The organism is Mucilaginibacter sp. dw_454, from assembly GCF_018449775.1.
Lineage (GTDB): Bacteria > Bacteroidota > Bacteroidia > Sphingobacteriales > Sphingobacteriaceae > Mucilaginibacter.
Map to the genome: position 1 here is coordinate 230,687 of NZ_JAAVVB010000005.1, position 57,671 is coordinate 288,357.

Sequence of the window (57,671 nt, forward strand, 5' to 3'; positions counted from 1 at the left end):
GTAAGCCCCCAGCAATTAGCGCCGTAGCCTTTGTATTTAAACGGATTTTCAATACAGTACGCTCGATCAATAAGGGTATGGTTAACGACTTGTTGCCAGTAATCGGCAAATTGATCTTTCAGTCCGTGCGGATTAAGCGCCATAAAAGAATACTGCGTCCAAAACAGCGGCCCGCCATAATCAGGCCCCAATGGCAATGCGTATTTACTGTAATAAGTTTTACCATTGATGAAGGTTTTGCTATCCGGCCAGCCTTCGGTATAGACAGATTTGCTAATGCTGTGTGTTGGGGATGATGCCGCCATCACATAAGTGATCAAACACTCATTCCATCCGTGGATAGGCATATTCATATCCCAGTTATAATCAGGGCTCCAATGCCAGTACAGCACGTTTTTTCCCTGGGTAAACCAGTTCCATTCTACACCATCCCAAAGTAGTTTGATTTTGGTGCGCAGTTCTTTTTCTGTCAGATTACCGGCATCGAAATATTGTTGTGCCACCAATAATCCCTGGAACAGGTAGGATGTTTCTACAATGTCGGCGCCATTATCTTTTTTACTGAACGGGATAACCTTGCCTGTTTGGCCGTTGAGCCAATGCGGGTAAGCGCCATGAAAACGATTTGCCTTCGCCAAAAAATCAACGATCTTTAAAATTTGCTGCGCGGCTTCTTTGCGGGATACGAACTTGCGGTTGGCCGCTACAACCGTCGCCATGATACCGAAACCCGTGCCGCCGGTAGTTACTACGTTGTCACTAAAATTTGGATTGGTAGTGCTGCGCTCGCGCGCCATGCCGCTGGCGGGGTGTGCCAGGTCCCAGAAATAGCGGAAGGTTTGCTTTTGTACCAGGTCCAGTAATTGATCATCAGTCAGATTTTTATGAATGGTCATATCCGCCGGAATGGGCGTTTGCGCGTTGGCCATTGTGCAAAGCAAAAGCATAAGGACGCAAGCCAATAAGCAGGTAGATTTGATCTTCATCGACAGAAAATTATAACTGGTATATGCAAGTTTACAAATTAGCTTTGATAAAATCAGCTGACGTTTCGTACCTACGGCACGAATGCCGGCGTTTACCTTTTTTCTACCGACCTTTTACCCCTATCGGGGTAATTTAATGCAAAGCTTTGATTAAGAACCATGGGCTCAAAACGCCGGTAAAGATTTGGCTATAGATGATAAGGCAAAGCCGCGCATTTTTCCTTTATTAAAAATGAGCCATCGGCTCATAACGTCGGTAGCCAATAACAGCCAAATCCTGCATGCCGTAGGTATGCTAGTTTAACGAATGACGCCGCCACGTATCGTTTATCGCAGATTTTCGATGATTTTACATTCGCCTGAAACTTGGCCTAAAACAAAAGGCATCCCATATTGCTTAAGTATGCAATGAAAAAGGAAAACTGGATCTTGGCCATTACCGGTGGCGTTGCAGTAGCGGCGCTTACCTATAATTTTTTGTCGGACGATATACCTAAAGGCGCTGAAGCCGTGCAGGACTTTGACAAGGACCGCTATATGGGCCTTTGGAACGAAATTGCGCGCATACCCAACTGGATTGAAAAAGGCGTGGACCAATTGACAGAAGAGTATTCATTAAATGAGGATGGCATCATCAACGTAATTACCCGCGCCCATCAAGCCGAAAAAGATAAGTGGACCGAAGTGTCAGGCAAAATTAAATTTGTAAAAGGCGAGAATATCGGTATGCTGAAAGTATCTTACCTTGGTCCGTTTTATTTATCGTACAACGTTTTAGATGTTGATATTGAATATAAATATGCATTAGTTTCGGGCAGTAGTTTAGATTACCTCTGGATCTTATCCAAAGAAAAATCGGTGCCTGATGATATTAAGCAGAGATTTTTAGACAAGGCGAAAGCCATAGGTTTCGATATCCAAAAACTGGAATGGAACCATTATAATTGAAATATATGTACCCCAAATCTACTTATAACACTTTATTTAAATGGTTGATGATGCTGGCGCTTATAGCAGCTCCTGCATTGGCCTTTAGCCAGGCAGGCCCACCTGCCGATTCGCTCAAAGCCGACTCCATCCACGCTAAAAAGTATGGCGCAAAATCTAATGATAATTTAAAAGGCCAGTTTGATTTTGGCGATTTGACCCGAGACATTCTTCATCCGCATAAAAAAGTAGATAGCCTGCACAAAAGCTCCGGCATAACCGTTGTGCCTAATATTGCGGCCAACCCTACCATCGGCGCGCAATTGGGTATTAAAGCTGTGGCGGGTGTGAGATTGGGCAACGACCCAAAAACATTGCTGTCTGTTGCGGCTACCTCGGCATCTATTACCAGTAAGGGTATTATTTATTTTTACGTTAACCATAATATATTTACGCCCGGTAATAAGTGGAACTTCCAGGGTAATATCGTAGCAGCTAAAACGGTTACACCGGATTATGGCCTGGGTATTGGTAGTGCCGATCCTGATGGTTCAAAGACCGATAAAATACTGGCCGACGGTACCCACAAGGCTTACGCCATTCACTCCATGTACTATAACATCCGCGAAAAAGTATATAAAAATATTGGTAAGAATTTCTTTGTGGGCGCAGGTATGTCATTCGAAGTCAGGCGAAACATTAACGCTAAAGATTCAACCGGCACCGCGACACCTTCCGGAGTTTATAACACCGAGCATGGCTTCCCGAAAGATCATTATTCGGCCGATGGTTTCTTATTTAACGTAGCCTATACCACTCGCGATAACCCTAATCGCGCCTATAAAGGCGTTTATTTTGATGCAGGCGTCCGCATCAATCAAACCTGGGTGGGCAGTACTAAAAACTCGGTACAATTTACTACTGATTTGCGTAAATATATTAGTTTATCAGACGCCAGCCCGGAAACTGTGCTTGCTTTATGGAACTGGGGATCATACCTGGCAAGTGGCGACATCCCTTACCTGGAGCTGCCCGGCACGGCGCGCGACGGTTCTTTCAGAAGCGGCCGGGGTTATACCTCGCAATATTTTAAAGGCACGCAGTTTAATGATACCGAGGCCGAGTTTCGCTTTCCGATCTTAGCCAACAAGTTTTTAAGCGGTGTAGCTTTTGGTAGTATGCAAACTGCTAATGACGAGCATGGTACCAAGCTGTTTCAGGTTTTTCAACCTGGTTATGGCGCTGGTTTGAGGGTGTTGTTTAACAAAGCTACGCGCACCAACCTGGCGCTTGATTATGCCTTTGGTAAATACGGTAATAAAGGATTTTTTCTTAACCTGAACGAATCGTTTTAATATGGCCAACCTGTACGAACGCTTAACCGCTTTTAATGCCGGGCTGTTGCCTGACAGGTTACCACTTAAATATGAGGCGATGGCCGAGAATGCGTTTCGGTTTTTCCGGGGCACCTGCCATTTGTTTTATGAGGATCTGGCTGCCGCCGAGCCTCTGCCTTTATCTCCGCTGGCCTGGGTTTGTGGCGATTTGCATATCGAGAATTTTGGCAGTTATAAAGGCGACAATAAACTGGTTTATTTTGACTTGAACGATTTTGACGAGGGCTTACTAGCGCCTGCCAGTTATGAAACTGTGCGCATGGTAACCAGCATTTTTATTGCGTTTGATAATCTGGGTTTTGAACCTGCTAAAGCGTTAAAAATGGCGAGACTTTTTTTGAAAACCTACTCGGCTACGCTTGCTAAAGGAAAAGCAATTAGCATTGAGCCGCGTACTGCTAAAGGCATTGTGTGCGATTTTCTAACATCGGCCACAAAAAGTACTTCTAAGGATTTGCTTAAAAAGCGCACCGTCAGCAAGAAAAAAACTATCATGTTATCGTTAAGCGATGAACGTCATTTTAAGTTAGATGGAAAGTTGCGTTCTGAACTGAAGGCACATGTCAACGAATGGATCAAAACCAGCAGCGATGGGCCATACAATTATAAAGTACTGAACGCTATATTTCGTTTAGCGGGCACGGGTAGCATTGGCGTAAAGCGCTATTTGTTTTTGCTAAAAAGCACCAATACCAAAAACAAATACCTATTGCTGGATATGAAGCAGGCGCGTCCATCGTCGGTAGCGCCTTATGTGCCGGTGCAACAGTTACATTGGCCCAATGAGGCATCAAGAGTTATCGGCGTGCAGCAACGTATGCAGAATGTGTCGGCAGCTTTGCTGAGCACTACTGTTTTTCGGGATGAATCATACATTATCCAGGAGTTACAGCCGGTGAAAGACACCATCAAATTTAAACTGCTGAAAGATTACCGCGACATGTACCAGGTGATTGATGATATGGCGGCATTAACTGCATCGGCTCAATTGCGTAGCGGCGGTATGCAGGGTTCCGGAATTATTGATGACCTGATGGCTTTCGGGCTTGATCAAAACTGGCAGGAAGCTGTTGTTACTTACGCACAGAAATATGCCGCAACAACAAAAAAATATTACAAGCAATATCTAAAGGATTACGAAGCCGGAAAATATGCCGTAACTGAATAATTGGCGAAACTGTGTTATTTTTTCAACTCGCGCTTAACGTCAACTGCCGTATTGCCGACGACGTTAACCGCAGCTTTAAGCTTTTGCTGGCTTACATTAAATTCTTTGGCCCAGAATTCTATTGCATAATCATCGTCAATATCCACCGTACGTGAATCTGGTACTATTTGCTTTAATTTCTTTTCCATCGCAGTGTTATAACCGCATATGGCTCAATTTGTTTGCTTTCCTCAAGATTTATCAGCTAATTTCAAGTTAATACCTTCAAAAGTCAGGATGCCTGCTTGTATGGTTTTGCCAATGGTTTCAGAAAGTTGCTGACGCATTTCATCAGTAAGGCGCGAAAATCCAAGCATTTTAGCTATCAATGGGATTGCTTCCTGCTCCGTGATAGATATCGCTCCGCCTACCACCTGATGTATGGCCCCAAAAATCTCTTCGGGCGCAACCAGATTAATCTTTCGGTAAGCCGCAGGTAGTTTGCTCCGATCGCGCACAACAGCCGTTTCCATTTCGGGCGACCAAAGAAAATCGCCTTTTGCAACGACTTTCTTTTCATCCTGCGCTTGGTCCAATGCTTGTGTCAGCGTGTAGCGTATGCGCGAGCCGGCTTTGCTAACACCAGCGGCATCGGTGATGCGTTTAAATACTTCATCAACATGCACCGGGCTTTCAATTTTCACCACTTCTTCCATCCAACCCGCTAACTCGGCAAAAGTGTATAACTGAAACTCGGGACGGATGTGCTCGATGTGGATTTCGGCTAATTGGTACTCCGGCGTAGTCAGTGTGTTTGCGGTGACCGTTTCCCGGCTAACTTCTTGCTGCCACGACTCGTTTTCTTTATCGACAGTTTCTGTGATCTGTTTGGCTTGTTCAATAGCAGCAAGTAAACGGTTTAGCTCGCGCGACGGGTTGCGATACCAGTCGGCGCTCCAAACCTGGTAAAGGCTCCAGCCGAAGAGTTCCAATACTTGCGTTCGCAGGCGGTCGCGATCTGTGGCTGAAGCAGCGCTATCATAAGCCTTGCCATCGCAGATCAAACCTAAAATATAGCGTCCGGGGTTTTCAGGATCAACCACGGCCAGGTCTAAATAGAAGCCGGGCGAGCCAACCTTGTTACGCACAATGTAACCGGCTTTAGTTAGCTGCGCCGCTACCTCATCCTCGAATGGACGTACCTCATTGGGAATGATAGCTTCCGGCGTATCGAATTTGGCATACTGTGCAAAATATAAAAAGCTTTTGAGTGCACGGATGCCAAAGCGGGCAGACTCGCTGATCTTGATATCTTCTGAAGTAATATTGGTAAACACTTCGCACCGCATTTTAGCGCGGGTAATCAATACATTCAGGCGGCGCTCGCCACCCTCATTATTCAGCGGACCGAAATTCATCGGTACTTTACCATCCTCGGTACGGCCATAGCCAATACTGATGAGGATCACATCACGCTCATCGCCCTGTACGTTTTCCAGGTTTTTGATAAAGAAAGGTTCATCCGGTCGACCGGTAAAATAGCTTTCTGTGGATGGGCTGGCTTTACGTTCGATCTCCAAAGCAGCCTGGATGGCCTGAGCCTGTGCGGTGCTAAAGGCAACTACACCTAAACTTTGGGTTGGATATTTACCGGCATGGCTAATTACGGCCTTAGCAACCGCTGTCGCCTCAATCGGATTGGAACGTGTCTTACCGCGATCATAAACAGCATCAGGCAAATGGTGAAAACGTAAACCCAGGTTTTGTTTAGAGCCGGGGCTGGGAAAGATCACCAGTTTATCCTCATAAAATTCGTGATTTGATAAGGTGATCAACGATTCATGCTGACTGCGGTAATGCCATTTCAGCATGCGTGTTGGTGCACCTTGTCCATCGCACATACCCAAAATACTTTGCATGTCGGCAGTGACGTTTTCTTCCTCTTCGATATCGGTATTTAGCTTGTCGAAGAAGCTGGTTGGCGGTAACTGGCGCGTATCACCCACCACCACCAGTTGCTTGCCCCTGGCAATAGCTCCGATGGCATCTACGGGCCGCACCTGGCTGGCCTCATCAAAGATTACCAGGTCGAAGTCAATTGCGCCTGGCGGCAGATAATTAGCAATAGACATCGGGCTCATCATCCAAACCGGTTTAATGGCCTGCATAGCCTTGCCCGCTTCTTCCACTAGTTTACGGATAGGCATGTGCCGGGCTTTTTTGTTGAACTCGGTTTTCAGGATATTCACCTGCCCGCCGGCATTGCCTTTAGGCAGGCTCTCCCAATGTTTCAGGGCAACTCTTGCCCGGTTATAATATAAGTTGACCTGGTCGAGTTTCTTGAACTTGGCAATGATCTCCTCGTGGCTGGCCCGCTCAAATTTAGAGATCTCCGGGCTGCGTCTGAAAGCTTCGCCAATGAGGTATTCGTACCACGTTTTTTGCAGGCTGATCTTTAACAGATCTTTAGCCTCATCCCAATTAATCGTGGCTTGTGTCAGGAACGCGAAACCCTCTTTTTCTGATTGAGCAGTCAATTGATTCCAGTCGATCGCCAATTGCAGTTCTGCAAAATGTTCGATCCAGCTTTTCCAGGTATTTTCCTGATCTGTATAGTTGGTTGGAAATGTTTCTATCTGTAAAGCTTGTAGCGCCTGTTCGCGTTGTTCATGCAGCATTTTGAGTTCGTTTTGTAACGTGGTCAAATAATTAGCGGCTACCGATGGCGCTTCGAGCTTGCTCAGATAAGTCAGCAATGCCGGGTCTTTAATTTCAGCTAAATAAGTTGCCGCAGCATGCAGCGATTGCCAATCCGATCGTTGCTTCATCCAACGATTGCCAAACAAACTTTGCGCAAACGTATCGTATTGTTGTAACGATCGCTCCAACCGGCGTGCCTCTGATATGGCATCAACCAATTTCAGTTTTTCATTAGCCGCATCAGGTAAAGTAACCTTAAGCAGTGCTGCCAATTGCTGGATACTTTTACGGTAGCCGCCATGGAAACTTTTGTGCCAGCTATTGCCGTAAGTCACAATATTTTGTCTGATCTCTAAAATATCCTGCGACCATGCCTCGGCCACGAAAGTATCTTTATAAGTTCGATAAAGGTTTTCCAATTCCTCGCCGGTGGAAAGTAATTCTTTGATATCCTCGGCTTTAGTTTGCCAGATGGAGTCGGTTATTTTTAATTCTTTCAGGTCCGGTGCCTGCGCGGCTTTGCTAAGTAAGCTTTCCAGTGCAGGCAGTTCGCCGTCATTAGCAGGGATAGCAAACCCGGTTTTTTCTTTGATATCATTAAGCAGCGCGAGCAATTCTGTAATGGAGCGTTGGGCAGTTTCCAGTCGTTGTAAAATAGCGCCTTTATCGTGTGGTAATACCAGCATCAGTTTGGTGCCGTAAAATGTCAGCGTTGCGGGTTTGCCGATATCAAACAGGCGAGCCTGTATACGATCTGCCCATTCTTCGGCCAATCTTATCTTTTCTGCGTTCCAGTTGGCGATGTCTTCGATAGGTAGTTTGATCAGATTACGATCTTTAGCTTTTTGATCTATCCGTAACAAAAAACCAATGATCTGCTGTGCACTTAACCCGCTACCGGCCAATTGATGATTTACAGCGCGGCAATAATCGTTCAACTCAACCCGGTAAATCTCCAGCATCTGAATCTCCAGCTCCAGCTTAGCGGTTTGGGGTTTGCCCAGTTCCATCACGCGTTTTAGTTCGGCCAGTACATCGCGCTTATTGGTTTTGTGGCTATGCAGTTCCAGGCAGGCCATACCCAGGTCTATATTATCCAGCCGGCGTTTTACCACGTCAAGAGCAGCCATTTTCTCGGCTACAAACAATACTTTTTTGCCCTGACCAATGGCGTTGGCAATGATGTTGGTAATGGTTTGCGATTTGCCCGTACCCGGTGGCCCCTGTATAACCAGGTTGCCGCCATCCTGCACGGCCAGCATAGCCAGCAGTTGCGAACTGTCGGCATCTACCACCCTAAAAAGGTCGTTAGCTTTGGTGTCGGCATCCAGGTCGTGTTCGTCTTCCAGTACATCTTCATGGAAGCCACTTTCCAGTAAGGCAGAAACGTTTGGATGATTTTCGGGCTTGGCAGTTTTTGGCCACTGATCGGTATCCAGATCATTATAGATCAAAAATTTCCCGAAGGAAAAGAAACCCAACTCAACAGCATCTGTATCAACCAACCAATTAGCTTCTTTATTGATATGCGAACGGATCTCTTTGATGTAAGCATTAAAATCAAACTCCTCGACCTCCGGCATATCCGGAATGGTGAGGTTAAAATCGCTTTTCATTTTGGCTTGCAGCGATAGGTTGGCGCCTATCTCACTGCCTGTGTAGCGCAGCCTGAACCGCTCCTGCGCGCTGGAGCGTTCCAAACTAACCGGCACCAAAACCAGCGGCGCCGACCTTAAGGTCTCTGTATCGCCGGTATCATACCAGCGCAGCATGCCCAAAGCCAGGTAAAGTACATTTACGCCCTGTTCTTCAATACTGGTACGCGCAAAATAATAGGTGTTGAGTAAGCGGCTTTGTAGCTTTTGTTCATCTTCGTCGGTCTGTAGCCGGGTATCCTGGTATTTGGCGTCGCCTTCCGGAAGGGTCTGCCCTTCTTTAAGGGCCAAAAAGGTCATCGCCTTTTGCTGGCGAACAAGGATGTCATAAACAGCCTCGGCTTTTTCATCAACTATATGTAGGCCTTTGCCTTTTGTAAGTTTGTAGTTCAGTAATGGATTTCGAAGCCCCAGGTCCAGCAGTTCCTTTCGGGACGATGCCAAGCGGGACTGTATAGTTTCCTGCATAAGTCAAAGCTAATAAAACTAGCCCGCATTTATAAACAAGGCAACACGCTGGTTGTGTGATGGTGTTGGACGATTTTCCAAAACCCAGGGCTATCTATTGTAACATATTTGTAGATGTCTTATCCCCCAAAGAAACAAATTGATAAGTCTGTTGTTGATATCTTTCAGTTTGTGGTTAAACACAAAACGTTATGTGCCGATACTACATAGATCAGCTTTTATACACGCGCTAAATTACAGTTTAGCGTTACGTTATTTTTTATATGTCGTCGAAACCCCTAAAAAGTCAATCCATGTCATTGACAACGCTTGAAAAGACTGCTACAGGTATAGCAGGTCTTGATGAAATTACAGCCGGCGGTTTACCTAAAGGTAGACCAACCCTTATTTGTGGCGGACCGGGTTGTGGAAAAACCTTGTTTTCTTTAGAGTTTATTGTCCGCGGAGCACAGGAATTTGGCGAGCCGGGTGTGTTTATTGCTTTCGAAGAAAAGGCCGAAGAATTGGCTATGAATGTGGCTTCCCTGGGATTTGACCTGGGGCAGTTACAGAAAGACAAAAAACTAAAGATAGATTATATCCACGTAGATAAAAGTGAAATAGAAGAAACCGGGGAGTATAACCTGGAAGGATTGTTCATTCGCCTGGGTTATGCCATAGACGCTATTAAGGCCAAACGTGTAGTATTAGATACGCTTGAAAATCTTTTTGCCGGCTTATCAAACGAGGGAATTTTGCGGGCAGAGTTAAGACGCCTGTTTCAATTTTTGAAAGATAAAGGTGTAACAGCCATTATTACAGGCGAGCGTGGCGAAAACAGCCTGACCCGCCAGGGACTGGAAGAGTATGTATCGGACTGTGTGATCTTGTTGGATCATCGCATTATCGACCAAATCTCTACCCGTCGTTTACGTATCGTTAAATATCGTGGCTCGGTGCACGGCACCAACGAATATCCGTTTTTGATTGATGAGGATGGTATTTCTGTTATGCCGGTTACCTCACTGCAATTAAATAAACCCGTCTCAACAGATCCGATATCCAGCGGCATCTCGTCTTTAGATAAAATGTTAGGTAAGGGCGGCTTTTTCCGAGGCAGTAGTATACTGGTATCGGGTACCGCCGGTACCGGGAAAACCTCTGTTGCGGCAACATTTGTCGATGCCGCGGCTAAACGTAAAGAACGCTGCCTTTATTTCGCTTTCGAAGAGTCGCCCCAACAAATTATCCGCAATATGCGGTCAATTGGTGTTGATATGCAGCATCATGTTGATAAAGGATATTTACAATTTCATTCATCGCGCCCAACGCTTTACGGGCTGGAAATGCACCTGGTAGCTATATATAAAGCTATCCGGAAATTTAAGCCGCAAGTGGTGGTACTTGACCCTATAACCAACCTGATAACGGTAGGTTCTGTAAGCGAAGTAAAATCAATGCTGGTACGTTTGATAGACTTTTTGCAGCATGAGCAAATTACCGTCATGTTTACAGCATTAACCATGAACAATATTGTCAATGAGCAAACCGACGAAGGCGTATCATCTTTGGTGGATGCCTGGCTGCTTATCCGCGATATTGAAATGAATGGCGAACGTAACCGTGGTTTATATATCATGAAATCGCGCGGTATGAAACATTCTAACCAGGTGCGCGAGTTTGTGTTTACCGGGCAGGGATTAGATCTGTTTGATGTTTACCTTGGCCCTGAGGGTGTATTGACAGGATCTGCCCGCGAGGCGCAGATGTTACTGGAAGAAACCGGACAGGTACTGCATACTAACGCCGTAAGCCGTAAAGACAGGGAAATAATACGCAAACGCAAAGTATTGGAAGCTAAAATTGAAAGCCTGCGGAGCGAGTTTGAGTCGACAGAAGAGGAATTAAATAAGGTTTATATCGAGGAGAAGATCAAACAGGACGTGCAACAGCAAACTCGTCAAAGAATGACTGATTTGCGAGGTGGAAATACGGCGCCCAAAGAGCAAGAACCTAAATCACCTAAAAAGAAAAAATAGTGGAACAAGAATTTTATGAACTCCGGCTATATGTAGCCGGACAAACACCCCGGTCTGCCACTGCGTTGCGTAATCTCAAAGAATATTGCGAGGAGCATTTGGTTGGACAATATTCATTAGAGGTTGTCGATTTGTTAAAAAACCCTCAATTGGCAGAGGGCGACCAAATATTGGCTATACCTACGCTGGTAAAAAAAGTGCCCGAGCCGGTACGCAAAATTATAGGCGATTTGTCTGATAAAGAAAAAGTGTTAGTGGGGCTGGACATCCGTCCACGTAAAAAATAAAGTATATATGGGCACGAGCGGCAACGATTTCTTTAACCAGCAATCAAATGAAGACAACCATTACAGATTGCGGTTATTCGTAGCAGGTACTTCGCCTGCTTCGGTTCGTGCGATTAATAATTTAGGCGAACTGCTAGAAGAACAATTGCCTAATCAGTACGATCTCGAAATCATTGATATTCATCAGCAGCCAGAACTGGCTCAGCAGGAAAACATCACGGCTGTACCCATGTTGATCAAGAAAACACCGGGTCCGCAGCGTTTGTTAGTGGGTGATATGTCTGATACAGGCAAAGTATTACGCGGGCTGGGGCTGGACAATTAATTAGCATGTTGAATGACAAACCGACATATGGCCAATTAGAAGCCGAGCTGAACGAGCTACGGGCTGCTTATCGCGAGATGGGCTATCAACTGGAAGATGCTAACGACCTGATTGAAGCTATTCGTACTGGTGCTGTCGACGCCTTGGTGGTGAAGGCAGAGGATGGGCACCAACTCTACACCCTGCGTACATCAGACCACGCTTACCGCATATTTATTGAGCAAATGACTACCGGCGCGGTTACTATTAACCGCCAGGGTGCTGTTTTATATAGTAACTCACGGTTTGCCGACATGGTTGGCCTGCCGCTTGAAAAAGTAACGGGTAAATTATTCTGCAATTTTGTGTCAACAGAATCGCACGATCAGTGTGTTCAATTAATTAATAGTGCCTGGACAGAAAGCCGTAAACAGGAGCTTTACCTGTCTGGCAATACATCATTACCCGTTTTATTATCCTTGCAGACATTGCAACTGGAAGATGGCCTGGCTATGAGTGTTATTGTTACTGATTTAAGCGCGCAAAAGGCCCAGCAAAAAATGCTGGAAGAAAAAAATCAGGCCTTAGAACAGGCGCAACGCAAGGCCGACGAGTTAAACAGCAATCTGGAACAAACCGTTAGCGAGCGCACCAAAGACCTGTACGCCAATCAGCAGCGGTTAACGCGGATTTTGGAGACCATGGCCGAGGGCGTATGCATTATTGATACTGCGGGTGCGCTTACCTATGCCAACCCCATGGCTCAAAAAATATTGGGTCTCTCTTTAAACCGAATCAAGGCACATACTTATAATGACCCGCAATGGGACAATTTGCGGTTGGACGGCACCCCGCTGCCGGCAAATGAACACCCCATGGCTGTGATGATGACAACCGGCCAGGCATTATACGACCAGGAAATTGGTATACAGCCGCCAAACAGGGAACGGTTTTATATTTCTATAAACGCAGCCCCCGTGCGCGACGAAAATGGAAACATAGTAGCCGGCATAGGCACATTTATGGATGTCACCCATCGCCGAAAGGCCACGCAGCAAAAAGACGAATTTATTAGCGTTGCCAGCCATGAATTAAAAACCCCCATTACCAGTTTAAAGGCGTCATTGCAATTGCTGGACAGGATGAAAAATCAACCCAGTCCTGCCATGCTGGTTAAGCTGGTGGATCAATCAAACCGGAGTTTAAATAAGGTTAGCACGCTTATAGAATATTTATTGAACGCTACCAAAGTAACCGAAGGTCAGCTTCAGTTAAATAAGAAAATTTTCCCGTTAAAAGAACTCATTGACGATTGTTGTAATGACATCCGCACAGAAGGTGGCTATGAATTAATCAGTGAAGGCGAGACCGGGCTACAAGTTAACGCCGACCCCGATAAATGCGACCAGGTACTGGTTAACCTGGTTAACAATGCGGTTAAATACGCCTTTAACTCCAAAGTGATAAGTATCAAAGTAGAGCGGGCAGAAAGGTTTGCTAAAGTTATGGTTATTGATCAGGGCCCCGGCGTTCCGCCCGATAAGTTGCCGCATTTGTTTGAACGTTATTATAGGGCCGACGATAGCAGTCAGCAATATTCAGGCTTAGGGCTTGGCTTATACATCTGCGCCGAGATTGTTAAAAAGCATGGTGGCCAAATAGGTGTGGATAGTAAGCTTGGGGAAGGAAGTTCTTTTTGGTTTACGTTGCCTTTGGCAGGATAATAATAGACATGCATATAAAAAGCCGCTTCCATTATGTGAAAGCGGCTTTTCTTTTGATACATCTTTTATCAATTATTTTCTATCGGGTCCGGAGCGGCCGGGTGTAATGGATCATAAACTGCCACTGCGACGCGAGAATCGGCGCAGCCATAATACAATAACCATTTCTTTTTAAAGTAAACCATGCCCTCAATAAACACGGTACCATTTACATATTGCCCGCTTTTTTCAAAGGGTTTCATTGGGCGTAAAAATGGCAGGTCAAGCCTGGTTATGTTTTTTGAGGGGTCATCGCGGTTAAACAACGCCTGGCCTGCGCAATATGAATTGGGGTTGAACCGGTTATCCCGGCCTTCGCCGCCTTTGTTTTTACCATTATAGAATAAGATAATACCCTTGCTGGTCATTAAAGCCGGCGGGCCGCATTCTGTTAGGTCGCTATCAAAATAACCCTTTCTTGGCGACATCAGCTGCTTTAAGTCGCCGGTTTCGGTAACAACAGGCGCCCAGTTAATCAAATCGCTTGATGTTGCGGCGTAAACGTGTTGCTCGCCCCAGTACATCCAGTATTTACCATGGGTTTTAATAATGATCTGTTTACCATTAACCACCTGGGTTAATATAGAAGCCGATTTGCTGGCGATGTTAAAAAACTTGCCATTGTAAGCTTTTTTAAATATCGGGCCATACTTGGTCCAATGGATTAAATCGCGTGACTGGGCTACACCCAGGCGCGGTACATCGCGGTTCCATTCGGTGTAAAAAACCACGTAAGTTCCGTTAGCAGTAACTGCTACGCGAGGATCTTCGCAGCCACCCGGCCATTCAAATTTTTTGGCTATGTCGTTAGCCGGAAACAATACAGGTTTTGGTCGGCGGGTATAGTGTATACCGTCGGCACTTTCTGCGTAGCCTAATCTTGAGGTACGGAAACCAATGCCTACTCCATATAAGTCTTCGGCGCGGTATAGCACCACTATTTTACCGTTTTTAATGGCAGCGCCAGGGTTAAAAGTATCATTGGCTTCCCACGCTACTTCCTTTTTACTCACCGGGTCCAGAAATCTTGAATCTTTGTTTGGCGATATGATAGGATCAATAGCTTCAGACCTGACAAAGCCGCCCAGCGCCCAATCAGGCAACTTATTCTCTGTTTTTTGACCGAAACAGTTTACGGATAGTAACAGCAACGCTGCCACCTTTACTGTCATCAAATTTTTTCTCATTGTGTATGAATTGGTTTTAAAACAAAATAAATATAGCGGCTTTTTATGGCGCGCTATATTTATTAATTTATCTGTTATGAATTAGCTAATAATTACGGTTGCTCCATAACATACAGCGAGTTAACTTCGGCATCGCTCAACACTTTATTGTATAAACGGATATCATCCAACGATCCCTGGAAATAGCTGGCCCCATAAAAGTAGTTAGGGTTTGAAGTGTCGGTAAAGTTATAAGCCGATTTTGGCAACTCATTACCGATACAAACATTCACAATAGTTTTTGGCGCGATCAGGTTACCGGTAGTGGCTACTGTTTTAACCAATTTGCCATTGATATAAAAGGTAATGGTGCCACTGGTAAATGTAGCCACAACCTGGCTCCAGGTATTTAACGTTACAGCGCCCGGGTTATCATCTACGTCATGGATGCCTGCATCAGTAGATACGGTAAGGAACGGGAAATTACTGCCCTGCAGCTGGAATTTGTAGCCAAAATAATGATCGACAGAAAATATATAATTTCCGTCGCTTGCCTTAGTGGGCTTAACCCATACACTGATAGAAAAACTACTCGGATACAAAGATTGTGTATAAGGCACTTCAATATAGGCGCCGTTGTTAAAGGCATAAGCGCTATTTGCTGCGCCGTACCTGTCTGTTGTAAGTACGGGTAATGTTCCGCCATCTGTAGCGGTGGCCGCAGTGGTACCAACGTAATTTGTTTTTAACGTACCATCATGGCCATTGCCCGAGGCATCGGTCGCGTCGCCGCTAAACTTCCAGTAAGCAACCAGGTTGGCAGGAGAAACTTCCTGGATGAGGTTGCTTCTAAAAGCCGCTTCTGCGCGCACAAGATTTGATGTCGCATTATTAACTTCTTGTTGGGTAAATGCGCCCGATACAACACCGCTTGCCAGATCTATCGAAGCCTTTAATACTGCTTTTGACCCGGCAGTGTAGTCGCCGGCTTGTTTGCCCTCTACCGCGCTGCTGTATAGCGTATTAGCAGAATCAATTTGAAGTGTAAGCTTTGATTTATCAGAGTTAGTATTGCGTGTCTCCTCGGTTTTTTTACAGGCTTGGAATATTGTTATTACAGCCGCTAGTAATACAGCAACTGTTACCAATTTTTTTAGTCGTTTCATTTTCTTTAAGTTAAAAAGTTATAGGCCTAAATTTGGATTGGTATCTCTTTCGCTTTGCGGAATAGGGAAAAACTTGTTGGTATTATAGTTGAATAATGGTTCATCAGCTAAAGCCGAATTGGCATAGGCCGAACCATAACGTATAATATCAAAAAAGCGGTGAAACTCGAGCGCAAGCTCTGAGCGTCTTTCCCTGCGGATAATATCGCGCAATTGTGACTGATCTGTTGTGATGATATCAGGTAACAAACCACTTGGCACTGTACCGAAGCCAGACAAAGTATTGTCATACAAATAGCTTTCGCGGGCGCGTTTTCTTACCCGGTTAAGTGGGGCTAATGCCCCGCCGCTATTGCCCGACTCATTTAAAGCCTCGGCTTCAATTAACAACACATCGGCATAACGTATTGCCGGATAATTCAGGTTGCCATCGCCTATGGTAGCTCTTGGTATTTCTGATTGCGGCTGTACATCTTTTTTACTAAGGTAGCCGGTGCTGGTCCAGGCGGGGTCAAAGGCGCTGTCAAAATAAGGATGACCGGCACGTGCTACGGTATAATCTAAACGTGGATCATCAACGCCTCCGGGCGATTTTTCGAAATTACTAACCAGGCTTTGTGTTGGATAAAAGAAGCCGTAGCCACCCAGTGGTGTCGGTTGGAACCAAACATTCAGGTTATTGCCCTGAAAAGGTACCAGGCCGGTTTGATGTTCAACAGTAAATATAGCTTCGGCGTTATTTTTTGTCGCTGCACGAAAATTGTCAGCAAAAACCGGTAACAGGCTATAAATATTCAACGCATCTACAGCTTGAGCGGTTGATGCCGCCAGGGCCCATTTTTGCTCGAACAAATACGTCTTGGCTAGCAGCGCTAATGCGGCTCCTTTGGTTACTCTACCCAAATCGGCTCCAGTCCAGCTTGGTGGCAGGTCGGCCGCAGCATCTGTGCAGTCCTTTTCAATTTGCGCATAAATGAGGGCTTGTGCCGATATCGGTTTTTGAGCCTCAGTTGGTGTTTGCGGAACTTCAAGGTGCAATGGTATGTTGCCGTAACAGGTTGTTAAAACAAAGTAATAGTAGGCTCTTAAAAATTTTGCCTGTGCCAGGGCTTGTGTCTTTACGGTTGGCGAAATACCCGTTGTAGTACCTGCTAAGCCATTGGTGACTACATTACAGGCAAATACACCCTGGTAGTATCTTTTCCACACTGCTTCAACAGCCGAGTTTGACGGATTAATATTAAAATCATTGATCAACTGAAAATCGCCCTGATCGCCGGCGCTGCCGCCTTTAATCGCATCGTCAGAAGCTACATCGCCCAAAACCCATATCGCGTTTGACGACGCATCGGTGAAGGTTAAAGGGCTATAAGCCGAGTTCACTGCTAAAATAGTGTTGGCATCATTGGTAAAGTAGTTGCTTGATGAGTATACGCCTACCACGGGTTGATCCAGGATTTTTTTACAGCCGGTAGCGGTAAAAAGCAGGGCGACTGCTAAAAATATATAGTTGTGTTTTGCTTTCATCTTTCTGTTAATTAAAAGGTTAGAAATTTGCATTAATACCAGCGGTTAATATGAGCGCCGATGGATAGGTACCCCAGTCAATCCCTACGGCCCTTACACCGTCGCCGGCGTTATTGTCGTTTTGATATTGCTCTGGGTCCAGGCCTTTATATTTGGTGAAAGTGAGTAAGTTTTGCCCGCTTACGTAGATCCTTACGGAAGATAAGCCAAGGGTTTTCAACGCGTTTTTGCCCAATTTGTAACCCAACTGTACGTTTTTAACCTTCATGTAAGAACCGCTTTCCAGGAAACGGGTTGACGCCTGTTTGTTATTGGTACCGTCGGTCCATGATAGTAGTGGGTTGGTATTGCTTGTACCCGGGCCAGTCCAGCTTTGGGTTGCTGTAGCCTCGGTAACATTAAAGGGACGATAAAAACCTTCCGACTCGGTCATTACCTGATCGTAAATTTTGTTGCCATACACTCCCTGGAAGAATACGCTTAAATCAAAATTTTGATAACCCACCGTAGCTGTTAACCCATAAGTAAACTTAGGGATTGGGCTGCCGGCAAAAACACGATCATTTTGATCTATCACGCCGTCGCCATTAACGTCTTTATACATTACGTCTCCCGGGCGTATACCTGGGCCCTGGTAGGCATGCGTAAATACTTGTTGCGTGTTTTGAAAGATACCTTCCTGTTGCAGCAGGTAAAATGAACCAACCGGATGGCCAACATCAGTGCGCGTGGCAAAAATATTATTATCAATACGTCCGCCTGTTATAGACGGTGCTCCGTCTAAAGAAACTACCGTATTTTTCAAGGTTGCAAAGTTGCCGTTTAATGAGAAATTCCAATCGTTAGTGAATTTGTGGCTGTAGTTTACATCCAGCTCAAATCCCTGGTCGCGCACCCTACCGGCGTTAATAACCGGAGCCGCGGCTCCACCGGCGCTGCTTGGCAATTGCAAAGGCAGCAACACATTATTGGTGTTTTTGATATAGTAATCTGCGGTTACCTGCAGCGCATTATTAAACAGGCCCAGGTCTAAACCAACATCTTCCTGCGTATTAACTTCCCAACGTATGTTTGGATTACCAATTTTATTAATGGTATATCCCTGGTTGGTTACACCATTAAAAGGGTAATAGCTGCCACCTATAAATGTAGAAAGATATTCATATTGAGGTAAGTTTTGTGAATTACCCACCTGGCCAACGTCTACCCGTAATTTTAAAGCAGATATTGGCTTAATGTCTTTCATGAAATCTTCCTGATCAATACGCCAGCCCAATGAACCCGAATAAAAGGAATGTGATTGTGCGTCAGGATCAAGCTCTGATGAAGCATCCCAACGATAGTTAAAACTAGCCAGGTATTTATTGTTATACTGGTAGTTTATACGGCTAAAAAATGATGAATACGCAACCGGATACTCACTGCCTCCATTTAACGCCGTGGTTAACGTTCCGTTATCAAGATATTGAAAGTTTGGAGTCTGATTTACAAATGTAGTTCGCGAAGCGCTAAGGCCCTGCTGATCCTGTTTGATGATCTCGGTACCTGCCAGGAATGTAAAGGCATGCTTGTCTAATTTCAGATCGTAAGTGGCCGTGTTTGTCCAGTTATATTCTAAATTTTGATTGTGCGATTGCGCTAATGAATTTGGCGTATTAAAGTTCCTGTCTGCCCCGTATGATTCAAAAAATTGTTTGTAATCGGTTTGGATCAGGTTCAAGCCCAGGTCTGATTTAATTCGCAGATTTTTTATCGGCGTAAGCTCGGCAAATACGTCGCCCAGCACGCTGTAGTTATAATTATTATCATTGGTTGAGGCTGCTTCCTGAACGGGGTTTACGCCATCGCCCAAAAAGTTACCTAAAGGTGCAACTTGCTTCGGCAAATCTACAAACTGGCCATTGGGGCCATAAACCGGTGTGCCCGGTGTCCGGAATAAAGCGTAACGCACAACACTGGCTGCCGCCCCGCTATATCCGTCGCCCGATGAACCAACAGATCTTGTTTTTGAATAGGACAGGTTTACATTAGTGCCAAATTTCAGATATTTTGTAGGGCTGCTGTTTACTGCTGTGCGTAAGTTATAACGGTTAAACGACGAATTTTCGATTAAGCCGCCCTGGCTGAAAACGTTGCCGGACACGATGTAATTTGACGTTTCTGTACCACCGCTAACCGATAAGTTGATATTGGTTACAGGTGCCGGTTTAAGTACCGCTTTTAGCCAATTTACATCAGATAAGGTTGAGGCTAAACTGTCAGAGATAATTGGCCGGCCATCATTAACAGCCGCCATGTTATAAGCTTTAACATACTGGGCGTTATCGGCCATTTTAATTAAGTGCGTGGCAGACTGTACGCCGGTATAGGCATTTACGCTTAATTTCTGTTTGCCGTTGTTGCCGTGTTTGGTGGTAATAATAACAACACCACCGGCGGCACGGGCGCCATATATAGCGGCCGAAGAAGCGTCTTTCAAAATGTTGATGCTTTCAACATCATCAGGGGCAATTTGGTTAATACCGTCTGTAGTTGGCGTGCCATCAATAATATAAAGCGGGTTTACGCCATTAATGGTGCCCAGGCCACGTATATGTACATCTATGCCGCTGCCGGGAGCTCCTGTGTTTTGAGTAACACTTACACCCGATGCTTTACCTTGCATAATCTGGTCAATGCCACCCACCGGTATACCGTTAATGTCCTTCGTGTTAATTACAGAAACGGCGCCGGTAAGGTCTTTTTTACGTTGTGTGCCATAGCCGGTTACTATAACTTCATTTAAATTGCCGGCGTCTTCAAGTAACGTAACGGTTATTTCAGATCGTCCCGAAGTTTCAACCTCCTGCGGTTTATAACCCACGTAAGAAACCACCAAAATAGTATTGTCGGGAACAGTGATATTGAAATTACCGTTTACATCGGTAGAGCCAATTGAGTTGCCATTTTTAATAGCTATAGTAGCACCGGGGAGCGGTTCGCCTTTAGAGTCTACCACTTTACCTTTTATGGTGATATCGGCTACCTGCGGGGCAGAGGCTTTGGTTATAACCACCAGGTTGTTGGGTAAAATGCGGTATGCTAAGCCGGTATTTTTTAAAGCATTGTCTAAAATTTGCGGTACGGTAACATTGTTTACATCAATGTTAACTTCGCCACGTGGTATGGTGCCGTTGTTATATAAAAACGTGTAATTGCTTTGCTTTTCAATAAGCTCAAAAAACTTCTCAAATTTAACGCCTTTAACGTTTAAGTTTAGCTTGTCCTGTGAGCGTACCGCCGCCGTAACGTGTACAAGAGCAGCCAGTATAATTAGTGTTGTTAGTTTCACACACAATAGTATTTTCCTGCCAATAGCGGGATCAATGAAAGAACTTAGAGTTTTTTTCATATTTTTGATTGTTGAGGTTAATAAAATCTTAAAAAGCCTGGTATCCAGTCAGATATTTGGTGCATTAGGGTAACCCCGACAGAGGAAGTGTTGCAGCACTTCCTTATTTGTTTAGTGGGGTTAATAAGCTTTCATGAAAGTATATTATGTCATGCGGTTTTTCCTTTCTTCTCCTTTAAGTTTATGGTAATTGGTTTTATTACCAGATATGTACTTGGTTATTTTTAATGCTATAGTGAAACGGCTCGGTTAATTGCAGCGCATGCATTACCTCGTCAATGTTTTGACCTTTAAAAGTGCCGGTAAATTCTTTTGACGCGTAGTTGTCGTCATCAAAAACAATGTCAATATTATACCAGCGATCCAACTGTTTTGCCAAATCTTTAAAGTTCTCTTTTTTAAATATCAGTTTGTTATTTACCCAGGCGGTTTCTGCTATGGCGTCATCAGGTAGCGTTACGTTGCTTGATGCCATGGCCAATGAATCAACCGGAACTACTTTTACTTTGAGCCTCGATTTTTGGGTAACTTCAGATTGGTTAGCCAACGTCACCTTCTCATTAGGATATAGAATAATATTTTGGCCGGGTTTGTTTTTATTAATGACTTCTACTTTACCGCGTATCAGTGTCGTTTCCATGAACTTGTCGCCGGGATAAGCCCGTACGTTAAATGCAGTACCCAATACTACCACGTTCATTTTGCCGGCATGTACAATAAACGGATGCACCGTATCATGCTTAACATCAAAATAAGCTTCACCGTTTAAGGTTACTTCTCTTTTGCCGTCGACATCTAAATTCTCGGCGTATTTGATGGTTGAGCCGGAATTTAACCAAACCGAAGATCCATCCGGTAATATAGCATGGATGCGGTTACCGTAACGTGTAGCTAATTGCTGCTGAGGAGCCGCCGCCGGTGTTTTGATGTGTCGTAAACCTAAAAACCCAACTATCAACAGGCCGGTAAGCGAGGCCGCCGCCATCATCCACCATTTTGATTTATTGCTGTGTAACGGAGCCGGCTCGTGGTTAAATAAATGCCTTTCAACAAATCGGGCCTCGTTGGTTAAAGAATGATCCAGCTTTTGAAGTCCTCTTTCCAGCGCCTGGCGCTCTTCGAAAGATGATGCCACCGGGCTATCTAATCGTAATCTTTTCAGGTCATCGTATTCGGCCCGTAACTCGGGCTGTGCCACGAAAATAAGCTCAAGCTCGTCAGCTTCTGCGAGTGTAATATCGCCAGATACTGATCGTGCTATTAAAATCCAGGCTCTTTCTTCTGAGGTCATAATAATAGTAAGACACAGAAAAAATCAAATACCCCCAAAGGAAATAATTTTTTTAAAACGATTTTAATAACACTTGGTTTATAAGATAAAATACCGATACCTTTACAAAACCAATGTAACCCTATTGTACCTATGCAGGTTATACTTCATGAAGAATTTAGTCATGCTGCTTTGCAGGATGAACAGGTCTTTAAAGAACTGTATAGGGAATATTTTGTAAAATTATACCGCTTTGCCGTTTCGCTGGTGCACTGTCGTGAGTCGGCAGAAGAGATTGTGCACGACGTGCTGATTAATCTCTGGAAAAAGCGAAGCGCCTTCCACGAAATAGATAATCTGAACACCTACCTGTTTGTATCAGTAAAAAATCTTTCGCTTAACTATCTCCGTAATCAAGGCAAACGCGTGTATGTGGAAGAAGGGGTTTTGTACGATAAAACAGCCTATTGCGCCATCGATCCTGAAAGTGTGATGATCAGCAAAGAGAAAGTAGAAGCGCTGGATAGCTATATCAATAACCTGCCCATTAAATGCAAGCTCATTTTTAAACTGGTAAAAGACGACGGCATGAAGTATAAAGAAGTGGCGGCCCTGCTTAATATCTCTATAAAAACTGTCGAAAATCAACTGATCATTGCCCTTAAAAAAATATCGACTGCTATAAAAACTGGCAGCAACCTGGACAGATAATTCCCTTTATCGCACTGATATCTGCATACGGCTAAAACAACCGGGCATTGTGACAGTTAATCAGTTATGAAACATCCCGAAGATATTATTGAATCGCAAAAAACAGGCCGGGCGACTGATTTTATTGCAACAGAACACTATCATACTATTGAGCTGGCGCATGCAAGTTTTCGACAAGCGGCCAGCCGGTTGCTCGCCGTTAACCAATGGCATGAATACGCCGGTGCGGGGTCGGCTGTTTTTTCTTTGACAAATAACGAAGGCGAAGATGCCGTGGGTTTTGCCCGGGAAGGGACATTGTTTCATATTAAGTTGCCCGTGCCCGGATCAGACGCCGGCGATGGCCTGGAGTGGGTAATGATAGAACGCCTGGAAGCTTTTGAAGACGAGCATGCCATTGAAGAATATGTGGCGATGATGGTGCGGCCTATACCCGACCCACGAAAAGCGGACGCGCAAATAGCGCATTTTTACAAGGATATTTCTACCAGTACTTTTATTGTAAAACGGACTGGCAAGACGGTAAGTGCAGCGGTACACGGGCGTAATGAAACACCTAATAATAGTAACGTGGATCTTCATGATAGAATAAGAAATACCATTGTTGCGCTATCTGCCAGGATAGGCCTTGCAGGCCCGCAATGGCAAAAGTTAGTAGACGGTTTGATAAAATCTAAAGAATAAATAGTATTTTGATTATAGTTTATATGCCTGTATAATAGATATATGTGAAACTAAAAGCAGATTTATTTCTATAAAATCTATAGAATTTATAGATTTTTTTGGAAATGATAAAATCATGCCTTAAGTTTGCACTCAATATGTCAGTAAAAAGTTTCAAAAATCAGTATTTAATGCCAATGCCGCACTCCCTTGCGGTCATGTGTTGCTGTTGTTAACTCTCGTCCGCCGTTCAGCAATTCTATCGTCCATTAAACATTTTTGAATATCTCTATGTCTGCCTCTTTTAAATCTCGTACGTCCCATAAATATTTCGCTTTATCTATCCTGGGCGTTATTGCATTCTTAACCTTTAGTTCATGGGAAAATATCCCGGCTTTTATATCGCTGCGCGAACTGGCCGGAGCAAGCGCCTTTAAAACTACCATAAGCGATCATACCATCACTTCAAATAGCGGGGTATTACACTATAAAGCCACAACGGGCTACTCATCAATCAATAATTCTGAAAATCATACTGCGCAGCTTTTTTATACCGCCTACACTAGCGGTAGCAGCAACAAACCCATAACATTTGTTTTTAACGGCGGGCCGGGCTCGTCGTCTATCTGGCTGCATATGGGTTCTTTCGGGCCAGTGCGTGTGGCGCCGGGCAAGGCGGTTTGCCAAACAAATAATGATACCTGGTTAGGATTTACAGACCTGGTATTTATAGACCCGGTAGGTACAGGCTACAGCCGCCCGGAAGATGGTACCGATGCGCGTCGCTTTTATGGTTATCATGAAGATATCAGGATCATTGCTGCATTCATTAGCAATTATCTAAAAGAAAATCACCGCAATAACAGTTCGCTGTTTTTAACCGGCGAAAGCTATGGTGCAGCCAGGGCCGTGGGGTTGGCCGCGTACTTACAAGATACTTTAAAGACGCAGGTTGCCGGTTTAACGCTGATATCACCGGCACTTAATTATAAGCTGATCACTTTCAGAAAGGGGAATGATAATCCTTATCCATACTATTTGGCAACCTACGCTTTGTCGGCACAATTCCACAAACGTTTAAGCCCCAAATTGCAGGACCTGTCTGCTACGCAATTGCAAAATCGGGTTAATCAATTTGCTTTTGGTGCATATAAAAATGCGCTATCTGCTAAAGTAATTTCGGCTGCTGTTATTGACACATTAAGTGAGTATACCGGCTTGGATGTTACGACGCTGCGCCATCTTAATGGCAGGGTTACAGACAGCGAGTTTGCACATTTGCTGCTTAAATCAAAATCTAACCGGTTGGGAATTTATGACGATCGGGATACAGCAACCGTAGCCAGCGCCGACCCAAGCGAACAAAAGCTGCGCGAAACGTTTCCCGCTGCGTTTGCCGGCTATAATAAAACAGTACTACATTATACCAATAAATTAAATTACCTGGCTACCATCGCCACCCCAAACTGGAACTACGGCCCCGAAATGGCTAATGGTTATTTAGACGTAGTCCCGGTATTGCAACATTTGCTGGCCGGCAATCAAAATATTAAAGTACAGGTAGTAAGCGGCGATTATGACCTTGCTACTCCCCGTGCTACGGTTGATCAAACTATAACAGCTTTAGGATCTGTAGCCAACAGGGTAGCCGTCCGGCATTATGCAGCCGGACACATGCTTTATACTGATGATAAGGCAAACCATCTATGGCATAATTACAGCGAAACTTTCTATAATAACACCATCATTTATTCATCAAACATCATAAGCTATGCACCTAAAAATATATAAACGGTTAGCTGGCCGAGCGGTGAGGCACAGGTCTGCAAAACCTGCTACAGCAGTTCGACTCCGTTGCTAACCTCAATAATAATAAGGCGGAGTGGCCGAGTGGTTAGGCAGATGTCTGCAAAACATCTTACAATGGTTCGAACCCGTTCTCACGCCTCTGTTAAAATTCTCTCTCTCATATAATTTGGTTTATAATTGGTTCGTAAATGCCCCTGCCCATCAGGGGCTTTACGTTTTTTATAATTCTGCTAGCCAGCAACTGCCGGTAATTTTAATTAAATATTCCTACAAATAAGAAAGCCATCTAGGAATACAGCCGATAGGATTAATTAGAACATTAGATATTAAATTCAAAACTAATTGCGCAGCAAATAGGTTAAAGGTCTACAAGACTAATTGATTAGAATATGAGCTACGTTTCTACCTGGACCAAAGCGGCTGCCGCAACTTTTGGAGATCCTGATTTTCCTGAAGCATTTAACAAACAAGTTGGAGCCTTTCAATTTGCGGGCAGGCTTATAGCAGATTCCTTTTGGATTGAAGTAACATGGGCCAAAAAAGGCGCCCTGTCTTTCAGGGCCGCTTATGCGCCGGGAGGTAGTCTAAAGCTTAAAAACATAAATGCTGACAGCACAGAATTAAAGTTAACCTCGGCAATAGGTGATTTTAAAGTAGATATCGATATAACAGACGACGCGTTCCCTATACTTCATTATACCACCAGCTTTAAACCATCAGCAGATATCTTGGTGCCGTTTTGGCCGCGAGACATTTTGGTGCCTGGGCAAAGCAATGATCCTGAAAAAAGTAATGGCGATATATTGGTGAAGCAAATAGGCACAAGGTCTGGGCAGCTGTATTTTCAGCTAAACAAGCCCGAACCGGTAACCGTATTTTATCTTCAAAATTTAACTGCTCTGGGCGATTATTGCCAGGAAACAGAGACATCTGCAAGTGATACCGTCGGCGGCGAATGGCCGGATATAGGTTTTGCTTTGCCACCAACTATAAAAGGCAAACCACTAACCGCTGGCAAGCGTGTAATTATTAGCGATGCTTTTATTGCTTTTGATGCCAATTTGGTGAAGGACGAAGCGGTACGGACAAATCAATTTCTGGATATGATGGCCGCATTGTATCTGGCGCTACCCAAGCCTGATACCAATTACAAACACTGGCCCGATATTCTGGACAAAGGCTTGAAAGATCTGTTGCACAGCCCGGGTTGTTGGTCGCAGGTTGCCGGGAATCATTATTTTAATGCCTATTTCTGTGACTACGTAACGCCTCCCGAAATTATGGTGCAGCTTGCGGTATTATTGCCGCTCATAGATTATAAGGAATGGCATGGATCTGACCTGGAAGCGATAGACACGATTAAAAAAGGCTTGCCTGCATTTTACGACGAAAAGCTAAAAACCATTATGCGCTGGCACCCGGCGGTAACCGACCAATTGGAGGGCGAGGAAGAGCAAAAAGAACCCATGGTGATGGATTCCTGGTATCTGCATCATCCTTTATTGAACCTGTCTCGCCTGGCTTTGAAAGGCGATAAAGATGCCGAAAAGCTATTTCTAAACTCGATTGGTTTTGCCATTAAAGTGGCTCGTCACTTCGGCTACCAATGGCCGGTATTCTATAAAATGGATACACTTGAGGTAGTTAAAGCAGAAACGGTTCCGGGCAAGGGCGGCGAAAAAGATGTACCGGGTTTATACGCGCATATCATGCTGCAGGCTTGGGAATTAACCAAAGATAAAAAGTATCTGGCTGAGGCAGAGCATGCTGCAAAGCAGTTAGTGGGATTAGAATTCGATCTGTTTTATCAGGCTAATAATACCGCGTTCTCATCCGGAGCTTTACTCCGGTTATATAAGATAACCGGTAAAGAGATATACAAAGAATTAAGTTACTTATGCCTGGCTAACGTATTCAAAAACGTGAGGCTTTGGGATATCCAATATGGTTATCTCAAAGATCATCCGTCGTTCTTTGCGGTGTTCCCGTTAAATGATGCGCCATATACAGCGGTATATGAAGAACAGGAAGTGTTTTGCGCCTTTCATGACTACCTACACCATGCGCAAGGCGAAAATATCTTGCCATCGGCAAGGCTATTGTTGGCTGAGTATATTAAATACCTGGTAGACAGGGCGCCGCATTACTATCCACCAATGATGGCAAAAGATATGCTGCCCGAAAAACCAAAGATCGGCGCTTTAGATCCTGCACTATGGATTGCTTTAGAAGATGTACAGGATGGCTGGGAGAAATCGGGTCAGGTAGGGCAAGAGGTTTACGGTGCCGGTAATGCTTTCGGTATCCTCCCGCGGCATTATATGCAAGTGGCCGACGAATCATTCATGATCTTTTGCGACTACCCCATGATTGGCTTTGCCGCTAAAAAGAGACGACCGATAAGCTTTCAGCTGGCGGGCGACGGCAGATTACAGGGCCAGATCATCATGGTGAAGACAGACCGTAAAAAGCTGCCTGAGTTCACCGTTACGGTTAAAGGGAGTAAAGAACCGATAAAAGGAAAGCCCATAGTCGATGGTCATGTGCTGTACACTGTAACCGGAGATCAAACGGTTAAAATAGATTGGTAGTCAAGTAGTGTCTTCTTTCTTTGGCCGTTGTTTTGCAACACGGTGTTTACGAAGATACTACTCACCGGGGCAACCGGCTATACTGGATCTCTATGCTACCCTTCCACTACTTCATCTTTAGGGGGATGTTGCATAAGATAGCAAGCTAAACCGTTGCACTGTTTTGTTTCACGTGTGTGTGAAACAGATGAACAAGTGAAACACTATTTTTATATAACTATTTGGTATATAATATATTATAAAATTATAGTGAAACAGAATGAAACGGTTTTTATTACGTTTAAGTCTTTTTTTGTTTCACGTAGTTTGATGAAAGCCTTGCCTTCTTCGCAAAAGCGGTCGAACCAATAACGACGGATAAAAACGTTTAAAAACAAAAAAAACGCCGCGGAATCCACGGCGTTTTTTTTATGCTATAATCAAAAACTATTTAATTTTTCTTGGCGCTACACCTTCATTGGTAATCTTTACCGGCAGGATATGGCCGTTCTCGTCAAAATACATTTTATCAATACAGGTTACCCGATGGTTACCATCATGATCGCCTAACGGGCGACGGTGGTAAACAATGTACCATTCGTCGGTTTTAGGGATGTTGATCACCGAGTGGTGCCCTGCGCCGGTAGCAATAGCCGGGTCTTGTTTCAATACCACATCAATCCGCTCAAACGGGCCGGTTGGCGAATCGCCCATGGCATAGGCAACGCGGTAGTTAGGGCCGGTCCAGCCGCCTTCGCTCCACATTAAATAATATTTGCCTTTGCGTTTAAACATCACGGGTCCCTCTACATAATCTTTCGGGGTGATGGATTTATAAGTTTCGCCATCGGCAAACGGCTCAACGCCGGTAAAGTCTTTGTTTAACCTGGCAATATTGCAATGGCGCCAGCCGCCATAAACGATGTAGTATTGGCCATCGTCATCTTTGAAAACAAACTGGTCTATTGGTTGCGCACCATTGACAAATTGACCAATTAACGGCTTGCCCAAATAATCTTTAAAGGGGCCCTCAGGTTTCTTGGCTACGGCAATACCGATACCACCAAGCTCCTGATTATTCTGAATATCATTAGCGCCAAAGAAAATATAGTATTTGCCATCTTTCTCTGTCACCGCAGGCGCCCACATGGCCTTGTGCGCCCATTTTACAGCGGCAGTATCCACCACATGCGGATGTTTGGTCCAATGCACTAAATCGGTTGATGAATAGGCGTCGAGGTAAACCTGCTCTTCGTATTTAGCAGAATAGGTTGGATATACCCAATAGGTTTTACCAAATACTTTAGCTTCCGGGTCGGCATACCAGCCCGGGAAAATTGGGTTGCCTGAAGTAGTTTTAGCAGCATCTTGCGCCAGCGTAACGCCGGTAGATAGCGCCAGCAAAGCCGCGGTTAATTTTAATGATTGATAAAGTCTCATATATAAATTAGCTTTTATTGGTTGGCTTATTTTTATTCCAGACACGCTTTTTATTGGGGCTATTGCGGTTTTGATTTGGTTTTCTTTCCGGTTGTCTTACTTCGGCAATACTTAATAAATGCTCGGGTAGCGGGTGCTGGGTAATCTTACGGTCAATCAGCTCCTCAATACTTTTCAGCCTGCGTTCATCACGATGATTAACAAAAGTGATGGCGGTGCCTTTGGTGGCAGCGCGTGCGGTACGGCCAATGCGATGGATATAATCTTCGGCATCTGCCGGCACATCATAGTTAATTACCAGATCGATTCCTTCCACATCAATACCCCGCGAAAGTGCGTCGGTGCCAATAATAATAGGCAGTTGTTTATTTTTAAAGCGAAGCAGAATTTCTTCACGCTCTTTTTGTTCCAGATCAGAGTGGAACGATTCGGCATGCAGTTTTATCGCTTTTAATTCTTTGTATAATGATTTGACAATCTCTTTTCGCGAAGCAAAAATAATAGTGCTCAAATAATTGCCGTCTTTCAGTAAATGCTGCAATAAAGGCGTTTTCTGCTGGTCATGCAGGCGATAGATCTGCTGATCTATACCTACCGCAGGTTGCGATATGGCCAAACTGATCTGCTCGGGATTGTGCAGCACATTTTTAGCCATATTACGGATACGGCCCGGCATAGTAGCCGAGAATAACAGCGTCTGCCGCTCTTTAGGCAGGTAGCTGATGATGCGCATAATATCGTCAGAGAAACCCATGTCCAGCATGCGGTCGGCTTCATCCAGTATCAGGTAATCTATTTTATTCAGCTTTAATATACCCGATGTTAGGTGAGCAATAAGCCTGCCCGGGGTAGCTATAATAACATTTACATTATTTTGTATGCCACGGCGTTGCTGCTCGTAAACATGGCCGTCGCCACCACCAAATACAGCTATAGAGCTGATGCCGGTAAAATAGGCCAGGCCCTCAACTTGCTGGTCAATTTGCTGAGCCAGTTCGCGCGTTGGGGTTAGTATCAGGGTACTGGTATGGTCTTTAGCCGTACGGCCTATCTTTTCCAATATCGGCAGTAAAAAAGCCGCAGTTTTGCCGGTTCCGGTTTGGGCGCAGGCAATCAAATCCTTCCCCTCCAATATAAGCGGAATAGCCATACCTTGTATGGGTGTCGGAGTGGTGTACCCCATGCTTGTTAGGCCTTCTGTAAGCTCGTCGTTAAAATTAAAATCTTTAAAAGTCACGCTATGTTTTTGTGTGGTACAAGATAAGGAAAAAATGTGGTGCTACAGCTATAGCGCCAAATGTTGACTAATAGCCGACATCGCGAAGCCGCAAACAATAAAATCCGCAGCAACCTAATTCCCGTAATTGAACAAACATTTACCCACACTCATGAACAAATTTACCCATGCGTTTTGCCTGTTGGCCCTTTGCCTGATAGCTGTAAAAGCCAGCGCGCAAACCGATACCGCTTATCGCCAAAAACGAATAATTAACCAGGAGTTTAATCAAATTTATACCCAAAACTTAAAAGCGTCGATATTTGGCAATGAATACGGCGGGCCAAATAAAACCCTGCTAACCTCAGACCTGGTAGGCAATTTCGTGCTGATCAATACACCCAAGCTGCCGTTTTTTGTGGTGGCTACGCCGGAGATTAGTATTCGTTTGTTTGCTGCGCATGGCTCGCCGGTAAAATCACCGAGCTATATGCCGGGGCTAGCGGTTTATTTTAGGGTGAATGACAATATGTACCACGCCAAGTTCTTCTCGGTAGCTTATAATCACCACTCCAACGGCATTGAAGGGCCAACGGCTAACCCTAATGGCACCATTAATGTCGACAGCGGTAAGTTTACCACCAACTTCTATACGTTGCTGTATCATGCCGATAATCGCACGGATAAAGAGAACCTGATCATCAACAATAATTTCGCGGGTGGACTAGAATTGCATGCAGCTTTGATAGGGTTGGGCTACGCTCACGCCCTGGAAGGAAAATACGGCTGGGTACGTGCCAAAGGCACCTGGCAATACAGCCTGGCCAAAAAATACAACGATGCTGTTGATCCTGACAAAAAAGTTTTTAACGATTGGATGCGTGTACAATTAGACCTGCAGTACATCCTGGACAAAGACAACGATTACAATTTTACCGATGCTAAAAAACGCCTCAACGTGGGTCTTAAATATTATTACCAGTTACCGTTTATGCAAAACACCGCATGTATGATAGGCGGGGGCTATCGCGGGCAGGATGAGTATAATATTTATTTCCAGGATAGCTATGCTTATTTTATGGTGGGGATTTCGGCGGGGCTGTCTTTTGGGACGAAGAGTAGGTAATACAAAATACTAAACGTTTGTCATTTCGACCAACGGGAGAAATCTTATACGCTTTGCTATTATCGCTCGTATAAGATTTCTCGCTATGCTCGAAATGACATGATTAAAAGAAATCCTTTACGACTGTATATAATTCTTCAACTGCTCAATGGTGTGCTCGTGCGATAGAATGGTTTCTGTAACCACGTCACTCATAGAAATAATACCTATCAATTCGCTGTAATTAAACACCGGCAAATAACGGATCTTGCCTTCGCTCATTACCTGCATACAATGATCTACCGTGTTTTCAGGCAACAGTCTTGGCAAATTGGTACTCATAATCTCGCCAACTGTGGTGTGATCTGATGAGCGTCCCTCTAAAATAACCTTACGGGCATAATCGCGCTCGGTCAGGATGCCTGCATACGCACCATCTTCGGTAATGACTATCGATCCAATGTTTTGGTCGGCCATCAGTCTTAAGGCATCTAACACTAATGTAGCAGCATCAATGGTAACTACGTTACCGCCCTTACGGGCCAGTATGTCTGAAACTTTTCGCATAACATTAAAGGGTTTAGTATAACAGGTTATTCCAAATATAACCAATGCCAAGACAAAAAAGGCCTCTATATGAGGCCTTTGTATTAACATTTGTGGAGTACTGATGTTGATATCCTTAATCCCTGTCGCGTTGCAGTTTGGTAAACTGTAGTGGGTTTTCATTTAGTATCAGGCCCTCTTTACGGTTTTTGGCGATATGCAGCGCGGTAAAAATCGCTTCGCGGAAAGAGATCTCCGAAGCCTCATTTTTTCCGGCGATATCATAAGCCGTACCATGGTCCGGCGAGGTGCGTACAAATTTCAATCCGGCAGTAAAGTTTACGCCCGATTCGAAAGCTATCTGTTTAAACGGGATCAAACCCTGGTCGTGATACATGGCCAACACGGCATCAAACTGCATGTAAGTCGCGTTAGCAAAAAAACCGTCTGCAGCATATGGGCCAAAAGCCAGGATATCATTGGCGCGGGCTTCCTCGATTGCCGGGATAATTACATCCTGTTCCTCATGACCTATTAAGCCATTATCACTTGCATGAGGGTTCAGTCCCAACACCGCAATCTTTGGTTTGCGAATCCAGAAATCTTCGCGCAGGCTGGTATTCATTAACTTAATTTTCGCCAATATTTTTTCGGTAGTGATGGCGATTGCCACCTGGTTAACCGGGATATGGCCGGTAACAACACCTACACGCAAAGTATCGCTTACCAAAAACATTAACGACTCGGCAGCGCCGTCGCGGTCCTGCAGATATTCGGTATGGCCCGGGAAATTAAAGCTCTCGCTTTGGATAGTGTCTTTATTAATTGGCGCAGTAACCAGTGCGTCAATGTCGCCATTAATCAAGTCGGCCGTAGCGCGCTCTAACGAAGCAAATGCAAATTTGCCCACTTCTTTATTAGGCACACCCGGTTCAATTTTTACATCCTCTTCCCAGCAATTAATCATGTTGGCGCGTTTTGGCTGCGCGTTTGACGGATGATCGATGACATTAAAGTTCAGCTCGCTTACTTCGGTCACCCGGCGGTAGAATGAGGCTACTTTGGTATGTCCATAAACAATGGGCGTGCAATAGTTATAGATCATGCTTTCGGCCAGGGTTTTGATGATGATCTCTAGTCCGATACCGTTTACGTCGCCTATGCTGATGCCTATTTTTAGTTTATTCATATTTGGTTTGATTACACCGGTGTATTTGAGATAACACCGATTCTCGCTTTTAGCTTTAAGCCTTCGGCTTTTCGCTCACATTATACTGCAAAGAAAAGATTTTAGGCTCAGAGTTCCTGATTAAAGAACAAATATGACTTAATTTGCTCAAATATTTGTTGATAATGACATTAGTAAGGGCAAAAAAACACCTGGGCCAACATTTCCTGACCGATAAAAATATCGCCACCAAGATAGTTGACAGCCTGCGCCCCGAAAATCGTTTTACGCAAGTACTGGAAGTTGGGCCGGGCATGGGTATCCTGTCGGACGTGTTACTGGAGCGCGATTTGTATGAAGTTTCATTGATCGACATCGACACCGAATCGTACGATTTCCTGAAAAAGAAATACCCCAAACTAGGCGACCGTCTCATCAATGCCGATTTTTTACAGCTTGATTTTGCTGCGCGATTTAACGGCCCGCTGGGTATTATTGGTAATTTTCCTTACAACATCTCTTCACAGATACTTTTCAAAGTGTTAGATAACCGTAGCCAGGTAGTTGAGGTTGTCGGCATGTTTCAAAAAGAAGTAGCCGAACGCTGCGCCGCCAAAGCGGGGAGTAAAGAATATGGCATCTTGAGCGTTTTCCTGCAGGCCTATTATAAAGTTGAATACCTGTTTACGGTTAAAGCAGGTGTGTTTAATCCGCCGCCTAAAGTACTGTCGGCAGTGATCCGCTTAACCCGTAATGAGACTATCGAACTGGATTGCGACGAAAAGCTGTTTTGGCAGGTTGTTAAAGCAGGCTTTAATCAACGCCGTAAAACTTTGCGTAATGCGCTGTCATCGGTAATCCCCAAAGATAAAATGGGCGATGATGCGCTGCTTGACCTTCGGGCTGAACGCCTAACTGTTGCCGATTTTGTGAAGATCACGCAGCAGGTTAGCACCAACCGCTAGTTATAATGATCATTGCCTTTACCCGGAGCTAATGATATGGTTGCCATAGCATATGGCGCATTGGTGGTATAAAAACCTATTACTTTCCCTTCGGGGTTAGTCACCTTCCAAACATTCCCCGCAAAAGTTTTTTGAATGCTTTTATTGTAGGGCGATAACTCGCCGTAAGGCCGCGCTTTACCCAGGTAATCAATCCAAAACAGTTTCAATTTCTGATTGGTATTATTGGTAAACATGATATAAACTTTCTGATTCATTCCGGTCGACTTGGTATTTGCCCCAACACTTTGCGCTGCGGCTACATCAGCCTTAGGCGTACTTAATTTGCCGGTATAAATGGCTTTAAGCAAAGCAAAACCTTCAGCATCATAAGCGGCTAATGCTGCAGGGCCGGGTGCGGGGGTTTGTGTTCCTTTTAGAAACTCGCCGTGCGCGCCGAAGTACCACATAGATAGCTCGGCCCAGTATTCGCCTTGGTTGATGGCTGCGTAAGCGTCTTTCCATAAACCTTTGGCAATGGCCTTGTGATATTGATCTTTGATCTTGGCTTTCAAGCCATCGTCCAAACCATAATCCATGATATTATGCGCAAACTCGTGGATGCAAATATCAGAGCCGCCGGCATAACGGTCGCCGGGCAGGTTAAGCAAGTTCTCTTCGCCGCACGAGGTATAGATACCGCCCATGCCACGCGTACGCTGATCGATGTTAGTGGTAGTACCACGAGTATCTACATAAGGCACGTCTTTTTGCCCGCGAAACTCAGGCAGATCAGATGTTTGTTGATTTTTGCTGATGATATGGATCTCGGCGCCCCATTGCGCCAGGTTGTAGCGGATGTTGGGGATATCAGTCAGCATCAAATTGATTTTTTGCGCCGCAACCTGCAAGGCTTTATCATCCACCTCGTTTGATGAGCGGATCATGATGCCACCGCAATCAAGTAATTTGCTGTAAAAACCAAATACCGGCGGTGTTACTTTGATAATGGCTTGTTGTGCTTGCGAGGATAGTGCTAAGCAGGCGGTCATCAAAAGAAAGAGAATTGTTTTTTTGATTGATGAGGACATATTCAAAGGTAATTAATCTTAAAATACCTACTTAATAAATCAAAGTTGGTTTTTTGCCAACTTTATTTTAACTTTGTATCATGCTGGGAAGGTCCCGGACGAGCTATATAGAAAAAACGAAAAGCATCGTATGAAGAAAAGAGATGGCCGAATAATGAGTAACATAAATATTAGCATCAATGCGTATTATCTCTCAAAAAAAATTACTAGACTTTGCAAAAAAGCATGCGGATGCAGCCAATAGTGTTAGCACCTGGAGAAAAATAGTACAAGAAGCCGAATGGAAAAAAGGAGCCGATATTTTGGCAGACTTTCCAAAAGCAAAACTCATACCCTCAAAAAGGGCACGCTTCAAAATTGTTGGCAATAAATATCGACTAATTATCGAAGTTGACTATGCTGATGCGGTGGTTGAAATTAGGTTCGTAGGAACCCATAACGAATACGACAACATAGATGCATCGTCTATTTAGCGTAATCTAAAAATCTGAAAATTATGAATCAAAAACCACAATGGTTTTTAATTGAAACCGAACAAGAGTATAATAAAGCTATTGAGAGGTATGAACAAATCAAACAGGTAACAGCAGGCGATGATCATAAAGAAAAGCTTTTGCTTGTGCACTTGATTGAGAATTACGAAAACTCTCTTTGGGATCTTCCGGAAGTTAACCCTGTTGAAATGATTAAAATCCGAATGGAGGATTTTGGTTACAAAGCAGCGGATCTGGCGGAGGCGTATGGTGATAAGGGTACAGTTAGTAAGGTGCTTAATTATAAACAGCCACTATCGCTAACCATGATCAGGAAGTTTAGTGAATTATTGCATTTACCTGCATCTGCTTTGTTAAAAGAATACCGTCTAAACTCTTAATTATGGCCAGTTTGGATATCGAGCGACCGGACAAAAAATCGGACCCTGATTTCTATGACGATTTGCCTCAATGCGTTAAAGATGGCATCGAACAAGGGCTACAAGATGTTGAATCAGGTAATGTGCATTCTCATGAAGAGGTAATGACAGCAGCAAGACTAAAATATATTTCTACTAAATAAATGACAAATAACAATATCCTTATCGTCGACGATATCCACCCCATATTTATTGAACAAGTTGAGGCACTAGGCTATAAATGCAACTACCAGCCAACTATAAAATTAACCGAGGCTTTAGAAATCATCGCTGGTTATGCTGGCCTGGTTATCCGATCAAAATTTAATGTAGATAAGCAATTAATTGACGCAGCAACCAGCCTGCGCTTTGTTTGCCGCGCGGGTGCCGGTATGGATAATATCGACGAGACTTATGCCGCCGAGAAAAACCTTAAACTCATCAACGCTTCCGAAGGCAATATGGATGCCGTGGGCGAACATGCGGTGGGTCTGCTTTTATCGCTCATGAACCATTTTAACACGGCTGACGCCGAGATCCGCAACGGTGAATGGAAGCGCGAGGCTAATCGTGGATTTGAACTGAAAGGTAAAACTGTGGGCATTATTGGCTATGGTTTTATGGGGAAAAGCTTTGCCAGAAAGCTATCGGGTTTTGAGGTGGAGGTGATAGCTTACGACAAATATAAAACCGGCTTTTCTGACCGCTATGCCCGCGAAGTAACCATGGAAGAGATTGTAAAGCATAGCGATGTACTGAGCGTACACGTACCGCTAACCAAAGAAACCAACGGCATGATCAGCGACGAACTGTTGTTTCACTTTAAAAAGCCGATATTCTTTATCAATACCTCGCGTGGTAAGGTTGCCCAGGTGCGCGCCGTGTTAAACGCCATTAAAGCAGGCAAAATATTAGGCGCAGGCCTGGATGTACTGGAAACCGAAAAATTCCCGGCCCTGGGCGAGCAGGAATGGTTTGATGATCTGAAAAAATCAGGCAAAGTGTTACTAACGCCTCACGTAGCCGGCTGGACCTTCGATTCTTATAGGAAGATCAGCGAGGTAATGGCGGGTAAACTGGCGGAAGCCAGTTTAGTGATTGGAGATTAGTTGAACAGAGATTAGGAACCATACCATCAACTAATCACTAATCTCCAACCACTAATCACTAAGTTTTGATTCCCAAATTTTGTTACTCAAACAAAAATTTGGAAATCAAAACTTAAATATCTTATCTTCGTTTTACATAAAACAAGACTATACGGGCACGCCTTTATAGTCTTGTTTGTTTTTAAAGTCATCACGTCCTTCTATAAAAGGGAGGGCGGTTTTTTTTGGTGACCAATCAAGACTTATAAAGAATTTAAATTTGAGTTATGGCAGAGGTAGCATATTTTACCAAAGACGGTTTAGAAAAACTAAAACAAGAATTACAAGAATTAAAAACAACGGGCCGTTCTAACATATCAAAGGCAATTGCCGAGGCGCGCGATAAAGGCGACCTTTCTGAGAACGCCGAATACGATGCTGCTAAAGAAGCGCAAGGCTTGCACGAAGCTAAAATAAGCCAGATGCAGGAAACCCTGGCTAACGCCCGTTTGTTGGACGAGTCGAAAATTGACGTGTCAAAAGTATTAGCGCTGTCTATCGTTAAAATCAAAAATGTAAAAAGCGGCGCCACCATGAGCTATCAATTGGTTGCAGAAAGCGAAGCCGATATGAAATCGGGCAAGATCTCTGTAACCTCGCCTATAGCTAAAGGGTTGTTGGGCAAATCGGTTGGTGAGATTGCTGAGATCACGGTACCGGCCGGTAAAATAGAATTCGAGATAATGGAAGTTTCGAGATAGATACGTTATACGTTTGACGTAGTACGTATTACGTCAAACGTACAACCTAAAACATTTTCCCATGCTAAGCATCTTTTCCAAAATCATAGCCGGCGAAATCCCGTCATACAAAATTGCCGAGGACGATAACTATTACGCGTTTTTGGATATTGCGCCTTTGGTTGAGGGCCATTTACTGGTAGTGCCTAAAAAAGAGGTTGACAAGCTTTTTGATCTGGATGATGACACCTATGCTGGCTTGATGCTGTTTGCCAAAAAGATAGCTACTGCGCTTGAAAAAGCCATCCCTTGCAACCGTGTTGGCGTAACCGTTATTGGCCTGGAAGTACCGCATGCGCACGTACATCTTATCCCTATTAACGGTATGGGCGATATGAATTTTGCCAACCCGAAATTGAAATTTACGCCACAAGAATTTCAGGCTACTGCTGATAAAATCAAAGCTCAGCTGTAGCTGTGTTCTTTTTTCCCTGATCTGAGAAAAAGAAGAACGAGAAGAAAAACGCGTAAAAAACCACCCCCTTATCTACATCCAGCAAATTTTCGGCGAAGGATACAACAATAATCAGCAGCATAAAGCTTAAGAACAACAGATCCTTTTTTTGTAGTGCCTGTTTGAAACCAAATGCGAGCGTGATAAGATAAACCAGCAAGCCTATTATTCCCGATTTCAGCCAAAAGCTTAAGTACTGGTTATGCGAGTTTAAGTGATTCACAAAGGAGTTATAATATTTGCGGGTGTAGAAATCTTCGTGCAATAAACCCAGTTCAGAGCCGGCGCCATAACCTATGACCGGCGATTTCTCAATTAGCCCGAAAGAAGATCGCCAGCGATCGAGCCGCGAGTCGAAACGTTGATCTTGCGCCGTTAACGCCAGATCATATTTAAGGGCAGAAACATAACGTTTGTGCAATGATTTCATGGCGAACATACCTGCAATAGCAATGACAGATATAACCCCTGCAATAGCTATAAATCGTATTCGTTTCTTATCCTTCAATAAATAGAAAGGCACGGCCACGTCAATAATAACAACTGTAGGTATAAACACTGATTTTGATGAAAGCTGCGCTAAACCGGCCAGCAAAACGCTGGCGCAAAATAGCTCAAACAATCGCCAGCGCTTATTTTGCTCTTTCAATATAACCGAAAGCATAAAGATCAAAGCAATGGCTACCTGCAATGAGAAAAATGTAGCATGAATATCAATAGGCAAAGCAAAATTATGATTGGTAAATGCCGAGCTAAACAGGTACGACATTGGCAACCCATAAAAGTGGATATTATGTAACGCATCGAGGTATAGGTAAACTATTACAGCGGCGCAAACTATTGAAAATCCAAAAAGCAATTGGTTGCGGTATTTCCGTATGTCAAAAGAAGTTAAACAGAACAGTACCGGGAACAACAAGATGGTAATATGTGTGCCCCATTGATTAAAGGCCTGCGTGCGGTTCACGGTGTAAATGGTACTTAACATCGTCACAAAAAAAACCGATTGCAGCGCCAGGTTACTCCAGGTAAAAATAGGCCTGATAGCCTTTTTGTTAAGCTGGATCAGCGTATGCAAACAAAAGCTAATCAGGATTAAATGGCTATAAAAAAAATCAAAAGGTAAACTGGCTAAAAACGCCAGCAGGTGGTAATAGCTTATTTTAGTGTTGATTGACGCGTCTTTAGGAAATAATCTTTCCATGATTAAAATGCAGGTAACATTCTATGGCGTATTTCTCGTAGCCATCAATCACGCTTTCCCAGTTAAACAGGTGTTTTATTTTTTGCAGATTATTGTCAACCATTACTTTTTCGGGCGCCTGGCGTTGTACCGTTTCCACCAGTTGCTTTACATCTGTTGGGTTCGAAAAGTAGTAAGCGTCGCTGCTCAATACCGCCTGATTAAAGGGGTTGTTATGTGCCGCTATCAAAGCTTCGCTGGCCATAGCTTCCAATAACGAAGGGTTGGTGCCGCCAACGCTATGCCCGTGGAAATACAAGTAAGAGTTGTTTTGCAGTGCACGTACTTTGGCGGTATCGTAAATGGAGCCTTTAAACTCTATACGGCTGTCATTCTTAAATTTATGGGTGATGTATTTGCCGAAGCGATTATCGGTGCTACCCAATACCTGGAAAGGCTTGTCCGAATTACTCAGGTTATAACCGTCCAGTATAGTTTCGATATTATTTTCAGGCTCCATGCGGGCCATCAGTAAAAAGTAATCTTCTTTTAAAGCTTCCTGCGGTGTAATTTGTTCACGCTCAATCTCGGTGATCATATCGGCACCATAAGGAATGTAACGGCTGTTAATATCATATTTACGCGCCAGGTATTGTTTAATCACCATCGAGTCTGATACATAGTACTGACTATGCTTTACAGCCAGTCCCTCGGCATATTTAAGGAAGTTTTGTACCGGTTTAGAGTATTTGCTGCGTTTCCATTCCAGGCCATCCATATTGGTAATGATGGCGCTTTTTGATGGATACAAGCTACCCCAAACAGAGCTGCTGGTATAACCCATGATCAATACCACATCAAAGTTGCGTTTACGGGCATCGCGGATGCAATTCAAATCATAAACAAACTGCCCTGCCGAACCTAAAAGATATTCAGGATCATAGCAATGGATGATCTTTACGCCGTTCCAATCGTCCGCTGTATAAGGGTGATTATGCGAGTTATAGACAGACACATCATGCCCGCGCCTTACCAACCCGGTTGATACGTACTCAGAGATGTGCTCGAACCCGCCGTAGTGGTTGGGTATGCCCCGGGTTCCTAATATGGCTATTTTAAGTTTCATGGCTGCGTTACTATTTGTTGATACGCAGCTAATGTGCATTTGGCTGCCTGGGCCCAGGTATATTTTTGCAAAATTCTTTCGCGCAGAGCAGGTTGGTGTTCGGCGCTGGCAGCTTGCTCAATGGCTGCCCGGATACTTTCAGGATTTTCCGGATTACAATAGAAAGCATCGTCGCCAAAATACTCGCGGGTATCGCCTTTATTGGTTATCACAATATTACAGCCCATCGTAGCAGCCTCTAATGAACTGAGGCCGGTTGTCTCGAACCAGCTGGGTAGCACATGCACGTTGGCGCGTTGGTAATAAGCCACCAAATCATCCTGCGGCAAATGGTCTATAAATTCAATATTTGCTGCCGCGATATTTCGGCACTCATTGTAATAAGCTTGCTGATTAGGGCTGTGGTTGCCGATAAGCAATAGTTTGAATCGCGTGTTATTTAGGGCCTTGATCAGGTTCAGCTGATTCTTGATACCCTCGATCCTGGCCACGCAGATCACCAGGTTTTCGTCCCTTTCGGCATTGGCATCATATTGAAATAATTTAGGGTCGATGCCATTGGGCACTACTTCATATTTTACTGCCGATGGATAGGCCTGCATTACCCTTTTATATTCTGACTCCGAATTAGGCAAGATCATCCGGGCTTTGTTCAAAATGTGCAGAATGCTCCTGCGCTGCCCCCGCCATAAATAAGACGGACTAGCCATGCCATCGAGCCCTAATAACCAACGGGCAATGGTTTTAATATATTCAATACTGTTGCCGGGTAAGTAACTAAATAAGCGGCCCATGCCTTTGCGATATAGCTTATCATACTCACTATAATCTACCAAAATGGTAGATACCACATAGGGCTTATTGGCCTTATGGCTATGGTATAAAATATCAGCAGGGCGAATGATGTTGAAGAAATGCAGCAGATCATAGCTGTTGTAATCAACCTCTTCGTCTGTCAGTTTAATTTCGGCCAAAACGCCAAGATCTGCCAGGTGCGAGGCGGTTTGTATTGCCTGCACCGTGTCGCCACCGCGCACGGTGTATAAGGTAGATCGCGCTATGATAGCTACCCGCATCATTACAAACGATTTGGGCTAAATTTATGTAGCCAGGCTATCAGGCTTTCGGGGAAATAACTAAGCGCGTATAGCAGGTAATTCTCCAGTCGCAGTGGATAGATCTTGATAGCCTTATTAAAGTGGCCGCGGGCTCTTTCGGGCTGGTGGTTGTTGACCAGGAATTTTTTACCGCAAAGGGCATTGTAGGCAGCTTCTTTAATCTGCCGCACATCCTGGTCTTTAATGATAGCCAGCAGCTCGTTGCCTTCGGCAGCCGTGATGGTGCCGCGTAGTACGATCTCGCGCTTTAACTCGCGGAATCTGCGGCCGCGCCATTTTTCATCAATAGTAACCGAGGTAGAGTTAAGGCGATATTTAATTAACGGCTCTGTGAGGTTACATAACCGGCCAGACCCGGCCAGTGCTGTCCATAATAAATAATCTTCGAAATTATGGGCCTGCGTTGGGTATCCGCCTGCTTCCAGCACGGCATCTTTGCGGTACATTACCGTTGGATGCACAAACGGACAATAAAAATATAGCTTATCCATCACCTGCTCATGCGAGTAGGCTATGCAATGAAAATCAAACAGAAAGTCGCCGTTCTCTAAAATATATTTTACTTCGCTGCCTACCAGGATGTACTCGGGGTTGTCCTGCAAAAAACGGATCTGTTTTTCCAGTCGGTAAGGGTAACAAATGTCATCCGCATCAAAACGGGCTATATAGGCTGCGCGGGCATGTTTTAGACCAATATTCAAAGCCTCTGCAACACCATGGTTAGATTGATTAACCACAACGATACGCTTATCATTAAAGCTGTTAATAATGTCCAGTGTGTTGTCGGTCGAGCCGTCGTTTACAATCAGCAGTTCAAAATCTGTAAAGGTTTGCTGCAAAACAGAAGTAATAGCCTCGCTGATGTAGCGCCCGGCATTGTAAGCAGGCATTAAAACGGTTATGGCGGGTGTAGCAGTCATAGTATTTTATACAGATTTTTGGGCGATCAAATTCTTGCCCTCTTTGATATTCAGAAAAAGCAGCAACTCAAAAAATACCACCACCGACAGTTGCTCGAACCAGTAATCAATCAAAAAGATAAACATTGCAAATAACAGCAGCGGTATACCGTAAGTTAATAAGTGATAGTTTTTAGCAAAAAAGCCAAAGTAAAAAACAAACAAGGCGCATAAACCCAGCAAACCATATTCTGACAACAGCTGATCATAAACCGAAAACGGGCTATTAGTTAATGAGTGTGATGCTGCCGAGCGCGAAAAAAAACTCAAATAAACATCCAGGTGGTTATGCAAAAAGTCCGGATCTATGTAAACGTATTTTTTTGGATATCCCCCGGTAAATTTCAAGCCGGTAGACCGGAAAGCCAGTTTTGACGAGAAATTTCCAACACCATCGCCGGCTAATATTTTGGCAGGATGCGCTTTTAAAAACCCGATTGTTTGTTGCAAGCCAATTATTTTTCCGGGGGTGTTTGGCATCCAAAGCATATTGGTTAATGGCAAGTCTGCACAATGATCATTGGCAAAGTCAACTAATTGTTTTTGCTCGGGAGGGGTGGTTGTAAGCCATTGATATTCGGGAGCGTCCAGATTGGGTTTAGGTGCCACAATCCGGCCTGCGCCGGTGGTTATTACGCCTTTGGGCAACTGTTCTCGCTGCGCCTGGTTTATCGGGAGTTTGGCCAGACTATCTAAATAAATGGTGGCTTTTTTGATACGCCTTTCATCAAATGTTAATGTGCTATCGGGCCGTTGTGTTATGTATACGTGATTAAACTGCGGCCATGGCGATACGATCTGTTTTTTATAAAAGGCCGATTCGATGGTGTTTTTAACATAGTCATTATTCTGCGGCGACACTTTCGACATGAACAGCACCAGCAAAGCCACGCAAATAATAATGATGCTTTTTTGATCGCGCGAACTGTTAAATATAAACAAAAAGGCCAACACTGCCAAAGTAAAAACATTGGTAAAGTTGCTGGCGGTAAGCAGCATAATGGCCATACATACCAACGTCATCCACATATTTTTTTTGGTGATGAAATACATTACGCCAAAAGCATTCAGCACCGCGTTAGTGGTCGAAGTATCAAAGGTTATGCCTTTAATAAAGTCGCCGGTGCTGATAAAATATTTTTGGTATTCGCCCTGGTAGGTGTATGGGTTGAGTGTGTGCGTATGTAATATAATCAGCCCTATATTCATCAATGAGGCAATGGTATTGATGATAAAAAACAGCAGGATGGTTTGATGGATGACCTGCGTATCATTACGTTCTACCGCCAGCTTAACCTGATGGATGGCCAGAATACAAACCACCCAGAACATAATTCCCGTTAAAAAAACCAGGTTATAGTTAAAGTTGGTATAATGTCCATTGACGATGAAACCCACTACGGCAATCAAAATAATCAGCGGGTAAAACAAGGGCAGCCTTGAATTTTTTAATTTAAAGCCAAACTTAAAATCAAACTGTAGCAGGTAAATCAAGGCTATAGCTACTAGCTTCACGGCTATTTTCACATCTAAAAAAAGCAGTAAAAAAAGCAGCAGTTTCCAATCGGCAAACCCCTTCCATTTTTGAATATTAACAGCTGATAACAATCGACTCATTTAGCGCCGTACGTTGCTTAATCCCGGCAGAGGGATTACGGGAGAGACAGGGGTTTAGTTGCCTTGCGCTACACCTTGCTTGTCATTTCGAACGATAGTGAGAGATGACAAGCGAGTAAATCCCAAAATCAAATATTGCATTTTACGGACAATTGAATTTTGACTTCACACTACACAAAGCCCTACCTTTACTTCAACTGTAACAAAACCACAACTACTTATGATACCAGTAAAAGGATATGCGGCACAATCGCCGACAACCGACCTAGCCCCTTGGGACTTTGAAAGACGTGATTTGGGTCCTCACGACGTACAATTTGATATTTTATATTGTGGCGTTTGCCACTCAGATCTTCACCAAATTAAAAACGATTGGTTTGAAGGTATATTTCCAATGGTCCCCGGCCACGAAATTGTTGGCCGCGTGGTAAAAGTTGGCGATCATGTAACCAAATTTAAAGTAGGCGATTATGCCGGCACCGGTTGTATGGTTGACTCTTGCCGCGTTTGCGAAAACTGTAAACAAGACCTGGAGCAATATTGCTTAAACGGCAGCTCACAAACCTACAATGGTTTAGAACAAGATCATAAAACACCTACTTACGGTGGTTATTCAAACAGCATTGTGGTGCATGAAGATTTTACCCTGCATATTTCTGAAGATCTTGACCTGGCTGCTACCGCACCGTTATTGTGTGCCGGTATTACTACCTATTCACCATTGCGCCACTGGAAAGTGGGCAAGGGCCATAAACTAGCCGTACTAGGCTTAGGCGGACTGGGCCACATGGCCGTTAAATTTGGTGTAGCCTTTGGTGCCGATGTTACGGTATTAAGCACATCGCCAAAAAAAGAAGAAGATGCAAAAAAACTAGGTGCGCATCATTTTGTAGTAACTACCAATCCTGAACAAGTTAAAGCTGCCGCAGGCTCTTTTGACTTTATTTTGGACACGGTTTCTGCTCCGCATGATTTTAATATGTACTTAAGCTTATTACGTACAAATGGTACCATGATCTGCGTAGGCGCCCCGCCTGAGCCGGCAAGTATTTCGGCATTTAGTTTATTAGGCGGCCGCAAAAGTGTTGCCGGTTCTGGCATTGGCGGCATAGCCGAAACTCAGGAAATGCTGGATTTTTGCGCAGAACATAACATTGTTTCTGATATAGAGATGATTGACATTAAAGATATTCATGATGCGTATGAGCGTATGGAAAAAGGCGATGTACGTTATCGTTTTGTGATTGATATAGCGACGCTGTAAGGCGCTGAATTCATAAATATGTCATTGCGAGCGCAGCGTGGCAATCGCGAACATTGCATCCTTGCGATTGCTTCGTCGTTCCTCCTCGCAATGACAACTAATTTACGCTTCAACCTATTACCCACCGGGATATTAAGCCGGAAGCAGATCATCGCTTTCGGCTTTCTTATTTTAGCGTGCGGTGCAATTTGCAACTTTGGCTGTGAGTGGTTAATTTTGCCGCTCACTAAAAGTTATGGCAAAAGCATCAGATGTAAGAAATGGAAATATTCTTCGCTTTAACGGAGAGCTTATCCAGGTAGAAGAATTTATACACCGTACACCGGGTAACCTGCGTGCGTTTTACCAGGCGCGTATGCGCAATGTTAAAACCGGCAAGCTGGTTGAATACCGTTTCCGTACAGACGAAGAGGTGGATATTGCCCGTGTTGAAACCAATAATTACCAATATCTTTATGAGGATGGTGATGCATTAGTGATTATGGACAATGATACTTACGATCAGCACAATGTGCCAAAAACTTTATTTGGCCCTGCCGTAAAATTCCTGAAAGAAGGCATGAACCTGATTGTTGCTTTTGAAAGTGACGAGCCTATCATGGGCCAGATCCCTAACTCGGCCGAGTTAGAGATCACTTACACCGAGCCTGCAGTTAAAGGCGATACTTCAACCGGCGCTATGAAAAAAGCTACCGTTGAAACCGGTGCCGAAATCAACGTTCCGTTATTCATCAATATTGGCGATAAGGTTAAAGTTGATACTGTTTCAGGTAGTTATGTTGAGCGTGTTAAGAGTTAATTTAAATTCGTTTATAAAAGAGAAGCCTCCCGAGTTATTAGGAGGCTTTTTTTATAAAAAGTTGTCATTGCGAGCGTAGCGCGGCAATCGCGAACATTGCATCCTTGCGATTGCCACGCTACGCTCGCAATGACAGTTAATCCTACACACTCACCAAATCCAGCCCCGCAAAACTCTTAGTTAGCACCTGGGCATTACTTACATCCAGCCATTTATCCAACAACGTGGCGTAAATATCCCTAAAGTCAACCTGGTATTTTAAATCGCCATTGTCTAGTGTAGTTAAGTCTGGCGCATCATTGAATATGCCTTGTTTCTTCAGTTTTCCGCCATAAACAAATACATTGTTGGCGGTGCCGTGGTCGGTGCCGTTGCTGGCGTTCTGTTCAACACGGCGGCCAAATTCAGAGAAGGTCATTACCAATGTATCATCCAGTTTGCCGGTAGCTTTTAGATCCTTAATAAACGCCGCAACGGCATCGCCATAAATTTTTAATTGGCGGCCCTGTTGATTTTGCTGACCAACGTGGGTATCAAATCCGCTTAACGACACATAATACACCCTGGTATCTAAGCCTGAATTAATAAACTTAGATACGTTCTTTAACTGATAACCCAAGCCTGTATTTGGATACTGCGCAGTTACGTTATACGTTTTCGAGGTTTTCTGTATATAATCTGCTGATGAATAAGTTTCGATCATGGTTTTGTACAGATAGCCCAGGTTATCCTCATTCAAATTGGTATCGCCATGCTCATGCACTAAATCCTTGAAGAAAGGTTCGCGTGTCGTTTGAAAGAGTTTGTAAGGGTCTTGCACCGCAATACCCTTCATAGAATTACCTTTCATAGCCAACGATAAAGTATCATCAACCTCGATAGCTGTATATGGGTTTTTACAGGTTTGGCAATTGGAATCCAGGTAGCGGCCAATCCAACCGGTGCTCAAAAACTTATCCGAGTCGCTGGCGGTTTGCCAGATGTCCATGGAGCGGAAATGCGATCTGTCAGGGTTTGGATAGCCTACCGAATTAACAATACTCATCCAGCCCTGATCATAAATTTCTTTCAATGCCGATAGGTTAGGGTTCAACCCCTGCATATCGTTCAGCGTAATAATATCGGGCTTGTTAATGGCTATGGTTTTACGTTTTTGATAATAGATATCATTGCCATAAGGAATCACAGTATTCAACCCATCATTGCCCCCCGAAAGCTGAATGATGACTAAATTTTTATGACCGGTTAAATCGCCTTTAGCAATAGCTTCCAGCGGCTTTAAAAAAGCCGGCACCATAAAGGCGCCCGATATTAATGCGGTGTTCTTTAAAAAATTTCTCCTTTGCATAACTTAAGCTCCCAGCCTCCGCCAACCGGCGAAGGTGTTTTTTGATTAAAACTTTTAATATTATATAGCCTCCATTGTTCCCCCTTTAGGTGGTTAGGGGGCTCAGCAAAGCTGATACTCCGGCGTTGAAGCTATTTGTATCACTACTGTTTTTATATCTCCCGGTTGGTTCACTTCATCTATCACCGTTTTATTCAAATTGGGTTCGAGCAGAAAACGAGCCATCTCTTCATGTGTAATATCTTTAGGTAACTCCTTCAAGAATTTATCCCAATCGGGTGTTGCCTGTACGCGTTTAATTACGTTGAGTTGTTGTTTGCGTTGCGAAGCCAGGTAGGCTTCATCCTCGGGTGTTGCTTTGCCTGTAAAGTCTATCACCCCGGCATTTAATATCGTCGAGGGGATCTTCATCCTATACATCAGCGACGAACTGTCAATCCAGTTGCGCCCGCCCGGCCAGCCGGCGACATTAGGCGGCCTGAACAGCACCTGGCCTAACGTACGCTGAAACTGCATCAACACATCAGGGTTTTGATAGTTGATATAAAACTGGCGGTTTAAACCCACCAAAAACTCGACCGGCGATTTTACCAGGTTGCCAATGTTCTTTTCGTCATAAAACCAATCAGATAAAAAGACAAACTTCAACAGCGGCGTTATTTCATAGCTGCTTTTATAAAACACCTCTGCCATTTGGTTAATGTGTTCGTCGTTAGGTACATCATTAACCAGGTAACGGTATAGTTTGGTACAGATAAACTTAGCGGTCTGCGTATTATCGGTGATGATATTTAGAATGTCCTCGCCGCAAAAGTTAGCGGTCTTGTCCAGGAAAGTTTTATTACCGTTATCGTGCGCATAATTGTTAAACCTATAAGTGCCGTCTTTACCATTATAGGCCCAACCCGTAAACGCCCTTGCCGACTCTTTAACATCCTGTTCGGTATAATTACCGCGCCCCAGCGTGAAAAGCTCCATCAATTCCCGGGCGAAATTCTCGTTAGGATGATTTTTTTGATTTTGCTGGTTATTTAAAAACTGCAGCATAGCCGGCGACTGCGACACCTGCAGCAACATGGTCTTAAAGTTCCCCAGGGCATTGGCCCGTTCTATATTATTCAGCTCTTGCTCATAGTATGAATTACCCACGTTACAGGCAAAGTGATTATGCCAAAACAGCGTCATCTTCTCACGTAGTTGTGCTTCCGTTGTGCTCATTTGCTTTACCCAGGCATCATTCAGGTTTTTTTCCTGCATGTTGCGTTGCTGGTTAAGCATGCGCTTTTCATCGTCGCTCATGGTTAACGCAATTTTGGGGCGCATATCCATGTTTTCGGTAACGGCGTTAAGGGGCTCTATTTTCTCGGAAGCCTGGAAGAGCTTTTTCACACTCTTTTTGATAGACCAGTTTTCTTTGTCGTGCAAATCTTCGAACGTAATGCCGAAGCCTGCCCTGGCGTATAAATGCTTGATCTGTTTCGAATTATTCATAAACTTAAGCTCCTTGTTTTAAAGTAGATGTAAGTAGAACAGTCGGCAACGTTTAGCCAGCCATGAGTATTTATGACAACTAAATTATTAAATAGTTTAAACTATAAGGCTACAATTAGCATATCAGTTAAATTTGTTACGATGATATTCAGGCTGAACGAGCATTTATTATTTCCAAACCCCCAACTTGCCGAGGACGACGGCCTTTTGGCAGTAGGTGGCGATCTATCCCCCAAACGCCTGATGCTGGCTTATCATGAAGGGATCTTTCCCTGGTATAGCGATGATTCGCCTATCTTGTGGTATTCGCCGCATGAGCGGTTTGTGTTGTTTCCGGATGAGTTGAATATCTCGTCGAGCATGAAAAGAGTGGTCAACTCCAACCGGTTTAAAGTGACCTTTGATACTTGCTTTGCCGATGTGATCGAAGCCTGCTCAGCCGTACCCCGAAAAGATCAGGACGGCACCTGGATCACGGGCGATATGAAACAGGCCTATATTAATCTACACCAGTTAGGACAGGCCCACTCCGTAGAAGTTTGGCAAAATGATGAGTTGGTGGGCGGAATGTATGGCATAGCAATCGGCGATGTGTTTTGCGGCGAGAGTATGTTTAGTAAAGTGAGTAACGCCTCAAAGACAGCGCTCATAGGCTTGCTAAAAACAGGAAAATACAAGTTATTGGATTGCCAGGTGCACACAGCGCATTTAGAATCAATGGGTGCAAGGATGGTGAGTAGGGAAGAATATATGGCGATGTTGACGGATCGTGAAGATTGATTCCTTAACTTTAACCAAAATTGTCCTTGCGAGCGCAGCGCGGCATCGCAAGGAGAAAAGCATGGTTCGCGATTGCCACGCTACGCTCGCAATGACAAAACTTTATACATGATACAGCCAACCACCAATACCAAAGAACGCATAATATTAGGCATTGACCCCGGCACCGCAGTGATGGGGTACGGCCTGGTGAAGGAGATTGGCAGCAAGATAGAACTCATCAGCCTGGGCGTGGTAAAAATGGAGCAGTTGGACGACCACATGCTCAAGCTGCAACGCATCTTCGAAAAAACAGTGGGATTGATAGACAACTATAAGCCCGACTGCCTGGCTATCGAAGCACCGTTTTACGGCAAAAACATACAGGTAATGCTCAAACTCGGTCGTGCGCAGGGTGTGGCTATGGCGGCGGCACTATCTCGCAATATTGAGGTTACAGAATACTCGCCGCGTAAAATCAAACAATCCATCACCGGCAATGGTAATGCTACTAAAGAGCAGGTAGCCGCCATGATACAGCGCTTACTCAACTTCAAAGAAACGCCTGATTTTTTAGATGCTACCGACGGCCTGGCTGTAGCGGTATGTCATTCGTTCCAAAGAATGCCGGCAACCAAGGGCGGCGGTTCAAAAAAATCATATTCGGGTTGGGATACCTTTGCTAAGGATAATGCTAAGCGCATCGTCAAGTAAAGACACGATTTAAGGATTTGTAAGATTGACACGATTTTATCTTTAGAAGAATTTCGCCATCAAATCAAATTATCCGTTAAATCTTAAAATATTGTCCTGCTATCCTGTCAATCTTTTAAATCCCTAAATCGTGTCAATCGTGTTTTTATTTTAAACGTTGGCAACCTATTTAGTCAACACTCCGTCATGATAGTAATTAACCCGCAGATCTATCATCGTGAACGAGGCAAAAGAAAACATATTAGCTACCCTGGCGTATTTTGATATCTTCAAATACCCGCTAACCAGTGGCGAAATATACCTGTTCCTGAAGGCTAAACACCCCCAGGCAGATTTTGATGCGGAGTTAAGGTATTTGGTTGCTCATCAATTAGTTTATCAGTTTGGCAACCTCTACTCGCTCAAAAACGATTACGCTTTAATTGTTCGCCGTTACAATGGCAATCAAAAGGCTGCCGAGATGATTAAAGTCGCGCATAAAATTGGCGACTGGCTCATTCGTTTCCCTTATGTGCGTGGTATTGCTATTTCAGGCTCCTTGTCGAAAAATTATGCCGATGAAAATTCAGACATCGACCTGTTTATTATCACCGCAAAAAACCGTTTGTGGATAGCGCGCACCTTAATGCATGCCTTCAAAAAACTCACCTTCTTGGTTGGTAAAGAGGACTATTTCTGCATGAATTATTATATCGATGAAGATCAGTTGGAGATCAGGGAGAAAAACAACTATACCGCTGTTGAGGTTGTTACGCTGATTCCTTTGCAAGGTGATGCCGTAATTGAACAGTTTTATGCCGCCAATGCCTGGACGCGCGATTACTTGCCTAACAAGATCATGCGTATCTCGTCAGCCAAACCTTTAAAGCCTTCGATATTTAAAACGCTTTTTGAAAAGTTATTGAACAATCGTTTGGGTAACGCCATTGACACGTTGTTAATGAACATAACCTCCGGCCGGTGGAGCAAAAAAACCGAACAGAAAAAGGTTAATTCAAAGGGTGCAGTAATGGCTATGGACACCGGCAAACACTACGCCAAACCCGATCCGGGAAATTTCCAGGCAGGGCTGCTGGCCCAATACGAAAGCAAGATCTCGCAGATTATTGTAGAGCCGCAGAATTTGCTGGCGAATTAAGACACTGCGTTTTTGTCATTGCGAGCGTAGCGTGGCAACCGCACGCGTTTAAGCTTTTCCCCTTGCGATTGCCGCGCTACGCTCGCAAAGACAGTATTTTCATTATCCCGGCTCCTACTTCTTCCTTAAAGAAATAATATAATAATCTCCAATCCCTCGCCACGGCCAGCTAAATCGTACCTTATCCTCCCACTTTGTCAATAGACGATAGGCTTTTGGATGACGCTCTGCAAAATGCTCAATATAAGACGGCGGCACAATGGTGCATAACCCTTCTACCGACAAAACCTCCATCGCCCCATTAACCTGATCAATTACATACGACGGATTATAGTACCAACAGGTAAAATAAGTACCCTCTACATGAGCCGTCACACCATTTTTACTAAACCAACGTCGCGTGGCTGTCTTAAACAGCCCTTTAAATATCAATAGCGATTCCCATAAACAAAACTTCGGCAAAATAACCAGTGTGGCAATGCCGCCGGAATTTAATAAAGATGGAAGAGAATGCAGCACTTTATCGAGTTCGCCGGTACAATTTAGACCGGCAAAGTTCGAGAAGATCTGGTCGTAAGGACCTTTGTTTTTTAGTTCATCCAGGTGGGTGTAGGAGCAAAGCTCTGTTGAGATTGAATTACTTAAGCCGTAGCTTTCCGATTTTTCACGTAGCTTTTGCTGCATGCCTTCGGCGATGTCCGTAGCGTGTACTTTATGGCCCAGTGACGCAAAAAAAGTGGCGTCTTCGCCGGTACCGCTGTTTAATTCCAGGATAGACGAATTGGGTTTTAGGTTTTTTAAGACATGCGCCCGAACCCGCCCGCGTTTGTAGTTGACGATGGTGTTTGAGGAATAGATCTCATCAAAAATGGCCGACTGCGCCGAAAATGCTTCGGCGGCATGTTGCTCATTAATATGTGGCGCAACCGCTTCCATCAGGCTTTTTCTAACTGATTTAATTTTAATCGCTCAATAAAAGTAGCCGGGGTATAATACAACACCGACAGCGCTTTTTTGACACTGTTGATCGACATGCATTGTGGTTCTTTCAATAGTTTAACCAGGCTATTTTTAGCCAGGTGCATATGGTAGTTTTTATGCACGTATTTATGTAGCTGCTTATAATAGCTAGGCGGAAAAGTATTGCTAAACATCAGCGCCATCTCGTCCGAGTCGGTCCAGTTGGTTTTTTTCTTCAGATCGGCTTTTACCCTATCATAAAATACGGTGCCGGGCAGTGGATACGAAACCGAAATTCCAATCTCAAACGGCAACAACTCGTTGATCATGTTAATGGTTTTGGCAATGTCGGTCTTATCCTCGCCGGGGTAACCAAACTGGATGAAGAACGAGGGCTTAATACCGGCATTTTTCATCGCTTTTGTGGCGACATGGATTTGATCTATCGTCGTGCCCTTATCCATGGCATCCAGTATTTTTTGCGAACCGCTTTCGGCGCCTATCCATACATTTTCGCAGCCGGCGCGGGCCAGCGCGTCTACCTGGTCCTGCTCCACCAATAAATCGGCACGCGATTGGATCTTGAACCTGGTACGCAAATTTTCCTGCTGCATCAGCTCGGCAAACTCCATCACCCAACCGGGCTTTAGTCCGAAGATATCATCGCAGAACCAAATATGATCTACCGGGAAATGCTCCTTCAGCATTTTCAATTCCTTGATCACATTTTGCGGGCTGCGCGAGTTGTAACGGTTGCCGTAAATAGGCTTGGCGCACCAGTTACATTTAAACGGGCAGCCACGGGTAGTCCCCATATTGATAGAGAAGTAACCGGCATTCTTTAACCAGCTATCGCGATAGGGTGCAATATCCACCAGATCCCAGGCCGGCAGCGGTAAGCTGTCCAAATCTTTTAAAACCGGGCGTGGCATAGTTTTTTTCGCCTTACCGTCAGTATCTAAATAAGAGACGCCGGCTATGTGAGTGACATCTGTACCACCGGCTTTGATATGATTTGTCAGTTCCAACAATGTTTGTTCGGCTTCGCCAATCAGCACGTAATCGGCACCGGCGTTCAGGTATTCTACGTAACGGTCGGTCGAGTCGGAGCTGGATACAATTACCGTGCACCCACGAGCCTTGGCCATCTTAAACATATCAAATGCGGCCTCGCGCATATTGGTGAGGCACATTTTGGTCAAGTAGTTAAAGCCGTCATCGTACGACACAAAAAAGTTGGGCCGGCTGCTGTCCAGCACCGGCTCAACCTCATGGGGATCGGCAACAAACATGGTATCAAACAGTGATACCTCGTATCCGTGTTCGCGCATCAGTGATGCGGCGTATATGGTACCCAGTGGCGCATACGGTTGCCCGATGGACCACTGCTTAGGGTCGAAACGTAAAAAGTAGGAGTGTGAAAAAAGTATCTTATTCATATCCTATAAAGTAGCCATGGGCGACAGGTTTAAACTGCAAACGCATTTAACGCAGGTAGCATTTTTGCTCATATCCAGCGTGCGCCTAAAGTCTATCGCTTTGTTGGTGTTCAATATTTCTGTTAATGAGTTATCATGAATGTTCCCTATGGTATCATGAAAAAAGCAAGGCCGCACGCTGCCGTCGGCTTCGATGACGGTGGAGACCCACGGCGCATTGCATTTTTTATAGGGAAAAGGGTTCAGCTTGTAAAAAGCCGCATAGTAGTTATAGATGTCCTTAATTTTAGCAGGCGATTCGGCGATATAACGACCATCAAAATCGGCGGTCTGCGCCAGCATGTTGTCAACCACTTCCTGCAGTTCGGGCAACTCGCGTTCGCTCAGCATTACCTCGTGTTGTTTTGGCTCGGCCCAGGCCGTTTGGCGATTAAAGGCGTGGCTACTAACATCGGCAGGTAAAAAGCTGATCTGGTCTATACCCATAGCTTTAGCTGCCGCAATAATATTTGGCCAGTTGCGGAAATTGATACGATGGATAACCGTACGCGCTGTAATGCGATAGGCGGGGTTAATCGCTTTGAGATGCTCCACACCTTCCTTCAGCTTTTTAAAGGCGTTGGGGATGTTGCGGATAGCATCATGCATAGGCTCGTCGCCATCCAGGGAGATCACAATATCATCTACCCATCTCAGCAGATCATCGGCATTATTTTTTAGCGACAGCCCGGTGCTGAGCAGGCTGATCTTGATATTGCACGATTTTAAGATCTTACAAAGCTCAAAGAAGTTGGTATTCAGCAACGCTTCACCACCCGACATCACCACTTGCCTGGTACCAAACTCTTTGAGTGCATTTAATAAGCCGCCAATGTGCTGCGGCGTTAGTTGTTTCAGATTTTTATTATCCTTCCAGATATCGCACATTACACAACGGCAGTTACAGGCGCTGTGCGGCATCAGTATCACCACCGGCAATGCCGATATGCGATGCGTTTGCAGCGTGCGGTAACGTTTATAGGTATGTGCTATTGATTGCATGTTATTTAGTAATACTGACCCAGTAAAACGGATCTTTTTTAAACAGCCGGTTTAACAGGCTGCTGGGGTCAAACAATATTTTGTACTTAAATCCCCAAAACTCGCCGATGGAATGATGGAAATAATGGTCGGCCATTTCCGGTATCCCCATGTCGTTATAATAATTCCGGCATCTGTCCGCGGCCTCGGCAGCTTCATCGGCATCATAAAAAGGTGTATCAATGATATGGATCTCACCGCCGCGGTTCAGCAATTTTTCGGCCTGCCTTAATACCGATACTACCGACGAGAAGTACTGCAGCGTAGCCGCAAATACAATCACATCAAAACGCTCATTTTCGAAAGTATTCTCGTTAAAAGCATCGTACACAAACTCCAGGTTGGGTAGTTTAAAAACGCGGTTGGCCTGGTTAATTTCGGTCCTGTTAACATCAAGCCCGGTAACGTAGGTTTTTGGCAGGCCAGCCATCTTGGCCGATAGCCAGCCATTGCCGCAACCTACCTCAAGTATCTTTAAAAATTTGCCCTTATCTCCCAAATAAGTCAGCAAGCGATTACTGGAGCGACGACGGATCTCCCACTCTTTAGAATGGATGCTAAAATCGGGTAACGATTGCAGCTCGGCATCTGTATAAACTTTCTTTTCTTGTGTGCGCACGGCGCTATAAAGCTGCTCAAAATCCGGCTTGCGGGGTTTGGTTTGCTTAATGGCCTTATGTTGAGCACTGATGTCCACTTATTTAAAAATTAAAATCCTTGTATTTCGGGTTGGCGATATTTCCAGATCCGTTGTAATAACTTGATCTCGTAAGGATATTTATGAAAGTTGATCTTGTAACGGAAAGTCGATATAGCTTTAATAGCCGCACGTTTCAGGCTATTCAGGCGGATATCCGTTTCCGTTGGGAAAACGCCGTTCAGCACCACTTCAAAGTCCCTGATCTTATCAATCATTTCGGCCGTTAACCATGGGGTGAGCGGGTTCTTGCGCAAGTCGAAATTCTCCCAGGCCGGGCTTATCCAATCTTCCAATGTTTGGGGGAACTTAAAGCCGCTGGCCAGTACCTGTTTGTACATCTCAGAACCTTCGGTAGGTACCGGGCTGTAGGTATAAATAATAATTTCTGTTTTTGGGTTGATGGCTTTTACCTTTTTGATAAAATCTATCTCGAAATCAATCTGTGCCATTACCTTTTCGGGCGTTGGTGCAGGCGTACCCAGTACGAAAGAATATTCGGGAATAATGTCGAATTTTTTCAAGCGCTCGGCAAATTCCAATATTTGTTTACCGGTTTGGGTTCCGCCTTTATCCATCTGTTCCAGGATATCATCGTTCCCACTTTCGGCACCAAAAAAAATGATCTTGCAGCCGCCTTTACGAATAGTTTCCAGCGACGAGTCCTTAAACTTCATCATCGTATCTATCCGGGCCATGCCCCACCAGGTCATGTCCTCATGCTCCATTAATTTAGAAAACTCCACCGCGCGTTTTTCAGACACAAAGAAATTGTTGTCATGAAATTCTATCGCAGTAGCGCCATATTTATCTTTAATATGCTTGACGTCTTTATACGTATTTTGTGCTGATTTACCTTTCCAGCGTGCCTCATAAATAGGCACCACCGCGCAGAACGAACAAGTAAACGGACAGCCAATACTGGAGTGATAAGCCATCGTTTTTTCGCCCAGGTAGGTCTTACCCAAAAATTTAGGGATAGGATACATGGTATTCAGTTTATCGTAAGGCAATGGCGGTAGCGAGTCCTGGTCTAATAAATCCTCTTTGGCTGTCTTAACAATCTGGCCGTTGGTACCCACATAGATCAGGTTACGGATAAACTCATAAGGCTCGTCTTTTTCCAAAGCATCTACCAGGTTGGGGAAAGCGTTATCGCCGGGGCCGTTAATAATGAAATCGACAAAATTTGAATACAGCACCGACTCAGAGTGATTAGAAGGAAAGTAACCACCCCAGATCATTTTGGTATGCGGATGCTTTAGTTTAACCGCTTTAGCAGCAATAATAGCCTGCCTTAACTGCGGGCC

General features: G+C 44.3%; 49 protein-coding genes and 2 tRNA genes (2 of these 51 running past the window's edge). 26 read left to right on the forward strand and 25 right to left on the reverse strand.

The features are described from left to right. Positions 1-929 carry the 5' portion of a glucoamylase family protein gene (locus HB679_RS16070; RefSeq protein ID WP_255547634.1) on the reverse strand. 349 nt of this gene lie to the left of the window's left edge, so the window shows 929 of its 1,278 coding nt (coding positions 1-929); its start codon is at positions 927-929; its stop codon lies off the left edge, out of view. Positions 930-1,394: 465 nt separating this feature from the next. On the opposite strand from HB679_RS16070, the gene HB679_RS16075 reads away from it, so the two are divergent. Genes HB679_RS16075 through HB679_RS16085 form a run of 3 tightly spaced genes read left to right on the forward strand, consistent with a single transcriptional unit; the run spans position 1,395 to position 4,478 of the window. Further along, on the forward strand, positions 1,395-1,934 hold the full coding sequence (locus HB679_RS16075) for a lipocalin family protein (RefSeq protein ID WP_214073030.1): 540 nt from the start codon (positions 1,395-1,397) through the stop codon (positions 1,932-1,934). A 5-nt stretch (positions 1,935-1,939) separates the two neighbouring features. Beyond that, positions 1,940-3,268, forward strand: a complete 1,329-nt coding sequence (locus tag HB679_RS16080) for a BamA/TamA family outer membrane protein (RefSeq protein ID WP_255547635.1) — start codon at positions 1,940-1,942, stop codon at positions 3,266-3,268. Position 3,269: 1 nt separating this feature from the next. Further along, positions 3,270-4,478 (forward strand): DUF2252 family protein, encoded by a 1,209-nt coding sequence (locus HB679_RS16085; protein ID WP_214073031.1) that lies wholly within the window; start codon positions 3,270-3,272, stop codon positions 4,476-4,478. A 14-nt stretch (positions 4,479-4,492) separates the two neighbouring features. On the opposite strand, the gene HB679_RS16090 is transcribed toward HB679_RS16085, so the two are convergent. Continuing rightward, positions 4,493-4,666, reverse strand: coding sequence for a DUF3606 domain-containing protein (locus tag HB679_RS16090; RefSeq protein ID WP_214073032.1), 174 nt, complete (start codon positions 4,664-4,666; stop codon positions 4,493-4,495). Between the two features lie 42 nt (positions 4,667-4,708). Beyond that, on the reverse strand, positions 4,709-9,280 hold the full coding sequence (locus HB679_RS16095; protein ID WP_214073033.1) for a DUF3320 domain-containing protein: 4,572 nt from the start codon (positions 9,278-9,280) through the stop codon (positions 4,709-4,711). Between the two features lie 293 nt (positions 9,281-9,573). Here HB679_RS16095 and kaiC point away from each other — a divergent pair, with 293 nt between their 5' ends. The 4 genes from kaiC to HB679_RS16115 are packed head-to-tail and all read left to right on the forward strand — an operon-like array spanning position 9,574 to position 13,613. Beyond that, a complete protein-coding gene (gene kaiC / locus HB679_RS16100) occupies positions 9,574-11,298 on the forward strand; it encodes a circadian clock protein KaiC (RefSeq protein ID WP_255547636.1) in 1,725 nt (574 codons plus the stop codon). Then, on the forward strand, positions 11,298-11,585 hold the full coding sequence (gene kaiB / locus HB679_RS16105) for a circadian clock protein KaiB (RefSeq protein WP_214073035.1): 288 nt from the start codon (positions 11,298-11,300) through the stop codon (positions 11,583-11,585). Before kaiC ends, kaiB begins: the two co-directional genes overlap by 1 nt. Positions 11,586-11,592: 7 nt before the next feature. Further along, entirely contained in the window at positions 11,593-11,910 is a 318-nt protein-coding gene (locus tag HB679_RS16110; protein WP_214073036.1) for a circadian clock KaiB family protein, read from the forward strand. 5 nt (positions 11,911-11,915) lie between these two features. Continuing rightward, positions 11,916-13,613, forward strand: coding sequence for an ATP-binding protein (locus HB679_RS16115; protein WP_214073037.1), 1,698 nt, complete (start codon positions 11,916-11,918; stop codon positions 13,611-13,613). Between the two features lie 68 nt (positions 13,614-13,681). On the opposite strand, the gene HB679_RS16120 is transcribed toward HB679_RS16115, so the two are convergent. The 5 genes from HB679_RS16120 to HB679_RS16140 all read right to left on the reverse strand — a co-directional run bounded on the left by HB679_RS16120 (position 13,682) and on the right by HB679_RS16140 (position 22,193). Further along, positions 13,682-14,839, reverse strand: a complete 1,158-nt coding sequence (locus HB679_RS16120; RefSeq protein WP_214073038.1) for a glycoside hydrolase family 130 protein — start codon at positions 14,837-14,839, stop codon at positions 13,682-13,684. A gap of 92 nt (positions 14,840-14,931) precedes the next feature. Then, complete coding sequence (locus tag HB679_RS16125) at positions 14,932-15,984, reverse strand: LamG domain-containing protein (protein ID WP_214073039.1); 1,053 nt, start codon at positions 15,982-15,984, stop codon at positions 14,932-14,934. Between the two features lie 18 nt (positions 15,985-16,002). Then, positions 16,003-17,511: a RagB/SusD family nutrient uptake outer membrane protein gene (locus HB679_RS16130; protein ID WP_214073040.1), complete on the reverse strand. Its 1,509-nt coding sequence runs from the start codon at positions 17,509-17,511 to the stop codon at positions 16,003-16,005. 19 nt (positions 17,512-17,530) lie between these two features. Next, entirely contained in the window at positions 17,531-20,902 is a 3,372-nt protein-coding gene (locus HB679_RS16135) for a SusC/RagA family TonB-linked outer membrane protein (protein ID WP_214073041.1), read from the reverse strand. A 199-nt stretch (positions 20,903-21,101) separates the two neighbouring features. Then, positions 21,102-22,193, reverse strand: a complete 1,092-nt coding sequence (locus tag HB679_RS16140) for a FecR domain-containing protein (protein ID WP_214073042.1) — start codon at positions 22,191-22,193, stop codon at positions 21,102-21,104. 132 nt (positions 22,194-22,325) lie between these two features. On the opposite strand from HB679_RS16140, the gene HB679_RS16145 reads away from it, so the two are divergent. From HB679_RS16145 to HB679_RS16170, 6 genes are all read left to right on the forward strand, one after another. Beyond that, positions 22,326-22,883, forward strand: coding sequence for an RNA polymerase sigma-70 factor (locus tag HB679_RS16145; RefSeq protein WP_214073043.1), 558 nt, complete (start codon positions 22,326-22,328; stop codon positions 22,881-22,883). Between the two features lie 66 nt (positions 22,884-22,949). Beyond that, positions 22,950-23,567 (forward strand): hypothetical protein, encoded by a 618-nt coding sequence (locus HB679_RS16150; RefSeq protein ID WP_214073044.1) that lies wholly within the window; start codon positions 22,950-22,952, stop codon positions 23,565-23,567. Between the two features lie 270 nt (positions 23,568-23,837). Beyond that, positions 23,838-25,337 carry an alpha/beta hydrolase gene (locus tag HB679_RS16155; protein ID WP_214073045.1) on the forward strand — a complete coding sequence of 500 codons (1,500 nt, stop codon included), beginning with the start codon at positions 23,838-23,840 and terminating at the stop codon, positions 25,335-25,337. Positions 25,338-25,339: 2 nt separating this feature from the next. Continuing rightward, positions 25,340-25,410: transfer RNA gene (locus HB679_RS16160), tRNA-Cys, on the forward strand. A gap of 12 nt (positions 25,411-25,422) precedes the next feature. Beyond that, positions 25,423-25,494, forward strand: a tRNA-Cys gene (locus tag HB679_RS16165). Positions 25,495-25,744: 250 nt separating this feature from the next. Beyond that, positions 25,745-27,946: a hypothetical protein gene (locus tag HB679_RS16170; protein ID WP_214073046.1), complete on the forward strand. Its 2,202-nt coding sequence runs from the start codon at positions 25,745-25,747 to the stop codon at positions 27,944-27,946. Between the two features lie 426 nt (positions 27,947-28,372). Here the strand turns inward: HB679_RS16170 and HB679_RS16175 are convergent, their stop codons facing one another. Both HB679_RS16175 and HB679_RS16180 read right to left on the reverse strand, forming a co-directional pair. Then, a complete protein-coding gene (locus tag HB679_RS16175) occupies positions 28,373-29,365 on the reverse strand; it encodes a glycoside hydrolase family 43 protein (protein ID WP_214073047.1) in 993 nt (330 codons plus the stop codon). Between the two features lie 7 nt (positions 29,366-29,372). After that, on the reverse strand, positions 29,373-30,602 hold the full coding sequence (locus HB679_RS16180; RefSeq protein WP_214073048.1) for a DEAD/DEAH box helicase: 1,230 nt from the start codon (positions 30,600-30,602) through the stop codon (positions 29,373-29,375). Positions 30,603-30,753: 151 nt separating this feature from the next. Between HB679_RS16180 and HB679_RS16185 the strand changes: the two genes are divergently transcribed. Next, positions 30,754-31,707 (forward strand): hypothetical protein, encoded by a 954-nt coding sequence (locus tag HB679_RS16185; protein ID WP_214073049.1) that lies wholly within the window; start codon positions 30,754-30,756, stop codon positions 31,705-31,707. Between the two features lie 117 nt (positions 31,708-31,824). Here HB679_RS16185 and HB679_RS16190 read toward each other — a convergent pair whose 3' ends face one another. Beyond that, positions 31,825-32,253 (reverse strand): CBS domain-containing protein, encoded by a 429-nt coding sequence (locus HB679_RS16190; RefSeq protein WP_214073050.1) that lies wholly within the window; start codon positions 32,251-32,253, stop codon positions 31,825-31,827. 115 nt (positions 32,254-32,368) lie between these two features. Then, a complete protein-coding gene (gene pdxA / locus HB679_RS16195) occupies positions 32,369-33,421 on the reverse strand; it encodes a 4-hydroxythreonine-4-phosphate dehydrogenase PdxA (protein WP_214073051.1) in 1,053 nt (350 codons plus the stop codon). A gap of 164 nt (positions 33,422-33,585) precedes the next feature. On the opposite strand from pdxA, the gene rsmA reads away from it, so the two are divergent. After that, complete coding sequence (rsmA, locus tag HB679_RS16200) at positions 33,586-34,365, forward strand: 16S rRNA (adenine(1518)-N(6)/adenine(1519)-N(6))-dimethyltransferase RsmA (RefSeq protein ID WP_214073052.1); 780 nt, start codon at positions 33,586-33,588, stop codon at positions 34,363-34,365. Here rsmA and HB679_RS16205 read toward each other — a convergent pair. Then, positions 34,362-35,396 carry a hypothetical protein gene (locus HB679_RS16205; protein WP_214073053.1) on the reverse strand — a complete coding sequence of 345 codons (1,035 nt, stop codon included), beginning with the start codon at positions 35,394-35,396 and terminating at the stop codon, positions 34,362-34,364. The two genes, rsmA and HB679_RS16205, sit on opposite strands and share 4 nt — an antisense overlap. A gap of 218 nt (positions 35,397-35,614) precedes the next feature. Between HB679_RS16205 and HB679_RS16210 the strand changes: the two genes are divergently transcribed. The 6 genes from HB679_RS16210 to HB679_RS16235 all read left to right on the forward strand — a co-directional run bounded on the left by HB679_RS16210 (position 35,615) and on the right by HB679_RS16235 (position 38,630). Beyond that, positions 35,615-35,908, forward strand: coding sequence for a type II toxin-antitoxin system HigB family toxin (locus tag HB679_RS16210; protein WP_214073054.1), 294 nt, complete (start codon positions 35,615-35,617; stop codon positions 35,906-35,908). A 23-nt stretch (positions 35,909-35,931) separates the two neighbouring features. Further along, on the forward strand, positions 35,932-36,309 hold the full coding sequence (locus HB679_RS16215; protein WP_214073055.1) for an XRE family transcriptional regulator: 378 nt from the start codon (positions 35,932-35,934) through the stop codon (positions 36,307-36,309). Positions 36,310-36,311: 2 nt separating this feature from the next. Beyond that, positions 36,312-36,491 carry a hypothetical protein gene (locus tag HB679_RS16220; protein ID WP_214073056.1) on the forward strand — a complete coding sequence of 60 codons (180 nt, stop codon included), beginning with the start codon at positions 36,312-36,314 and terminating at the stop codon, positions 36,489-36,491. Beyond that, positions 36,492-37,436 (forward strand): NAD(P)-dependent oxidoreductase, encoded by a 945-nt coding sequence (locus tag HB679_RS16225; protein WP_214073057.1) that lies wholly within the window; start codon positions 36,492-36,494, stop codon positions 37,434-37,436. 266 nt (positions 37,437-37,702) lie between these two features. Next, positions 37,703-38,176, forward strand: coding sequence for a transcription elongation factor GreA (gene greA / locus HB679_RS16230; protein ID WP_214073058.1), 474 nt, complete (start codon positions 37,703-37,705; stop codon positions 38,174-38,176). A gap of 61 nt (positions 38,177-38,237) precedes the next feature. Next, positions 38,238-38,630, forward strand: a complete 393-nt coding sequence (locus tag HB679_RS16235; protein ID WP_214073059.1) for an HIT family protein — start codon at positions 38,238-38,240, stop codon at positions 38,628-38,630. Here HB679_RS16235 and HB679_RS16240 read toward each other — a convergent pair. From HB679_RS16240 to HB679_RS16260, 5 genes are read right to left on the reverse strand one after another with little or no spacing between them, the layout of a single operon-like run. Further along, positions 38,614-39,873 carry an O-antigen ligase family protein gene (locus tag HB679_RS16240; protein ID WP_214073060.1) on the reverse strand — a complete coding sequence of 420 codons (1,260 nt, stop codon included), beginning with the start codon at positions 39,871-39,873 and terminating at the stop codon, positions 38,614-38,616. The two genes, HB679_RS16235 and HB679_RS16240, sit on opposite strands and share 17 nt — an antisense overlap. Next, positions 39,854-40,978, reverse strand: coding sequence for a DUF1972 domain-containing protein (locus HB679_RS16245; RefSeq protein WP_214073061.1), 1,125 nt, complete (start codon positions 40,976-40,978; stop codon positions 39,854-39,856). Before HB679_RS16245 ends, HB679_RS16240 begins: the two co-directional genes overlap by 20 nt. Continuing rightward, the gene (locus tag HB679_RS16250; RefSeq protein ID WP_214073062.1) at positions 40,975-42,057 is read right to left on the reverse strand and encodes a glycosyltransferase family 4 protein; all 1,083 of its coding nucleotides are present in this window, start codon (positions 42,055-42,057) and stop codon (positions 40,975-40,977) included. Before HB679_RS16250 ends, HB679_RS16245 begins: the two co-directional genes overlap by 4 nt. Then, positions 42,057-43,016: a glycosyltransferase gene (locus HB679_RS16255; protein ID WP_214073063.1), complete on the reverse strand. Its 960-nt coding sequence runs from the start codon at positions 43,014-43,016 to the stop codon at positions 42,057-42,059. Before HB679_RS16255 ends, HB679_RS16250 begins: the two co-directional genes overlap by 1 nt. Before the next feature lie 6 nt (positions 43,017-43,022). Further along, entirely contained in the window at positions 43,023-44,672 is a 1,650-nt protein-coding gene (locus tag HB679_RS16260) for a hypothetical protein (protein WP_214073064.1), read from the reverse strand. Positions 44,673-44,892: 220 nt separating this feature from the next. Between HB679_RS16260 and HB679_RS16265 the strand changes: the two genes are divergently transcribed. Together HB679_RS16265 and efp are read left to right on the forward strand one after the other, a co-directional pair. Then, positions 44,893-45,936, forward strand: a complete 1,044-nt coding sequence (locus HB679_RS16265; protein ID WP_214073065.1) for an NAD(P)-dependent alcohol dehydrogenase — start codon at positions 44,893-44,895, stop codon at positions 45,934-45,936. Positions 45,937-46,171: 235 nt separating this feature from the next. Continuing rightward, positions 46,172-46,735, forward strand: a complete 564-nt coding sequence (gene efp / locus HB679_RS16270) for an elongation factor P (RefSeq protein WP_214073066.1) — start codon at positions 46,172-46,174, stop codon at positions 46,733-46,735. Positions 46,736-46,877: 142 nt separating this feature from the next. Here the strand turns inward: efp and HB679_RS16275 are convergent, their stop codons facing one another. Further along, complete coding sequence (locus tag HB679_RS16275) at positions 46,878-48,083, reverse strand: DUF1501 domain-containing protein (protein ID WP_214073067.1); 1,206 nt, start codon at positions 48,081-48,083, stop codon at positions 46,878-46,880. Between the two features lie 102 nt (positions 48,084-48,185). Next, on the reverse strand, positions 48,186-49,574 hold the full coding sequence (locus HB679_RS16280; RefSeq protein ID WP_214073068.1) for a DUF1800 domain-containing protein: 1,389 nt from the start codon (positions 49,572-49,574) through the stop codon (positions 48,186-48,188). 141 nt (positions 49,575-49,715) lie between these two features. Here HB679_RS16280 and aat point away from each other — a divergent pair, with 141 nt between their 5' ends. The 3 genes from aat (at position 49,716) to HB679_RS16295 (ending at position 52,185) form a co-directional block, all read left to right on the forward strand. Beyond that, a complete protein-coding gene (gene aat / locus HB679_RS16285; RefSeq protein WP_214073164.1) occupies positions 49,716-50,354 on the forward strand; it encodes a leucyl/phenylalanyl-tRNA--protein transferase in 639 nt (212 codons plus the stop codon). 108 nt (positions 50,355-50,462) lie between these two features. Beyond that, positions 50,463-51,047 (forward strand): crossover junction endodeoxyribonuclease RuvC, encoded by a 585-nt coding sequence (gene ruvC / locus HB679_RS16290; protein ID WP_214073069.1) that lies wholly within the window; start codon positions 50,463-50,465, stop codon positions 51,045-51,047. Between the two features lie 217 nt (positions 51,048-51,264). Continuing rightward, on the forward strand, positions 51,265-52,185 hold the full coding sequence (locus HB679_RS16295) for a nucleotidyltransferase domain-containing protein (protein WP_214073070.1): 921 nt from the start codon (positions 51,265-51,267) through the stop codon (positions 52,183-52,185). 114 nt (positions 52,186-52,299) lie between these two features. On the opposite strand, the gene HB679_RS16300 is transcribed toward HB679_RS16295, so the two are convergent. The 5 genes in view from HB679_RS16300 to HB679_RS16320 are tightly spaced (at most 11 nt apart) and all read right to left on the reverse strand, a layout consistent with a single transcriptional unit that may run on beyond the window. Then, complete coding sequence (locus HB679_RS16300; protein WP_214073071.1) at positions 52,300-53,121, reverse strand: methyltransferase domain-containing protein; 822 nt, start codon at positions 53,119-53,121, stop codon at positions 52,300-52,302. Further along, positions 53,121-54,584: a radical SAM protein gene (locus HB679_RS16305; protein WP_214073072.1), complete on the reverse strand. Its 1,464-nt coding sequence runs from the start codon at positions 54,582-54,584 to the stop codon at positions 53,121-53,123. The genes HB679_RS16300 and HB679_RS16305 overlap by 1 nt, the downstream gene beginning before the upstream one ends. A 3-nt stretch (positions 54,585-54,587) precedes the next feature. Continuing rightward, positions 54,588-55,625 carry a radical SAM protein gene (locus HB679_RS16310; protein WP_214073073.1) on the reverse strand — a complete coding sequence of 346 codons (1,038 nt, stop codon included), beginning with the start codon at positions 55,623-55,625 and terminating at the stop codon, positions 54,588-54,590. 1 nt (position 55,626) lies between these two features. Then, the gene (locus HB679_RS16315; protein ID WP_214073074.1) at positions 55,627-56,361 is read right to left on the reverse strand and encodes a class I SAM-dependent methyltransferase; all 735 of its coding nucleotides are present in this window, start codon (positions 56,359-56,361) and stop codon (positions 55,627-55,629) included. An 11-nt stretch (positions 56,362-56,372) separates the two neighbouring features. After that, positions 56,373-57,671: the 3' portion of a radical SAM protein gene (locus tag HB679_RS16320; RefSeq protein WP_214073075.1), read on the reverse strand. Its footprint extends 204 nt past the window's final position; 1,299 of the gene's 1,503 nt are visible here — the last part of the coding sequence; its start codon lies off the right edge, out of view — the gene reads right to left on this strand; the stop codon is at positions 56,373-56,375.

What these genes read in the sequence shown, in the direction of transcription:
- HB679_RS16075 (WP_214073030.1), top strand. Translation starts at nt 1,395, where the DNA reads ATGAAAAAGGAAAACTGGATCTTGGCCATTACCGGTGGCGTTGCAGTA.
- HB679_RS16080 (WP_255547635.1), top strand. Translation starts at nt 1,940, where the DNA reads ATGTACCCCAAATCTACTTATAACACTTTATTTAAATGGTTGATGATG.
- HB679_RS16085 (WP_214073031.1), top strand. Translation starts at nt 3,270, where the DNA reads ATGGCCAACCTGTACGAACGCTTAACCGCTTTTAATGCCGGGCTGTTG.
- HB679_RS16090 (WP_214073032.1), bottom strand. Translation starts at nt 4,666, where the DNA reads ATGGAAAAGAAATTAAAGCAAATAGTACCAGATTCACGTACGGTGGAT.
- HB679_RS16095 (WP_214073033.1), bottom strand. Translation starts at nt 9,280, where the DNA reads ATGCAGGAAACTATACAGTCCCGCTTGGCATCGTCCCGAAAGGAACTG.
- kaiC (WP_255547636.1), top strand. Translation starts at nt 9,574, where the DNA reads ATGTCATTGACAACGCTTGAAAAGACTGCTACAGGTATAGCAGGTCTT.
- HB679_RS16110 (WP_214073036.1), top strand. Translation starts at nt 11,593, where the DNA reads ATGGGCACGAGCGGCAACGATTTCTTTAACCAGCAATCAAATGAAGAC.
- HB679_RS16115 (WP_214073037.1), top strand. Translation starts at nt 11,916, where the DNA reads ATGTTGAATGACAAACCGACATATGGCCAATTAGAAGCCGAGCTGAAC.
- HB679_RS16120 (WP_214073038.1), bottom strand. Translation starts at nt 14,839, where the DNA reads ATGAGAAAAAATTTGATGACAGTAAAGGTGGCAGCGTTGCTGTTACTA.
- HB679_RS16125 (WP_214073039.1), bottom strand. Translation starts at nt 15,984, where the DNA reads ATGAAACGACTAAAAAAATTGGTAACAGTTGCTGTATTACTAGCGGCT.
- HB679_RS16130 (WP_214073040.1), bottom strand. Translation starts at nt 17,511, where the DNA reads ATGAAAGCAAAACACAACTATATATTTTTAGCAGTCGCCCTGCTTTTT.
- HB679_RS16135 (WP_214073041.1), bottom strand. Translation starts at nt 20,902, where the DNA reads ATGAAAAAAACTCTAAGTTCTTTCATTGATCCCGCTATTGGCAGGAAA.
- HB679_RS16140 (WP_214073042.1), bottom strand. Translation starts at nt 22,193, where the DNA reads ATGACCTCAGAAGAAAGAGCCTGGATTTTAATAGCACGATCAGTATCT.
- HB679_RS16145 (WP_214073043.1), top strand. Translation starts at nt 22,326, where the DNA reads ATGCAGGTTATACTTCATGAAGAATTTAGTCATGCTGCTTTGCAGGAT.
- HB679_RS16150 (WP_214073044.1), top strand. Translation starts at nt 22,950, where the DNA reads ATGAAACATCCCGAAGATATTATTGAATCGCAAAAAACAGGCCGGGCG.
- HB679_RS16155 (WP_214073045.1), top strand. Translation starts at nt 23,838, where the DNA reads ATGTCTGCCTCTTTTAAATCTCGTACGTCCCATAAATATTTCGCTTTA.
- HB679_RS16170 (WP_214073046.1), top strand. Translation starts at nt 25,745, where the DNA reads ATGAGCTACGTTTCTACCTGGACCAAAGCGGCTGCCGCAACTTTTGGA.
- HB679_RS16175 (WP_214073047.1), bottom strand. Translation starts at nt 29,365, where the DNA reads ATGAGACTTTATCAATCATTAAAATTAACCGCGGCTTTGCTGGCGCTA.
- HB679_RS16185 (WP_214073049.1), top strand. Translation starts at nt 30,754, where the DNA reads ATGAACAAATTTACCCATGCGTTTTGCCTGTTGGCCCTTTGCCTGATA.
- HB679_RS16190 (WP_214073050.1), bottom strand. Translation starts at nt 32,253, where the DNA reads ATGCGAAAAGTTTCAGACATACTGGCCCGTAAGGGCGGTAACGTAGTT.
- pdxA (WP_214073051.1), bottom strand. Translation starts at nt 33,421, where the DNA reads ATGAATAAACTAAAAATAGGCATCAGCATAGGCGACGTAAACGGTATC.
- rsmA (WP_214073052.1), top strand. Translation starts at nt 33,586, where the DNA reads ATGACATTAGTAAGGGCAAAAAAACACCTGGGCCAACATTTCCTGACC.
- HB679_RS16205 (WP_214073053.1), bottom strand. Translation starts at nt 35,396, where the DNA reads ATGACCGCCTGCTTAGCACTATCCTCGCAAGCACAACAAGCCATTATC.
- HB679_RS16210 (WP_214073054.1), top strand. Translation starts at nt 35,615, where the DNA reads ATGCGTATTATCTCTCAAAAAAAATTACTAGACTTTGCAAAAAAGCAT.
- HB679_RS16215 (WP_214073055.1), top strand. Translation starts at nt 35,932, where the DNA reads ATGAATCAAAAACCACAATGGTTTTTAATTGAAACCGAACAAGAGTAT.
- HB679_RS16220 (WP_214073056.1), top strand. Translation starts at nt 36,312, where the DNA reads ATGGCCAGTTTGGATATCGAGCGACCGGACAAAAAATCGGACCCTGAT.
- HB679_RS16225 (WP_214073057.1), top strand. Translation starts at nt 36,492, where the DNA reads ATGACAAATAACAATATCCTTATCGTCGACGATATCCACCCCATATTT.
- greA (WP_214073058.1), top strand. Translation starts at nt 37,703, where the DNA reads ATGGCAGAGGTAGCATATTTTACCAAAGACGGTTTAGAAAAACTAAAA.
- HB679_RS16235 (WP_214073059.1), top strand. Translation starts at nt 38,238, where the DNA reads ATGCTAAGCATCTTTTCCAAAATCATAGCCGGCGAAATCCCGTCATAC.
- HB679_RS16240 (WP_214073060.1), bottom strand. Translation starts at nt 39,873, where the DNA reads ATGGAAAGATTATTTCCTAAAGACGCGTCAATCAACACTAAAATAAGC.
- HB679_RS16245 (WP_214073061.1), bottom strand. Translation starts at nt 40,978, where the DNA reads ATGAAACTTAAAATAGCCATATTAGGAACCCGGGGCATACCCAACCAC.
- HB679_RS16250 (WP_214073062.1), bottom strand. Translation starts at nt 42,057, where the DNA reads ATGATGCGGGTAGCTATCATAGCGCGATCTACCTTATACACCGTGCGC.
- HB679_RS16255 (WP_214073063.1), bottom strand. Translation starts at nt 43,016, where the DNA reads ATGACTGCTACACCCGCCATAACCGTTTTAATGCCTGCTTACAATGCC.
- HB679_RS16260 (WP_214073064.1), bottom strand. Translation starts at nt 44,672, where the DNA reads ATGAGTCGATTGTTATCAGCTGTTAATATTCAAAAATGGAAGGGGTTT.
- HB679_RS16265 (WP_214073065.1), top strand. Translation starts at nt 44,893, where the DNA reads ATGATACCAGTAAAAGGATATGCGGCACAATCGCCGACAACCGACCTA.
- efp (WP_214073066.1), top strand. Translation starts at nt 46,172, where the DNA reads ATGGCAAAAGCATCAGATGTAAGAAATGGAAATATTCTTCGCTTTAAC.
- HB679_RS16275 (WP_214073067.1), bottom strand. Translation starts at nt 48,083, where the DNA reads ATGCAAAGGAGAAATTTTTTAAAGAACACCGCATTAATATCGGGCGCC.
- HB679_RS16280 (WP_214073068.1), bottom strand. Translation starts at nt 49,574, where the DNA reads ATGAATAATTCGAAACAGATCAAGCATTTATACGCCAGGGCAGGCTTC.
- aat (WP_214073164.1), top strand. Translation starts at nt 49,716, where the DNA reads ATGATATTCAGGCTGAACGAGCATTTATTATTTCCAAACCCCCAACTT.
- ruvC (WP_214073069.1), top strand. Translation starts at nt 50,463, where the DNA reads ATGATACAGCCAACCACCAATACCAAAGAACGCATAATATTAGGCATT.
- HB679_RS16300 (WP_214073071.1), bottom strand. Translation starts at nt 53,121, where the DNA reads ATGGAAGCGGTTGCGCCACATATTAATGAGCAACATGCCGCCGAAGCA.
- HB679_RS16305 (WP_214073072.1), bottom strand. Translation starts at nt 54,584, where the DNA reads ATGAATAAGATACTTTTTTCACACTCCTACTTTTTACGTTTCGACCCT.
- HB679_RS16310 (WP_214073073.1), bottom strand. Translation starts at nt 55,625, where the DNA reads ATGCAATCAATAGCACATACCTATAAACGTTACCGCACGCTGCAAACG.